The sequence below is a fragment of the Sphingomonas sp. Mn802worker genome (assembly GCF_000382485.1).
In the GTDB taxonomy this organism is placed as follows: Bacteria; Pseudomonadota; Alphaproteobacteria; order Sphingomonadales; family Sphingomonadaceae; genus Sphingomonas.
In genome coordinates, this window is sequence record NZ_AORY01000021.1 from 57120 (window position 1) to 114790 (window position 57671).

Sequence of the window (57671 nt, forward strand, 5' to 3'; positions counted from 1 at the left end):
CGAGCGACCAGCCCAGATGCATCGGCACACGACATAGGCAGATTCTCGGAGTAGCCTTTAGCTACCGACTAACTTCGCCCTCTTAATCAACAAAAAGGCCGCGTGAAGGGCGGGTAGCCCTTCACGCGGCTGAGCGAACACTGCGAACGGGGTCTCGGTCGCCCGCAGGTATGTCGCCGGCGCCTAGAAGTGCACGCGCGCGCCGAAGGTGAAGTAGCGGCCCACCACGTCATAGGTGGTCGGGAAGGTGTTGCCGCTGTTGAATGCGGTGCCGCCCACGCCCGAGCCGACGATCGGCGGCTTCTTGTCGAGCAGGTTGTCGACGGTCAGCGACAGGTCGAGCTGGTCGTTGACCTGGAAACGCAGCGCCAGATCGAAGTAGTTATACGCGTCGATCGAGCGATACGCCGGCTGGATGCCCGCGGTCGGCACGCCGGTGTAGGTGACGCCGTTGATGACCACGGTCGAGCTGCCCGTCAGCGCCGGGTTCGGACCGCCCGGTTGCGCGGTCGTCAGCGGGGTGGTCGCAGTCGCGCGGTACGGCTCCAGATTCACGCCGTTGATGTGGCGCCACAGGATCGAGGCGTCGAACCCGCCGAGCGAGTAGGTCGCGCGTGCGTTCCACTTCCACTCAGGCCGCGGATTGGTGCAGTTGGTGCTGTAATAGCCCGTGCAGTCGCGGTTGATCGAGTTCGGTGTCGCCTGGAAGTGGTAATAATCGAGCCAGGTGGCGTTGAACCCGACGCTCAGCGCGCCGGCGTTGTTGAGGCCGAAGTCCTCCAGCGGAATGCGCTGCGCCACGCCGATGTCGATGCCCGCGGTGTGGATCACGCCCAGGTTCGACCCGCCCAGGATCACGCCCGGCGTCTCGCCCGCGCCGTTCAGCGTGCCGTTCAGCGGGTTGCGCTGAATGAGCTGGCAGAAGCCGTTGTACGCGAAGGTCGGGTTGAGCGCGGACGAGTAGCAGCCGTTCAGAATGTCACCCTGCGCCGGCGTCGTGATCGCGTCGTCGACCTTGATGTTGAAGTAATCGACCGTCAGCGAGAAGCCCGGCAGCACGTCCTCGCGCGCGATCACCGCACCCAGCGTATAGGTGCTGGCACGCTCGACGTTGAGGTTGGGGTTGCCCGAGGTCGTCACGTTGATCTGCGTCGACGAAGGCGGCGAGATGCTGCCGATCGTGCTCGCGGGTGCACCGGTTGCGACGCACAGCGCGGTCAGACCGGCGTTGCCGCTCGGCAACGCCAGCTGGCACGGATCGGTCGTCAGGTTGCTCAGTCCCTGCACCTGACTCTGGAACAGCTCGGAGATGTTGGGCGAGCGGACCGCCTTCTGGTACATGCCGCGGAACTTGAAGCCGCGCACCGGCTCGATGCTGCCGCCCGCCTTCCACGTCGTCGACCCGCCGGTGGTCGAGTAGTCGGAATAGCGGATGCCGCCTTCCGCGGTGACGCGGTAGAGGAACGGCACGTCGGCGATCAGCGGCACGATGATTTCGCCGAACGCTTCCTTCACGTCATACTGGCCGCGATCGGGCGGGGTCCGCGCGCCAGTGCCGAGCACCTCGCCCTGGATCTGCGACGGGAAGTCGGGGAACGAGGCGGCCTCGATCTTGCGATACTCGCCACCGATGTTGAACCCGATCGGCGCGGAGGCGAACGGCGAGGCGAAGCGGCCGAAATCGCCGGTGATGTTGCCGTTGACGACGGTCAGCCGTGTCTTGCGGCGGATACGCGCGTCGAGGTCGAAGAAGCCGATCATCGCGGGCGTGATCGAGCCTTCGGGACCGAACAGGTTGAGCGGTACGCAGCCGTTCGACGTGTCGGTGCAGACCGGCGTGCCGGCCGCGCTGTTGTACGACCGCAGCGCCTGCTGGACGCGGGTGAACGAGCCCCAGTTCTCGCGATCCTGGTTCTGCGTCGTCTCGCCGTACTGCGCCGAGAAGTCGTACTTCAGCCCGCTGACGATCTCACCGCGCAGGCCGGCCTGGACCTGGAACTGTTGCGATTCGATCGGATTGCCGCGCGGGCCGTATTCGGTGAAGCGACGCTGCGCGATCACTGGGATCTCGAGATAGCCGGGCGAGCCGGGTCCGCCACGCACCGCGGCTGCGGTCGCGCAGGCGGCTGCCGTGATGCCGCGTGCGGCGCACAACTGGTTGCGCGCGGCCGCGGGCAGGTAAGCGTTGTTGAGCGACAGCTGGTACGTGTTGGTGAAGGTCGCAGACGGCGCGAGCTGCAAGCGCACCTCGCTGCGCGTGTACATCGCCGAGGCGTACGCCTCGATGCCCGAGGTGATCTCGTAGCGGCCTTGCGCGAACACGTTGTAGCGGTCGATCGGCGTCTGGTAATAGGTGCCGATGTTCGAGTTATAGGTGTTGCCCGCGGTCGCACGGTCGAGCGCGCCCGTGGTCGGGTTGATGACCCCGCCGATCACGCCCTGCGCACCCGCGGTCGAACCGAAGAAGGCGTTGGCGTTGGGCGAGGTGAAGATCGTCGGCACCGATGCGGTCGATCCGCTGAACAGCCCCGTCACCGAGCTGATCGGGATCGTGCCCGATGCGCGGCTGGTGGTCAGCAGCTCAGCCGCCTTGGTGTAGCCCAGACCCAGCACGACGTTGCCGCGATCGTCGGCGAGGTTCGCACCGATCGTCAGGTCGGCCTTGAACTGGCGCGCGTCGCCGCGCTCCGAGATGCCGTATTGCGCGCGCGCATCGAAGCCGGTGAAGTTGCGCTTGGTGATGAAGTTGACCACGCCCGCAACAGCGTCGGCGCCGTAGACGGTCGAGGCGCCGCCCGTCACGACATCGACACGCTCGAGCAGCGCGACCGGGATGACGTTGGTGTCGACGATGTTGTCGAGCCCGAACGGCACGATGCGGCGACCGTCGAGCAGCACCAGCGTGCGGTTGGTGCCGATGCCGCGGAGATCGATCGAGGACGATCCGTCAGAGCCGTTGTTGACCGCGCGACCCAGGTTCGGGCGCACCGCGGGCAGGCTGCGCAGCAGGTCGTCGGCGGTCGCGGGTTGGCGGAACGCGATCTCCGCGCCGCTGACGATGTTGACCGGGCTGGCGGTGGTCAGATCGGGGCGTGCGATGCGCGAACCGGTGACGACGACGTCGGCGTCCGGCTGCTGCGTCGTCTCTTCCTTCACCTCGGGCGCGGCCTCGGCCGGCTGGGTCACCTGCGCTGACGCGCCGGACGCCGCGGTGAACGCGCCCATCAACAACGTGGAGGCGAGCAGATAACGACGGATCGGTGATGCCACTGATTGTTCCCCTCTCGTCACCCCCCGGTGACGGCATGTTGCGACCGTTTCGGCCTGAGAGAGGTGATGTTGCAGCGGCGATGGCGACGCAACGATGATGTGAATGAGAACACGTCTTTATAAACTAATGTGTCATCTATGACACAAAATAAGCAATAATCATTGCCCTATTAGCATCGAAGGCAACAATATTCCAAAATAGTATGGATTGCTGTCCAGGTAAGTCACCGTGACGTAATGGCAAGTAGCTGATTACAATCACGATTATCCAGTATGGTGACGATTAGGGTGGCGTCCGGCAGCACGCAGGTCCGGGAAAAGGGGCGACCCACCTCCCCGGGCATCATGGCTGGGTGGAATGTCGTCGTGCGGACGCGGGTCGGCCAGCGATGCTACAACCGCAGCCCGAACCGCGGACCGAACCAGGTAAGGATCGCGTACAGGATGATCGCCAGTACGCATCCCGCGACAAGCGCAGGCCAGAACCCCATTCCCCGGTTAAGCAGCGCGGGGATCAGCAGGAACATCGGCAAGGACGGCAGCACGTACCAGAAGGTCGCCGTTGAATGCAGCGCCATGTTGGCGCGGTCGGGCTTCTCGTTCCACAGCCAGATCATGCCCAGCACCGACACCAGCGGCAGCGAAGCGATAAGCGCGCCCGAGATGGTGGCTTTGACCGCGAGCCAGAGCATCAACACCTCCTATCGGTGATCGCGCGTTTCTCGCCGTGTCGGCGCATCGACCGGATCAACCCGCCGTGAAGCACGAAGCGACAGGACGGCATACAGGTCGCGATCGCGGGTGGGGGAGGTCAGCAGCACGCCGGCTCCCCCCACGTTCATTACCCCTCGTTCGCCGCCTTGAACTTCGCGGTGCGGGCGGCGCGGTCGGCCATCTGGAGCCAGGCGCTTTCGGAGCGACGGCAGCGTTCGCGGACGTGGTGGAGCGTCGCGGCGTCGGCGTCGCGGGCGCAGGATGCGGCCTGTTCGCGGTAATAGCTTTCCATCTGCACTCCCCTTCTTGGTCGTCGTTATGCGCTCATGTCATCCACCGTGCGTGCCGACCCCGGTCGGGCCGTCGATCACGCGGCGCACCTTGGTGGCGAGCTCGGTGCGCTTGTACGGTTTCTGGATCAGCTCGAACTCTGCGCCGCGTGCGTCGACGCGCTCGATCGAGGATTCGGCGTAGCCGGTGGTCAGCAGCACGTTGATCCGCGGGCGACGCCGCTTGACCTCGCGCGCCAGCATCACGCCGTTCATCCCGCCCGGCATGATCAGGTCGCTGAACAGCAGGTCGATCTTCGCGCCCGCACCGTCGAGGATTGCCAGTGCTTGGTCAGCGTTCTCCGCGCGCAGCACGGTATAGCCGAACTCGGTCAGCACCGCCTCGGCATAGTCGCCGACGTCGACCTGATCCTCGACCACCAGCACGGTCTCGTTGCCGTGCTTGTCCGCCATCGATCGCTGCGGCTGCGCGCCCTCGGGCTCGACCTTGGCCGCCTCGCAGGGGAAGAGCATCCGCACGGTCGTGCCGTGGCCTTCCTCCGAATAGAGCCGGAGCGACCCGCCCGATTGCTTCATGAAGCCGTAGACCATCGACAGCCCGAGCCCAGTGCCCTTGCCCTGGTCCTTGGTGGTGAAGAACGGCTCGGTCACGCGCGTCAGGATTTCGGGGCTCATACCCGTGCCCTGGTCGGCGATCGTCAGCATGACGTAATCGCCGGGTTCGAGCTCGCCAAAGCCCTTGTCGCCCGCCTCGAGCGTGCGGTTGGCGGCTTCGATCGTGATCGTGCCGCCATTGGGCATCGCATCGCGTGCGTTGAGCAGCACGTTGATGATCGCGAGCTCGGCCTGCGTTGGGTCGATCCGCGCGTTGCACGTCTTTTCGGCGTGGCGGATGTCGATGCGGATCGCGCCGCCCGCGGTGCGTTCGATCAGCGGCTGCAACTGGTCGAGCAGGTCGACGATGTTGACCACGCGGCCCTGCAGCTTCTGCTTGCGCGAGAAGGCGAGCAATTGCTGCGTCAGCGTGGCCCCACGCTCGGCCGCCTGCATCACCGCGCGGATCGAGCGTGCGGCCTTGGCGCGGTCGAACTCGCCCGGCTTCTCCAGGTTGTTGAGCACGATGTCGCCGAAACCCTGGATCACGGTCAGCAGGTTGTTGAAATCGTGCGCGACCCCGCCGGTCAGCTGACCGACCGCCTCCATCTTCTGCGCCTGCCGCAGGCCTTCCTCCGCGTCACGTCGACGCGTCACGTCCAATTGCGAGGCGAAGAAGTAGATCAGCTTGCCCGCCGCATCGAACACCGGCGAGATGAACAGCGCGTTCCAGAACGAGGCGCCGTTTTTCTTGTAGTTCAGGATCTCGACCGACGTTTCGCGCCGTTGCTCGATCGCGCGGCGCACCTCGGACAAGGTGTCGCGGTCGGTGTCGGGTCCCTGCAACAGCCGGCAATTGCGTCCGACCAGTTCGTCCCAGCCATATCCCGTCATGTTGATGAACGCCGGGTTGGCGAAGACGATCGGATTGTCGTGCTTGTTCGGATCGGTGACGATCATCGGCATCCGTGTCGTCTTCACCGCCGCGAAGAAGATGGTGTTGTGATCGTCGTCCATGTCGTGACTGGGCGTGTTGGCCAGGTAGGGGGGCGGGCCGCCGGGCGGGGTTTCACTCGTCTCGTCGGCCATCAATGTTCCTGGGGCATACGTGTAGGCAAACCCCGAAGTGCCGGCCCTTGGCCGCACCAACCAACATAAGTTGGGATTGTTCCCGAACGCGCATGATTTCGCGCAAGTGCATGGCCGCGGCTGGCTTTTCTCTCGGGTCCGATGCAGCGGGGGAACGCTTCGCGCAGCCCGGTCTTTAACGTGCATCAGCTTTACGGTCCCGGATTTGCATGACGCGATTATTCTTTCTCCACGCGCTGGGCGCGAGTGCGCGGTCGTGGGACCGGGTAATCGCGTGTTTGCCCGGCCACGACTGCGTCGCGCTCGACCTGCCGGGGTTCGGCGACCATGCCGCAATGGGCCACCTGAGCGTCGCCGACACGCTCGACTGGTTCGCGGGCGAGGTCGCACGGCATGACCACTCGTCGTGGATCGTCGTCGGCCACAGCATGGGCGGCAAGATCGCCACGCTCACCGCCGCGCGCCGCCCAGCCGGGCTCGCCGGCGTCGTGCTCGTCGCTGCCTCGCCGCCCGCGCCCGAACCGATGGACGAGGCGCGTCGCACCGAGATGCTCGGCTGGTTCGCCGACGGGCCAGCTACCACCGCGCAGGCGGAGAAGTTCATCGCCGCCAACACCGCGCGTCCGCTGCCGCACGATCTCACCGCGCAGGTGATCGCGGATGTGCGCCGCAGTTCGCCCGCGGCGTGGTGCGGTTGGCTCGAACAGGGCGCGCGCGAGGATTGGGACGAGCGCGCAGGGGTGATTAACCTGCCCGCGTTGATCGTCGCCGGCGCCGACGACGGTGATCTGGGTGAGGACGCGCAACGCCGACTGAACGCGCCGCACTACACGCACGCGCGGGTCGAGATTGTCGCCGATGCCGCGCACCTTATTCCCTACGAGCAGCCTGAGGCGCTCGCCGCACTGATCGCGGAACACGTCCGCCATATCGAACCCCCCAACACCAAACACCACGGAGAGCGTTGATGGATCTGGGTATCAAGGGCCGCATCGCGCTCGTCAGCGGCGCCGACTCCGGCATGGGCAAGGAAACCGCGCGGCTGCTGCTCGAGGCAGGCTGCCGCGTCGCGATCACCGACAAGGGCGACAACACGCTGCCTGAGGCGGTGGAGGAGCTGTCGGCGCTAGGCGAAGTGATCGCGGTCGCGGCCGACGTGCAGAAGCCCGTTCAAGTGAAACAGCTGTGGCGCGAAGTGCGTGAGAAGCTCGGCGACCCCGATATCTACGTCAACGCAGCCGGTGTGACCGGCGCGCAGGGTGACTTCCTCGAGGTAGACGACGCCGGCTGGCACGAAACGCTCGACATCAACCTGATGGGCGCGGTGCGCATGTGCCGCGAGGCGATCCCCCCGATGCGGAGCAAGGGCTGGGGCCGCGTCGTGCTGTTCGCCTCGGAGGACGCGGTGCAGCCCTATGTTGACGAACTGCCCTATTGCGCGTCCAAGGCCGGCATCCTGAGCCTAGCCAAGGGTTTGTCGAAGGCGTACGGCTGCGACAACGTGCTGGTCAACACCGTCTCGCCCGCCTTCATCGCGTCGCCGATGACCGACAAGATGATGGAAAAGCGTGCCGAGGAAAAAGGCACCAGCTTCGACGAGGCGATCGACAGCTTCCTCAAGGAAGAACGCCCCGGCATGGTACTCGGCCGCCGCGGCCGCCCCGAGGAAGTCGCCTCGGTCGCTGCGTTCCTATGCTCCGAACGCGCTAGCTTTATCACCGGTGCAGGCGTGCGCGTCGACGCGGGATCGGTGTTCACGATACCGGCGTGATGTGGGTGAGCGGGTGTTGTCACGGCACCCGCTATCTCAGGCAAACAGGTCACCCATCGCGCGGGTGCGAAATGCGTTGAGCCAGCGGCACCGACGATGCTCACCAGCATCGCATGTGGCAGCGTTGGCACAATGCCGCGAGGAACTCAGCTATGCTGCGGTGACATCAATGCGGCAGTGTGACTCACAAACCAGTGTATTCGGTAAACCCGAGAGGGTTCAGAGCGAGCCGACCGGCGCCGCGACGACGCCGTTCGGTGAGCCAGTGCCGCTCGTCCAGATGGCGGCATCGGGGCGCAGCTGCGTGGCATAGACCGCCTGCATCCGCTTGGCTGCCCTAGCGACCGTTTGGGCTGCGATGGTGGTGTAATCCATATGGTTCACCTTGACGGTTGTAAGGAAGAAGCACTGACCCAGTCGGCGGGTGAGCGTACGCCATTCGATCTCATGAGAGGGCGTTCAGATGACGGCGGTATTGGTGCTCGTCGGGCTAGTGGTCGTCGTGATCGGCGTTGCGGTGGCCGTTCACGTGGCGAGGCGGCGTGAAACAGCGCATGCAGAGCGGCAGCTAGAGCATCGACTTGAGCGGCAGAAAGCGTGGCACGACACGCTTCGGCGTTCCGGTCAGGTCAGTCCGACAGCTGGCCGGTCGGTCGTCTTCAAGGATCGGCAAACCAAAGGCGAATAGCTCGCGCGATATTTGGTAGGTTTTCACCGTTGATCGTGTAACTTTTGTTCTTCCAGTCGTTCTAGAAGCTGAAGAGGAGAAGCTCATATGCGCCAGCCGCCACGCGATCTCGTGCTCAACGACCTGTCAAGCCGGATGCCGAGTGGCGCCGGGTTCGCGGTGGCAGTCGTGCTTGTCGCCCCGTTATACGCACTGGCAGCGTTGCTGATCTGACGCCTCATCTGTGCGCCGCGGAACCTGGAGGCTGCGTGGCGCACAAATCTATAGTCATCAAACTGACTCTGTCGCTTAGAGCGGCGCGTAATCAACCAGCTGGAACTTGGCGCCGACGTTGGCGAGCGACGAAGAGAAGCGATGCCGTGTCGTAGGCGTCAGCCCGGCAGGCGCCGTGTGCGTCGCTCTGACATTGCCCGCGGTCTTGACGATCATCTGCTGCGATGCTGCCGCGGACGGATCGTAGATCAGCTCGATCAGGTCGCCGAGCGTGTAGGAGAATGAACCCCATCCCAGCGTTTGGCCTGGGTCATTCTCCCCAGGGACGCCCCAGTACAGCAGACCACGGCCGCGCAGCACGCGCACGATATAGTCGTTCGAGTTGTTCAGCGGGGCGCCGCTCGGATCCTGCGGGCCGAATGCGACATCGTCACCGGCAATGATCGTCAGGGCGATCCTGAAACCGCCCGTGAAGATGCTGGTGAGGTTGGCAGTCGTGTCAAACGCGAGCGGGCCGCTCGTCTTCTCATAGGTGTCCGCGCCGGTCAGCGTACCCCTGGTGGGGGTGCCATTATTCAAAAAGAATACCTTGTCCGTGCTCGCGGTCAGCGCTGGCGTGGCCAGCCATCCCAGATCGCGGTCCTTGACGTACAGCTTCTTGTTGCCCTCGTCGTAGGCGATGGTGCCGGCTGGTGGCGCGACGCCGGTCAGCGCGACGAAGTCGGCGTCCTCGACGCGGCCGCGTTTCGAGAACGGAGCCACCCCGCCGATGCCGTTGACGATCTCCTGCACATTGCCGACGCTCTCGAACACACGGCGTCGGAACGCAGTGGCGTTCTTCAGGATCAGGCTGCGAACGTTCGTCACCGACAGGCCGTCCGCCTTGCCGGTGAACGGCGACACGGGCGCACCGTCGGTGATGTAGGCCCCGTCGATCATCACGTCGCCGCAGTTGGCGATGACCATGCCGAAATGCGGTGTGTTCGCCCAGCCGATTGAGGTCTGCTCGATGATGAGCTGATCGATGGCCGCGAAGTAGAACGCGTTGCCGCCGGTGAGCAAAGTGTTGTTGACACGGTTGCCGCTGAAGTGAGCCTGCGGAATGCGGATGCCGGAGTCCGGGCGCGGCGCGATGCGCACTGCCTGAAAATGGCCTTCATCGAACTGGCAATCGCGGACGCGGAGCACCGAGCCTGCGTTGACGCTTGCCGTTGCCTGGTCCGGACTACCCACCTTGATCCAGGAAAAGCAGAAGCCGAGCGGCGTTTTGCTGAGATACGCGCCTTGAAAGCGGGAGTAGTCGATGAAGCGGTCACGCGCGATGTCGATCAATGCGAAGCCGTCGATGTCCACGACATGCGTGACAGCGCCCGACGAGGCTGCGCAGCCGCCGAACTCGTTATCGAAGTGGCGCGTTCGGCAGCGACGGGCATACACGATACCCGCTTCCGCCGGGCCGATGACGCTCAGCCCGAAGAACCCGCTGCGCTCCAGGATGTACTCGCACGATTCGAGCCTCAGCAGCTTGCGGCAGTCGTTCTGTCCGAGCGGCGTGCCTGCAAAGTTAACCTCGCTGATCAGCAGCCGCGGGTTGTTCTGCAAGGTCAGCATGTCCTTGCTGGCGTCGCCCGCGACCAACAGGCCAGTGCTCCAACCAGCGCCCTTGAGGGTCAGCGAGATGCCATCCGTGGTCCCGAAGTCACACAGGACTGGCGTCTCCCAGTAGAACAACGCGTCAATCAGGATAGTGCCGCCTCGAAGAGCGAACACCGTGTCGAGTGCCGTCTGAAGCGCTGGTCCGCAGTCTGTGCCAAGGATCGCGCCGCGCGTGTTGGTCGACGTAGCTGCGCTCGTTGCGAGCGTGACCTGCGTTGCCGACTGGACGCTTGCCACCGTCGTGAACAGGTCACCGCCGTCAGCACCGGCCCCCGCCACCTTGATCCGCTTACCCACGTCGTCGGTCGCAAAAATTGCCGTGGTGGATGTGATGATTGCAGAATCTGCGGTGGCAGTGACGTATTGCGTCAGCTTGCCATCACCTGCTGTTAGGCTCGACAGCTTGATGGTGCTGGCGGTCTCGCCAATGTCCAACAATGTCATGATCTTAACTGCCTTCCTGCAGTTACGCGATAGAGGGTTGACCATCTGGCGACACCCAAGAGGTCCCGCTCCTACGACAGAGGTAAGCTCAAGGCAGCGCTTGCATAGAATTGCGGCGCAGTCAAAGCTGCCGCGGTGGAGATCTGGGTGGCGGTGATAGTAACCTACGCATGTGATCTTACGACCTCCGCGTTGCTGCGCGCATCTGCCGCATAAGCGCAGCGAACTTTAGTCATTCTTTTGATAGCGTAGAGGACCGTAGCCTCGCCTACCTCAGCAAAATACGGCAGCGCCTAAATCGGTGAGGTGTCGATCCAACCATCCAGCGTGGTAACCGGCACGCTAGCCAAACGGTGTAATCGGCGACTTAGACGGCCTGCCCGGTCGGCCGTGCCGAGCAACTCGATTTGCGTCGGTCCCGGCGTGTTGGACACCCGGAGCACTAGCACCGGTGCGGACCTGTGCGGCAGAGATTGCCTGCATTCGCATGGCCGCACTGCCGATCGGCGTAGCGTTGTCCATGTCTGGTGCGATCGCAGGGTCGGTGTTTACAATCCTGACATGAAGACACGATCGCTTACAAAATACCTGGTGCAATTATGTCACGGCAGCAAGTGAAGTCACCGGGTGCCGCAACTTCTCCACAATATCGTGGTTCGGACGGTTAAATCAGCTTCGAAAGGGAGACGTAATGATCAAGTTCCTATCCACCACCGCTGCGGCGGTGCTGGCGATGGGCCTCGCGCCGAACGCATTCGCGCAGGACACCATGATGAGCGACGATGCTCAGCCGTTCAGCGGTCTCTACGTTGCTGCCTCTGGCGGTTATGACGTGCAGGGCAACGACATCGGTTCGCGCATCCAGTTCGATCGCAATGGCGATGGTCGTTTCGGCGACGGTATCACCGATCAGGTTTCGACCGCGACGGGCGCCGACGCCTTCTCGCCGGGCTTTTGCAACGGCCGTGCGCTGACCACCAATCCTGGCAACGGGTGCGAGAACGATCGCAACCGCGCATCCTACTATGGCCGCGTCGGGTTCGATGTTCAGCGCGGGCACTTTGTGTTCGGTGCGCTGGGTGAGTTCGGCAAGACCGAAATCAAGGATTATGTCAGCGGCTTCAGCACCACGCCTGCGTTCTACACGATGGAGCGTGCGGTGAACTGGGAAGCATCGGCTCGTCTGCGCGCCGGTCTGGCGTTCGGCGAAGGCCGTAACGCGGGCATGTTCTACGCGACCGGTGGTGCGGGCTATGCCGACATCAAGCACCGCTTCTACACCAACAACACTGCCAATGCGTTCAGCGACAACGGCAATGACAAGAAGTGGGGCTACATCGTCGGTGGCGGTGTCGAGAAGTTCATCACGCGCAAGATCTCGATCGGCGCGGAATACACCTACCACGATTACAAGGACGGCGATTATCGCGTCCAGGTGACGCAGGGAACCGCTCCGGCGACCAACCCGTTCGTGCTCGCGCCGAACACGGCTGGCACGACGATCCGTCGTGCCGACGACAACTTCCGCTGGCACAGCCTGCGCGGCACCGTCGGTTTCCACTTCTGATCGATATTGACCTGAGGCTACAAGCCTTGGGTCAGGTCGGCAAAAAGGGCGGGGCATCGATGCCCCGCCCTTTTTATATGTGCGCTAGCCAGTGCAGGGGAACCGCGCCACGCGGTCCCCTGAAACTCAGAAGTTCAGCCCAAAGAACTCTTCGAGCTTCTCGCCCACATAGTCGAAATGCGTTTCGCCCAGCGCCGGGAAGACACCGAGCCAGAAGCTGTTGTTCATGACGCGATCGGTCTGCGTCAGGTCGCCGACGACACGGTAATTGACGTGCTTGAAATAGGGCTGGCGCGTAAGGTTGCCTGCGAAGACCAGCCGGGTGCCGATCTTGTTCTGGTCGAGGAAGCGCGTCAGATCGACGCGCTTGGCGTCGACGCCCTCGCGCAGCATCAGCGGATAGCCGAACCATGACGGGTCCGAGTTCGGCGTTGCCTCGGGCAGGATGAAGATTTCTTCCATCCCCTTCAGCCGCTCGGTCAGCAGCGCGAAGTTGCGACGGCGTGCGGCGACGAAGTCGTCGACGCGGTCTAGCTGCGCCAGGCCGCAGGCGGCCTGCATGTCGGTGATCTTCAGGTTATAGCCGAGGTGGCTGTAGACATACTTGTGGTCGTAGCCGAACGGCAGATCACCGTGCTGCTGCCCGAAGCGGCTGCCGCAGGTGTTGTCGCAGCCGGGCGCGCAATAGCAGTCACGGCCCCAGTCGCGGATGCTCTCGATGATCGGCTTGAGCTCTATCGACTGCGTGAAGACCGCGCCGCCTTCACCCATCGTGATGTGGTGCGCCGGGTAGAAGGACAATGTTGCGACGTCGCCCCACAAACCGACCTTCTTGCCGTCATACGTCGCGCCCAGCGCGTCGCAGCAATCCTCGACCAGCCACAGGTCGTGCTCGTCGCAGATGCGGCGGACTTCGGCGAGGTTGAACGGATTGCCGAGCGTGTGCGCGATCATGATTGCGCCGGTCTTCTCGGTGATCGCCGCCTCAATCAGGCTGGCGTCGATATTGTAGGTCGGCACGTCGACATCGACGAAGACGGGGATCAGGCCGTGCTGGATCGACGGGTTGACCGTGGTCGGGAAGCCCGCCGCAACGGTGATGACCTCGTCGCCCGGCTTGAGGCGGCGATCACCCAGCTTGTGACTGGTGAGGCATGACAGCGCGAGCAGATTGGCCGACGAACCCGACGTCGTGGTAAGCACGAACGGTGCGCCGGTGATCTTGGCAAGACCCGCCTCGAACTCGGTGTTGAAGCGTCCCGTCGTCAGCCAGCCGTCGAGCGAGGCCTCGACCATCAGCTCGATTTCGGGCGCGCCGATCACCTTGCCTGCGGGCGGAATCACGCTCTCGCCTGGGATGAACGGCTTGGGAGCAAACTGCGCCTCGGCGTACTGGTTCACCAGCGCGCGGATCTGCTTGCGAAGGTCGTCAGGGCTCATCGATCGTATTCCTATGCGGCAAGGGGGAGCAGAGCGGCAGCGAAGCGCTCGAGCTCGGTCAGACAATGTTCGTGCATGTCGGCGCCCGACAGCCACGCGCGCTGCCACGCGACGATGCTGGTGAGCGTTTGTGCGAGATCCCAGCGCGGCTGCCAGCCGAGCTCGGCCCGCGCCTTGGAGATATCGAGCTTCAGGTAACGCGCCTCGTGCGGCTGGACGCTCTCGTCACGGGTCCAAGTCGCACCATCACCCCAGGCGTCGCACATGCGCTCGACGATCCACTGGACGGGGCGGGCATCGTCGTCGCGCGGGCCGAAGTTCCACGCCTGCGCAGCCTGCTCGGGCGTGTGCCACAATGCCTGCGCGAGCGCGAGATAACCGCCCACCGGCTCCAGCACGTGCTGCCACGGCCGGATCGCGAGCGGATTGCGGATCAGCACGGGCTCGCCGCGCTCGATCGCGCGCAGGATGTCGGGGATCAGGCGGTCATCGGCCCAATCGCCCCCGCCGATGACGTTGCCCGCACGCCCGCTGGCGAGCGCAATGCCCGCCTCGCTCAGGAACGAGCGGCGATAGGCCGACACGACCAGCTCGGCGCAGCCCTTGGAGTTGGAATAAGGGTCGTATCCCCCCATCGCCTCGTCCTCGCGGTAGCCCCAGGCCCATTCGCGATTCTCGTAGCATTTGTCGGTGGTGACGACGACGCAGGCGCGCACGCTGCCTGCCTTGCGCACCGCCTCGAGCAGGTGGACGGTTCCCATAACGTTGGTGGCATAGGTGCCGACCGGATCGTCGTACGATGCGCGCACGAGCGGCTGCGCGGCCATGTGGATCACGATCTCGGGATCGGCATCGACCAGCGCACGTTCCAGCACAGCAGCATCGCGAATGTCGCCGATGATCGACGTCATGCCATCGCCTACGCGCGCGACGTCGAACAGCGCTGGGCTGGTCGGGGGCGACAATGCAAAGCCGGTCAGCTGCGCACCCATCTGCTGCAGCCACAGCGCCATCCAGCTGCCCTTGAAGCCGGTATGCCCGCTCAGGAAAACGCGCTTACCTGACCAGAATGTGGGATCGACGTGGCCGCGGGCAGTGCGTTCGGAAAGGTCCTGCGTCATCGCCACGTGCACCACGGCGCCTTGCCATTCTCCCACATCGTGTTGAGCATCTGCTTCTCGCGCAGCGTGTCCATCGGCTGCCAGAAGCCGTGATGTTCATAGGCCATCAGCTCACCGTCCTGCGCGAGCCCGCGCAGCGGCTCCTGCTCCCACAGCGTCTCGTCGCCCGCGATCCGATCAATGACGCGCGGCGACAGCACGAAGAAACCGCCATTGATCATGCCGCCATCGCCCTGCGGCTTTTCCAAGAACTCGGCCACGCGACCTTCCTCAATCTGCAATGCGCCGAAGCGGCCGGGCGGATAGGTGGCGGTCAGCGTCGCTTCCTTGCCGTGCGACAAGTGAAAATCGCGGCTGGCGGTGATGTCGATGTCGCCGACACCATCGCCGTAGGTAAAGAAGAAGAATTCCTCATCGCGAACGTGCTCGGCCACGCGGCGCAGCCGGCCGCCGGTCTGCGATTCATCGCCGGTATCGACCAGGGTCACCTTCCACGGCTCGGCGCGCTTCTCGTGGACGATGGTCTCGCCATGGCGCATGTCGATCGTGACATCGGACATGTGCAGCTCGTAATTGGCGAAATACTCCTTGATCATATAGCCCTTGTAGCCACAGCAGATCACGAAGTCGTTCACGCCATGCGCGGAATAGATCTTCATGATGTGCCACAGGATCGGGCGTCCGCCGATCTCGATCATCGGCTTGGGGCGCAGGCTGGTTTCTTCGGCAAAGCGTGTGCCGAGCCCGCCGGCGAGGATAACTGCCTTCATGGTTGCTGGCCTTAGTTAGAACTGACGAATGCGTCGGAGAAAAAGCGTTTCGCGGGTAGGCCAAGCGCGAGCAAGGCGGCCCGCGCCGAACCGATCATCGCGGATGAGCCACACGCGTAGACAGCGGTATCGGCAGGGTCGATCCCTCGCGCGATCGCGGCGTCCTGCACGTAGCCGCGACGCCCGCTCCAGCGTTCGTCGCGACCCGACAGCAGGTGGTGAAAACCAATGTCGAGCCCGAGGCCGACCGGATCCCAGCAGAAGCTCTCGGCCTCGCGGTTGCCCCAGAACACATCGATCCGGTGCTGCGCGGCGCGATCAGGATCGCTCGCCAGTTCCTCCAGCAGCGCCTTCACGGGCGCGATGCCGGTGCCGGTCGCCAGAAACAGCAGGTTGGTCGGTCCTTCGTCACGCAGGAAGAACGTGCCGAACGGTCCCTCTACGCGAACAAGGTCGTTCACCTTGGCACGCTCGAACCAGTAAGCGCTGAGAGCGCCGCCCGGATAGCGTTTGATGATCAGCTCTAGCTGATGGTCGGCTCGCGGTGCATTCGCCGAGCTGTAGCTGCGGCGCACGCCATCGGCGAGAACGTCGACATACTGCCCCGGCAGGAAACGAAGCGGCGAGGCAGGCGGCGTGCGTAGCACCACCTTGACGATATCGGGTGCCAGTCGCTCGATCGAGACGACACGTGCCGGGATCGTCTTGACCTCGAAACCGGCGAGCCGGTCAAGCGGCTCGATGTCGAGCACCACGTCCCCGGCAGCCGCGCGGCAGCAGGTCAGGATGAGACCCTGCTGCACCTCGTCGGCCGACAGGCTCTCGTCTTCGGGGCGAAGCAGCACTGTTTCGCCTGTCGCAAGCGGCACCTTGCAGACACCGCACCGTCCGGTGCGGCAGCTATATTCGAGCACGATACCCGCCGCGCGTGCGGCGTCGAGAATGGAAGTGGCCGCATCGGCGGGGAAACTGCGGCCGGTATTGAGCGTGACAACGGACATGAACGCGCGCTGATACTTGGTTCGCGTCGACAGTCCAGTCTTGTCCAATCCAGTCTTGTCAGCGTTTCGGGCATTGTTGCCAAAGTGCTGCACTGGCGCGGCTGAACCGGTGCGTGTTGTTGACGACGCTAGATAAATCGAACCAGCCGTCTTATCGGCACCGATCAATGCGGACACACAGCCGCCAACGCAGCAAGGGAGACGCCAGCGCAGCGAATGTTTCGGGAATGTATCAATCGGCGGTAAATGTTTACACCTGCGTCCTCGACGCGATTGATCGACCAGAACCTTCTCACGATGGCGAAATGAGATTGGGAGAGTGTGTGGTACAAGGAAGTCTGAATCCCTTCACGTCGTTGAAGGGCGAATTCGAGGCTGAGGGTCTTAGCCGTGAGGATCTGGCCGCAGAGGTCGCTTGGGCGGGTCGTCGCGGTATCGATTACCTGTGCAAGATCGGCGGATGCGAGGCGAAGTCGGACCTGCTGTTCCTTGAACGCCTAGGCGTCACCAGCGTCGTCGCGCCGATGATCGAGAGCGCGTTCGCCATGTCGAAGTACATGGACGCGCTGCCCGGTGATCATTTCCATCACGTCGGCGTCACCATCGAGACCAAGGATGCGGTGGAACGGATCGATGCGATCCTCGACGCCGGGCATCGCCTGACCAACGTCACGCTCGGTCGGTCCGACTTGACCGCGTCGTTCGGTGGTAATGGCGTCGATGGTGATGAAACGATGGTGATGGTCCGCACCGTTGCCGATGCCGCCAAGCGCCGCGGGCTGGAGGTGACGATGGGTGGTGGCGTGAATGCGCGCACCCGCGACCTGCTGCGTAGCGACGCCGAACTCGCCGCGCGGATCGCCTGCGTCGAAACGCGCAAGGTCGTAATTCCCGTTCCCGCTTTCCTTGAGGACGGTGTGCTGGAGCGCGCGATCGGTGTCGAGCTTGACCTGCTCGATCTTCATTCGGGTCCGGCGGGTCGCGGTCTCGACAAGGCGCGAACGCGCGCCGAGCAAATTCGCAGCAGGTTGTAAGTTCATGGAATTGAAGCTGGTTCTCGACTTCGACGGCGTGCTCTTCAACAGCGCGTTTGAGGCCTATTCGGTATGCAACCGGGCGGTCGCAGGCGCGGCAAATTATCGTCAGGAAGTGAGCTTCGAGGAGTTCCTCGAGTTTCGCGCCGTGGTCACCGATGCGTGGCAGTACAATCGTCTCTACGACGAGCGCCGCCTGGTTGAGCCCGCCGGGCTTCCCGACGTGACGCCGGACGAAGATGATTGGGCGTTCTCGACGCGCTTCTTCGCCGCGCGTGACGAGATGATGGTCGATCCCGACTGGCCCAAGCTGATGGCGCCGTACGACTTCTTTTTCCTGTTGCGTCCGTTGCTCTTGGCGCATCCCGACCGCTTCGCGATCCTGTCGACGCGCAACGTCGCCTCGATCCGACGCACGCTCGATTTCTACGACGCCGACGTGGTGCCGGTGTTCGGGCAGGAGCATATCCGCTCGATCGGCTCCAAGATCGCGGTTGCGGAGGCGCAAGGGTGGCTCGCCAAGGGTGATTACCTCGTCGTCTACGTCGACGACATGAACTCGCACCTCGAACCGTTCGACGGGCGTGTCCACCTGCCGCTTCATGCCGATTGGGGATATGACCATACCGACAGCAACAGCATGACCCAGCATCAGGTGCTGACCATCCTGTCGTCGATGCTGAAGCTGTCGCAGGGGAAGGCGCAGTGAAATATTCCGACCAGATCGCGGCCTGGTTGCAGACGGCTGGCTACACCCACTATTTCTACGTCGGCGGGGGCAACATCATGCACCTGACCGAAAGCCTCGACCGCTACATGACCGGCGTTCCCGTCGTTCACGAGGTCGCGGCCGGCATCGCGGCGGAATATTTCAACGAGATCGCGCATCCCGCGCGTGCGCTGGCGCTGGTGACCGCGGGACCGGGTCTGACCAACATCGTCACGGCATTGTCGGGCGCGTATCTCGAAAGCCGTGAGCTGCTCGTCATCGGCGGCCAGGTGAAGACCGCCGATCTCGCACGCGAGCAGGTCCGCTCGCGCGGCATTCAGGAGGTCGACGGGGTCGCGCTGGTGCGCTCGACCACCAAACTCGCTTACCGGTTCGAGGCGCCGATCGCGGCGGACGAGTTCCTGGAAAAGCTCGCCGTCAGCTGGACGCCGCGCAAGGGGCCGGTGTTCCTCGAGTTCCCGCTCGACGTTCAGGCCGCAACCGTCGAGGAAACGGCGCTGCCGGCGCTTGTTGCGCCCGCCTTGCCCGTCGTCGACGACGCGTCGCTCGACCGCGTGGCGGACCTTTATGATCGCGCCGAGCGGCCGGTCGTCCTGCTGGGCGGAGGTGTCGCCTATGGCGGAGCGGCCGCATTGCGCGAGGCGCTGGTCGCGCGCGGCGTGCCGACGATGACGACCTATAACGGCGCCGACCGGATGGACGGCGACGACCCCAATTACCTCGGTCGTCCCAACACCTGGGGGCAGCGCTCCGCCAACATCATCATCCAGCGCGCCGACCTGATCATCGCGATCGGTACGCGGCTCGGGCTGCAGCAGACCGGTTTCAACTGGCAGGAATTCGGCCGCGACGCGACGATCGTCCAGGTCGAGATCGATGAGGGCGAACTCAACAAGGGTCACCCGCGCGTCGATCATGGCTTCGCGGTCGATGCCAACGATTTCGCACACCGGCTGTTCGCACGTCCGCTCGCGCGCCACGACGCATGGCTCGCCGAGGCACGGCGCATCCGCGCGGCAGTTCCCCGGGTCGAGGACGTCAACAAGACCGGGGAGGGCTATCTCTCGCCCTATGACTTCATCGTCCGACTGGAAGCGCTGACGCGCGACGACGATCTGGTCATTCCGTGTTCGAGCGGCAGCGCGTTCACGCTGTCGATGCAGCTCTACAAGCAGCGTTTTGGCCAGCGCATGCTGACCGACAAGTCGCTCGCCTCGATGGGTTACGGCCTGTCGGGAGCGATCGGCGCGGCGATCGCGGCGCGCGATGCCGGTGGGGAGGGGCGTTCGCGCCGAACGATCCTGATCGAGGGCGATGGCGGCTTCGCGCAGAACCTGCAGGAACTGGGAACGGTTGCGGTCAACAACCTCGATCTGAAGATCTTCATCTTCCACGATCAGGGCCACGCGTCGATCCGCATGACGCAGCGCAGCTATTTCAACGGCAAGTATCTGGGGTGCGATCGTCCCTCGGGGCTTGGCTTACCCGATTGGGAGCGGCTGTTCGTCGCCTGGGACGTGCCGGTGATGCCGCTGGGGCTCGATTTCGATACCGATCCCGCGGTGCTGGAGCGGCTTGCCGCGCCGGGGCCGGCCGCGTTCATCGTGCCGATCGATCCCGAACAGACCTACATGCCCAAGATCACCAGCCGCATCACCGCCACGGGCTCGATGGAATCGAACCCGATCGACCGTATGTCGCCGGAGATCGATTACCTGGCGCAGGATGCGCCGGTGGCATGACCAACGGTCGCTCACTCGCGGTTATTGGTGGAACAGGGTTCTTCGGCAAGTCGGTGCTGGACGCGTTCCGGCGCGGCTTGCTGGCACCATGGGGCATCGAGCGGGTGGTCGCACTGTCCCGCCGGCCCGAGAAGCTCGCGCACGACCATCCTGATCTGATCGGTGAGGGGGTCGAACTCGTCGCGCTCGACATCGCAGCCGAGAATGCGGTGCTGCCGCGCGCCGATTACGTGATCCATGCGGCGAACACGACCGACGCGCGCGCCTATGCAACCGACCCCGCGCGTGAGCGGGCGGCGATCCTCGCCGCGGCAGACCGTTTCGTCGCACGGGCGGCGACGGACTGTCCCGCTGCACAGATCGTTTATACCAGCAGCGGCGCGGTATACGGGCAACAACCCGCCGACGTCGTGGCTCTGGAAGAGGATGCTCCCTTCACGGGGGCGGCGGGCATGGTCGAGTACAAGCGCGACTATGCCGAGGCGAAACGCAGTGCCGAGGAGACGATAGCGGCTTATGGACGGTCGCACGGCGCACGTGTTGCCGTTGCACGCTGCTTCGCCTTTATCGGCGCCTATTTGCCGCGCGATCAGCATTTCGCGGTGGGTAACTTCCTCGCCGACGGGATCGCGGGACGGCCGGTGGGGGTCAATGCACGTCACCCGGTCATCCGTTCCTACATGCACGCCGACGATCTTGTCCGCTGGCTGCTGACGATCGCCGATGCCGCTACTGCGGATTGCCCGATCTACAATGTCGGCTCGGATCAGGGCGTCGACATGGCCGATCTCGCCGCCCGGATTGCCGCGCGCTATGATGTTCCTATTGATTTACAGCCGCGCACGGATGCGCCGGTCGACCGTTACGTACCCTCGATCAAGCGTGCTGCCGATGATCTCGGGCTGGTGCTTGATCTAGACCTAGACCAAGCACTCGATGCCACGATCGCGCAGCTGTCAGGCAACGCGCTTGTCCGCGCGAACGATTCTGCTACCTCCCACGACCGTTCAGCGGCGACGAGTTTTCGATGATGCTATCCGTTATCCTGCCCGGCGGGCGTGTCCGGTCGCGTGCAGTCCTGCGCCGCACGGCCTGTCTTGCAGCGTTAATCACCGTGTCCAATCCAGTGTCGGCTCAGCAGTACGACACGACCGGGCGTAACCTGCCGTCTGGTTCTCCGCTCGGCTCCGATACGCAGGGACAGCAGCAGACGGGACAATCGCAACAGTCCCAATCGTCTTACCCGCTGCCGGCGGAACGCGTCGGCCCGACCCAGATCGAGGATAATTCCGCCAGCAGCAGTGCGCAGCTGCGCGGCGAGAATACGCTGGATGAAACCGGTACGACAAACGCGCGTGGACTTGCCACCAATCGGCAGCAGACGCTGAATCAGCTGCCAGTACTACCCCCGCCACCCAACGATTTCGAGCGTTTCGTCCAGCAGCGTCTTGGCCGGGTGCTGCCGCGTTTCGGCACCGGATTGATCGTGCCGTCGAGCCGGACCTATTCGGTGCCGACCACCACGACCGTTCCTGCAAGCTACAAGCTGGCGCCCGGCGACGAGATCTTCATCGGCCTGTCCGGTTCGATCGAAGGCAGCGTCAGCCGGCAGATCGACAGCAACGGCCGCGTGTTTCTGCCGCGCGTGGGTCAGATCAACCTGGCGGGTGTCAGCTACGGCGACCTGAAGGACACGATCGTCCGCGCGGTCGGCATACGGTACCGCGGCTTCAACGTCTCGGTGGCCGTCACGCGACTGCGTGGCATCCGCGTGTTCGTCACCGGCTTCGCCAACAATCCGGGTAGCTACACGGTCGACAGCCTGTCGACGCTGGTCAACGCGATCTTCGCGGCCGGTGGCCCGTCGGCGGGCGGGAGCTTCCGGTCGGTCCGGCTGATCCGCAACGGCGAGACGATCAGCGATTTCGACCTGTACGGCTTTTTGCGCAATGGCGATCGCTCACGCGATGAGGTGTTGCAGAACGGCGACGTCCTCTACATCGCGCCGCTCGGTGAGCAGGTCGCGCTGACCGGCAGCGTCAACCAGGAAGGCATCTACGAGGCCAAGCCGGGTGAATCGCTCGACGAGCTGCTACGCTTCGCGGGCGGTGCAACCGCGCTCGCCGATCCCGATCGCCTGATCCTCTACAAGCTGTCGAACGCCAATACCGTAGGTGGCGTGCAGGTTGGGCGCGACAGCTATGCCGCGCAGCCCGTCACCGGGGGGGATATCGTGCAGATCCTCGCCAAGGGCACGCTCGCGACACCGCTTGAGCGTCAGACCGTCGTGGTCCGGATCGAAGGCGAAGTGAACAAGCCGGGCAATTACGTCGTGCAGCCGGGCTCCAGTTTTGAACAGGTGCTGGCACTCGCCGGAGGCACGACGCCGCGAGCCTATCTCTACGGCACCAATTTCCAACGCGTCTCCGTCCGCCGCCAACAACGCGAAAGCTATGAAGAGGCGTTGCGCCAGCTGGAGGTGACGCTTGCCGGTGCGCCGCTGACCACCGACACGACGCTGTCGGCGGAACAGGCCGCAGCGCAGAACGCGGCGGGCCGCGCATTGCTGGAACGCCTGCGTCAGCAGCAGCCTGACGGCCGCATCGTGTTGCCGGTCGAGCCCGACGGCAGCGGGCTTCCGACCACGCTTGCGCTTGAGAACAACGACACGATTATCGTGCCGCCACGCTCCAGCACCGTGGGCGTGTTCGGCGCGGTGTATCGCCCCGCCTCGTTCCTGGTTGAAGGCCAGCGCCGGCAGCGTGTGCGTGACTATCTCGATCAGGCGGGCGGCACGCTTCGCCTGGCCGACACCCGCGACATCTTCGTCGTTCACGCCAACGGGGCCGTCGTGTCGAAGCGGTCGGGCGCCCTGTCGCAATACGTGTTGCCGGGTGACATCGTCTTCGTGCCCACCAAGACGCAGAACGTGTCGTTGCTCTCGCGCATCGCGCAGATCAGCTCGATCCTGTTCCAGGGCGCACTCAGCGCTGCGACCGTGGTGGCGGTGACGCGATGACGCCGCCTCGCAGCATCGTCGACAATCTGTCGGCGAACCGTATTCTGGGGCGCCCGTGGCTTCGGCGCGTGATCCTGGGCGTGCTGACGATCATCCTCGCCATCCTGACCCTGTTCCCGCGCGAATATCGCGCGGCGGTGTCGCTGACCCCGTCCGATCCGTCCGCGCTTGGTCTGAGCGGTGCGTTGGGACAATTGGGTGCGCTCACCAACGTGTTCGGCAGCCAGGCAGCGGTTGAGATCAGCCTCAAGGTCGCGCGCAGCGTCGAGGTGCGGCAGCTGGTCATCGAGCGGCTGAAGCTGGTCAAGAGCGGTGAGTTCGCGAATGAGGTGGCGGCACAGCGCTGGATCGACAAAGAAGTCGACATCCGTTCGCTGCGTGGTGGCATCCTGCAGATGAGCACCAAGATGGAGGACCCGATCCTCGCGCAACGCCTGGTAGGTACGCTGGCCGAGGCCACGCGTGATCGTCTGGCGCGGATCAGCCAGACGCAGACCGCGTACAAGCGGCGCATCCTGGAGCAGCTCGTCACGCAGGCAAGCGATCGTTACTCGCGGGCGCAGGCGGCTTACGATACCTTCCGTCGCAACACCCGCTACTCGGATCCCGGTACATCAATCGAGGCGATCGGTCAGCGCATTCCGGACATCCAGGCTGCGATCAAGGCACGTGAAGTGGACTTGCGTGCCGCGCAGCAGTTCGGCACGGCGCAGAGCTTTGCGGTGCAACAAATTCAGGCGGAGATTGCGGCATTGCGCGCGCAATTGCGCGAGGCCGAGAGCCTCGACGTTAGCGATCCCAACTCGGTCAATCGCGTGGTCGTGCAGTCGACCCAGGTCGAGAAGCTTGCGCGTGAGCTCAACATCGCGCGCAGCCTGTACGTCAGCTACCAGCGTTTTCTCGAGGGTACTTCGGTTGAGGACCTGACTTCGGGCGCCAACGTCCGCATCCTTGAGCCCGCCTTTATCGATCCGGACCGGCAGTTCCGCACGCTGCCGCTGGCACTGCTCGCGATCGTCATCCTCGCTTGGGCAACGATCGAGCTCTACCAGATGCGTCCGCCCGTCGGTGCCGATCCGCGTAACCTGAGAACTGTCTAATGCTCGTTACCGCACCCGATGTTTCGGTCGTCATCCCGACACGCAACGAAGAAGAGAACGCACTACCCATCGCTGAGGCGGTGATCCGCGAAATGGAGGCGACCGGGCTTTCGTTCGACGTCATCTTCATCGACAATGCGTCGCAGGACCGCACCGTTGAACTGTTGAGCGGCCTGTGCGCGCGTGATCCGCGCGTCCGCCTGATCGTGAACACGCGCGATTTCGGCCAAATGCGCTCGCCCACCCACGCGATCTTCCAGGCATCGGGCCGCGCAATCATCAACATGTGCGCCGATTTCCAGGATCCGCCCGAGTTGATCGGCGAGTTCGTGCGGCGTTGGCAAGCGGGCGCGGATATCGTGCTGGGCGTGCGCGCCTCCGAGGAAAATTCGGTCGGGCTGTCGGCCGCGCGTGGCAGCGCCTACTGGTTCTTCGAGAAGTTCGGCGATTATCCGGTCATCCCGAACGCGACCGGCTTCGGCCTCTACACCCGCCGTGTCGTCCGCGAGATCGAGCGGTTGAAGGAACCCGAACCGTTCTTCCGCGGCATGTTGGTTGAAACCGGCTTTCACATCGAAACGATCGCCTATCCCAGACCGCCGCGCGCGGGCGGCAAGTCCAACAACAACTTCTTCGCGCTGCTCGATTTTACGCTGTCGGGAATCGCCGGCTCGTCAAAGCGGCTGGTGCGCGTCCCCTTCTATCTGGGCGTATTGGGCGCGATGATGGCGGTGCTGATGCTCGTTGGCGGGTTGATCGCCTTTGTGCTCGGCAAACCGATCGCAGGCTGGTTGATCGCATCGGTGGTGCAGGCCGAGATCGCGCTGCTGTTCGTGTTCCTTGGCCTTGTGGGGGATCAGGTGCGACTGATCTCCGAACGCAGCCGGCAAACGCCGCTGGTCATTGAGCGCGAACGCATCAATTTTCCTGACGATGCCTGATCCCGTCGCGTTAATCCGCCGGTTGATGGCGAGCCGTTTCGGTCAGCTGATCCGTTTCTATCAGGCCGCGGCGATCAACACCCTGTTCGGCTACGGCATCTTCGCGTTGATGGTCTGGCTGGGCGTAAACCTGTACGTGGCGCAGGTGATCGCGCAGATACTGGGCGTTACGTTTAATTATTTTACCTACAGTCGCCACGTGTTCCGCGACCGTGACGCATCCAAGGCGTCGTTCGCCACGGCTTACGTCGGCAATTACCTCGTCAATCTGGTGCTGCTCGCAGCCTTTTCGCAGGTGATTGCATCACCCTATGTGGCGGGTCTTGCTGCGACGATAGGAGCGTCCGTCGTCAACTATCTGGCGCTTCGCTCGCTCGTGTTTCGGCGCCGCAAGGCGGTGCCGTGATGTGGCGCAAGCTACGCCGACCGGTCGGTAGCTGGCTGCATTGGGAATATTTCTTCGCGGTCGCCGTGCTGCTCGGCGGAGTTTACTGCGTCGGGCATCTGCTGATCGAGCAATACCTGCCGCAACCGTTCTTCTACGAACCGTTCGACGTCTGGATGGACTGGTTCAACACCGCTTTCTGGTCGCACAATCCGGGGGCGTTTGACAGCTGGCGAACCCTCTATCCGCCGCTCACGTTCGTGGTGCTGCGGTTCCTGACCTACGGGCCGTGCTACGTCGCCAACGAAGGCTGGTACTCGCGCGATTGCGACTGGTACGGCATGGTCACGATGCACGCCTGGTACGTGCTCAACGTCTACCTGATCGGTCGCACGTTCCTGAAGATCGATCGTGAGACGGCGCTGCCGCGCTCGTTCGCGCTCGCGGCCGGGATGCCGATGCTCGACGGACTGGAGCGCGGCAACCTGATCATGGTCGCCTTTACCGCATTCTTGCTGGCGCACGGCCCGCTGTTGCGCAGCGCGCGGCTACGCTGGATCATGGCGGGCGCGACGATCAACTTCAAAGTATATCTGATCGGGTCGATTTTTGCCTATCCGATCAAGCGACGCTGGCGCTGGTTCGAGGGCACGATCCTTGCGACGATCGGCATCTATCTCATCACTTGGGGTATAATGGGTGCCGGTACGCCAATCGAGATCGTCGACAATCTGACCAATTGGAACGCGCAGCTCAATTCGGCGAGTGGACTGCTCGACCTATGGTATGCCACGTCGTACCAGCCGTTGATCGGCTTGCTGAATGGTTCGATCTTTCAGATCAACCTCGAGATTGGGTCATTGCCGACCGAGTTCTTCGGCGATTTCCTGCCAGCATGGATTCGCGCGACGCAATTGCTGATCGTCGTGGCGACCGGGATCGCCTGGCTGCGGCCGGAAGCGGTGCCGACCTACCGGCTGGTTAACCTGGCCACCTGTATCGCGCTGATTACGACGGAGGGCGGTGGCTATACCCAGGCACTCGCCATCTTCCTGACCTTCTTCGAACCCTGGCGCTCGGGCGTGGCGGTGCGGGTCGCGCTGGTGTGCTGCTACATTCTATCGATCCCAGGTGACATATTCCTAGGGCCGGTGCTGCCGCGCGTGAACAACGGCTTTCTCAATAGCGGGCCGCTATTTTATTCCTATTACGTGACGCTGGGGCCGTTCTTCCGCCCTGCTATCTTCATGCTGATCCCGACAGCGCTGTCGTTTGCCACGATCGCTGCCGTATGGCGCGACATCCGTGTGCGCGGCATCGAGGGGCGTCGGCGTTACGCGCGCGATCTGCCGATCATGGTCGCGGGTGGCCGCACGCCGGACGATGCGACCGCCGTGCACGCTCCGTCCGACCGCTGAAAACAGCGAAGTGGCATTCCCGGCACCTAGCCAGTGACGCCGACCACGACGTTGCCAGCGCGGGCGAAGGCGGCCGCACCCGCTCCGCGAACCGCATCCGCGCCCGCGAACCATAATTTACGCGCTGCATCGACCGCGACGAAGCAGCCCGGATCGACCGCGGAGGTGTCGACGCTCATGTAATTGCAGCCTGTATCGAGGGCGACGCCGCCTCCCAGCATGCCCGGCGCGCCAATCACCAGCGGCCTGATCGTGGTGCGATAGACCTTTGCGCACGTCACCGCGAACGCATCGGTGCGGCGGTTCATGTTGCTGATCTGCGGTTCGATCTGAAGCGCCCCACTGTTCTCGATCACGACCGGGCGCGTGCCCTCATGCAGCTTTAGCCCCTGGACACGCGTGCCACGTGTTTGTCGCAGTAGCAGCGACCCGTCGCGAAACACGCCATGCACCTGGCCTCCGGTGATCGTCACCAGACCGCCGCCATCGATCACGACGATCCCTGCCGCACCACCCGCGCCGCTGGCATAAATATAGGGATCGATGATCTCGATCGACGCAGTCTGCGTGCCCTTGAGGTCGAGCTCGATCCCGTTTGCGCCGCAGCCATCGAGCACGCAGTGACGCAGGTGAAGATCGACCGTCTGCGTCGGCCCGTTCGCACCGCGCGTGTTGAAGCGCATGCCGGTATCGACGCGCGCGGATTCAAACCGGTCGATGAAGCTGTCGACGAACGCACCCTCGGCAACGAGCCCGGAGGGACGGATGTGCGAGGCATGCTGGCCGACCGAGAGGCACCGATCGAGGTAGATCGAGGCGTTCCCTCCCGCGAGACCGATCTCGGGTGTACCGTCGAGGTAGAAGCCGGCTGCCAGATCGGGGCCGGTCCGACTGCCCGGCCTGGTCCGCTGCGCGAGGCAATCGTCGACCTTGGTGTAGACGGTGCCACCGAAATAGAAGCCGACGCTGCTTTCCAGCGAGGTGATACGCGCGAAGGTGCAGTGAACGAGGTAGCTCGCGCGCAGTCCGGCGGGATAGCGGCGCAGATCGCCGCTGGCATGCGGAGCTGAATCACCATCGCGGATCAGCGTCAGATCGGCGACATGGATGCCCGTAGGATAATTGTCGTGACCGACCGCAGGCTTGTTCATCGATCCCACGAGCAGCACGTCCGCGTCGTGGACTCTGGGCGCACTTGCCTGAAGGATGATCCGCGTTCCCTGTCCCTCGTCGCTGGCGTAGCGCGCGGTTCCGCGCAGCGTGCGGCGCCCGCGGTCGATCACCAGCGTCCGGCGGATGAAATAATCCGCCTGCGCGAGTTGGGTGATTGGGCACAGGACAATGCATGCCTCGATCGCCGGCGCGCAATCGGCACGCCCGTCGTTGACCTGCGCACCGAACCATTCGGGCCGGCCAGTTATACCGTCCCAGACGCGCGCGAAATGTCGCGAACCAGATGCGGCTGGCACGAACAGGCCTCGCATCGGATCAGCCTGTGACGGTCGTCTCGACACGCAGCGGAACAGCCCCTCGCGACCCGGCTCGGAGAGGTACGCCACCTGCCCGGGCTCGAGTGCGCTCGCCGCGAGCGCCGCGAGTGTCGGCACCACCACGATCGGTCCTGATGCGGCGTCGGGTACCCCAGCGGCCATGCCTGGGCTCGCTTGCACGCCCGCCGCCAACAATCCCGCACCACGCAGCAGATTGCGCCGGTCGACCATTTCAGCCGGTCGACTTCATGAAGGCGCCCGCGAAATAGAGCACGACCGCGATCACCACGGCCGCGGAAAGCGTGACAAGCAGCATCAAGCGATTGTCGCGGCGGTTGCGATCACGTGCGTTGGTCATCTCCGGCATCGCGCTTCCTTCGTCAGTCACGTGTGTTTGTACTAATCCGCGCCCGCGCAAGTTGTTGCTACCAGACCTGCCGTTCGCTGCCCGCCAAAATCCGTGGCGTCAAATCAGTGGGCTTCTGATACCGCCCCCGCGATGCGTCACCCAGCCCAGCATGATCCAGGCCGAAACACCGACAAACGCAGCTGGTCCATCCTGCTCTTGATCCTTGTCGCGGCGCTCGTGTTGCGGCTAGCCACGATCAATTTCGGGCTGCCCGCGCTCAACGATCCTGACGAGCTAATGTTTGAATTGGGCGCGATGCGCATGCTGCGTGGCGTAACGCTCAATCCGGGTTGGTTCGGCCATCCGGCGACCACGACGATCTACGTTCTCGCGCTCGTCGACATAGGCGCGTTCGGTGCGGCCTGGCTGACCGGAGCGGCTACGTCGGTGAAGGCATTCGGCGCGCTCGTCTACGCCAATCCCGGCTGGATCATCCTGCCGGGGCGCGTCGCGATGGCGCTTTTCGCGCTCGGTACGATTGTGCTCGTCTGGCGGCTTGCGCGTCGGTTCGCCGGGAATGTGGCGGGGCTTGTTGCCGCGGCGGTGCTGGCGGTGAGCCCGGTTCACGTCACCTATTCGCAGATCATCCGATCGGACATGATGGCGTGTTTCTTCATGCTCCTGTGTATCAACGCGGCAGCCACGATCGCGCAGGACGGTAAGCCCGCCACCTATCGATGGGCCGCCTTATGGTGGGGTCTCGCGATCGCGACCAAATGGCCGTTCGCGCTGTCGGGTCTGGCGATTGCTGGCGCGACGTTCGTCGTGATTCGTAGCGGACGAGTGACGGCGACGCGCGGGCTGATGCTGGCAGCCGGGGCCACCGGCATGGCGCTGATCGTGTTGGTGGTCGCCTCGCCGTTTCTGGTGCTCGATCACGCAACCGTGCTGCGCAACCTGCGCGGGGAGAGCCAGCTTCACCATCTCGGTGCAACGAGTGGAGGCCCCTGGTGGAACCTGCGCTGGTACGCCACCGGGCCGATCCTGACCGGCTTGGGATGGGGAGGGGTGCTGCTCAGTCTATGTGGTGCCGCGCGGTTGCCGCGCCATCGCGTAGCTGCCTCGGTCATCGTGCCGGTGGCGATCAGCTTCGTGCTGATCTTGTCGACGCAGCACCTCGTTTGGGAACGCTGGGCACTGCCGCTGCTGCCGCTCGCTGCTATCCTGGCCGGAATAGCGGTAGCGGATTTGGTGCGAGCATCGCAGCGTTGGAGATCGCCAGCGATCCTGCCCGTGCTTACCGTAGCGTTTCTCGCGCTAGTGATTGTGCCATCGGTGATGCGCGTCCGTGCGGACAACCGTGCGCGGCGCACTGACACGCGCCAGCTCGCCGCGGCCTGGGCGCATACGCACGTTGCACCGGGAAGCACGGTTCTGGTCGAGCATTTCGCCTTCGACATGCTGGCGGAGCCGTGGCGCTTCCTGTTTCCCTTAGGCGATGCAGGGTGCGTCGACGCGCGGGCTTTTCTTCAAGGCAAGGTTCCGTATGCTGTGATCGAGCGCGCACGCGGGGCACGCTCGAACGTCGATTATGGTACTGTCGCACCATCGCGGCGCGCGACGTGTCACACCGATGTGGCGATCCTGACGCAAGCGGACCGTTATCGGCGCGAGCGCGCTCGTTTTCCGGCCGAGCATGACGCTTATCGCACGTTGATGGAGCAGGGCCGGGTAGCGGCGGTATTCAAACCACAGCCAGGGGAGATCGGTGGGCCGGTTGTTATCGTCATCTTTTCGAGGAACACAAAATCCTGAAGTAGCCGCGTGCAATCGTATGGCGTTGCGCCACGCCATAATCAGGCGAACAGGTCGCCCATCGCGCGGGTGCGGAATGCGTTGAGCCAGCGGCGTCGACGATGTTCACCGGCATCGTGGCGCATGTGGCAGCGCTGGCACAATGCCGCGAGGTTGCGCGCGCGATTGTCGCCCGGATCGTGGTTCAGGTGCGCGCTGGCGAGGACCACCCGGGTGACCCCCAGCATTGCCGGCGCGCCGATGCCGGCGAATCCCGGTTGTGCCAGCGCCAGCTCGGCTGGACTGCCGAGCGCACGCACCGCCCGACCGCGCCCATCACGCCAGCGCGAGGCCTCCTCGTCCCACCACATGCCGTTGCCGAGATGCAGCACGTCGCGCCCATGCGGACGCCGGCAATGCTCGCACCGCCCTTTCGCACGCGTGAAGCGGATGAACGCGGACAGCTCGCGCCAGTCGATTGGGTACAGCCAGCGGTGTTCGCGCGCGATCGGCATGACGATTCTATGAGTCGGTGCCACACGGAACGAAAGCGGAAAACGGACTGATTCATATCATCAATCAGTGAGCTAAGATGTCGATCACTCCGCTAGATGGTTCGACGGGGATGAAGCTGTTTGTGCATCGACACGTGTAACCATGATGAGCTGCTGGTCGGCTAAGTAGGTAAATTCCGCGTGACGCAAGGGTTGCGGTAAAGGCAGCTATGAGCGCAATGCATCCAGGCAAGCTAGGTAGACAGGCACGTTCCGTAGAGGCGGCAGCGACGGGTGTGCGCCGTCAGCTTCGCCTCCGAAATATCCTGCTCGCGATTGTTACATTCGAGGTGCTCGCGCTTTTCAGCGTACAACTTTGCACTGCTTCATAAGCGAGCGATTCACCGGCCAACGGATGCGCAAAGCTGCTGCGTTGCCGGTAGCCATCGTACTCTTTTGCATGACGAGCAACAGCGGCTTGTGTCCCTAACGTCCTTCTGCAACCATCAGAAAGCGGTTCGGTAAATCCCGGCCGTGGGGCGTAGGAACCTCAAGGATCACGTGGTCCGGTCGAGCTATTCGGCCGGGCGGCTGTCACGCATGTCCAAGGCCTGGCCCAAAGGTGGCAGCGCCTTGTCCACGTGCAGGGTTCCTAACGCCCGGCTCTCTAGCCGGGCCTGCCTCCATTTCGAATGAGGAGGCATCATGACAGGCGATCTGGAATATAGGATCCGGGAATTGCTGCGCGATCTGTGTGAATGCCGGCAGCACGTACCGCGCTCAACCGAACTCGAGAATTCGTTAGTCTTGGCCATGACAGGGTTCGCTCTGAACCGGCCGTCCAGCATGGCCCGGTGTCAGGACGCACATGTCGATTTTCTGATCGAGGAAACCGAGCAGTTCATGTCATTGGTGAGTACGATAACGCTGGAAACCCATGACGGCTTTTCGGGCCCGCAGCGATCGTCGTTCAGGAAGATCGTCGTCGATTTAAGACGGGATCTAGAGCGGTTCACCAGCGATGCCCTCCTCATAATTGGGGACAAGCAGGAGATACGTCGACGTATTCAGGCCGGCTAAGACGACCACGATCAGACATCGTAGGCCAGATCGGCATTTTGCCTCCCTTGTGCGTCCGATCTGCGTCCCTTTTGCATCCCGAGTGCCGCCTCGGTGCATCCTTTCTGCCTCCTTTTTGCGTCCGATCTGCATCCGTGCGTCAGTTTACCTGCTGAGCTGCGCTCATCAGGATAGTTCGGACCCCCCTTAAAACTCGGTCAGCCCGTTTTCGGTCTGTCAGAGCTTCATTCCCAGCCCTTAAAATCGTGATTTTGGGTCGTACACCATACGCACCTTCCGGTGCTGCTAAGACACTGAAGTGCTTAAACTTTCTACATTTCACGATTTCAAGAATGGACCCTGTTGGGACCCTATCTTTTCAGAACTACCTGTAATCGTGAAGTATTCTATCCTAATATAGGGGCCGTGCTGTAGTAGGAAGTGCAATGGCTCTGTCAGACTCGATCAAGGTCCGTTTAAGAGAAGGCCAAGCGCTGGTTTACGCTGCCGAGGCGGAGGGCAGGAGCGTCGGCGTGGCGACCGTTATTCGCGAGCGTTTGGAGCGTGCTGACAAGGCGGCTGAGGAGCTCGCCAGCATCCGTGCTTCGTTGATCGAGCTGGGAGACGACGTTGACAGATTAAGTCGCCTCGTGGCCGATCGACCGGTTGAGACGCCTGGCAGGGGGCAGGGTGACGATCAGCCCAGCGCCGTGCAGCTTGAAATGCTGCTGTTGTTGCGCGGCTTGGTGTCTCCGCAAACCCTGCGGATGGTGACTGCGGAAGTTGAGCGACAAGGCTTGGTCCCTTGGGGACGTAGCGTGCGCTGATCGCCTCACCGCTGGTTGGTCGAGCCGTAACGATAAGAGTCCTGCGATCGATAGGCGGGATCGATCACAATCTCAGCCGTTCCCACCACCGATCCGCTAGACCGCTTCAGGCCATTCCGAAACAAACTGATACAAGCCGGTCTGGCGCGCGTTGATGCACCTTAAGAGGTGACATTGATGCCCATGCCGAGCCGTTCTGACCGACACATCATTCTCGAACACAATCGTACCCGCAAAATGGCTCGCTCCGCCCACGCTTACGTGCGCGGCAATACGGTGAAGTTCTACGAATGGCTGGATGCGTCACCGGTCGCGGCGCGGGTGCCCGAGGGTCCTGCGATCTGGATCTGCGGCGACGCGCATCTCGGCAATCTCGGGCCGCTCGCGGCGGGTGACGGGCGCGTCGAGATCCAGATCCGCGACCTTGACCAGGCGGTGATCGGCAACCCCGCGCACGACCTGATCCGTCTTGGGCTCTCGCTCGCGACCGCAGCGCGCGGGTCCGATCTGCCGGGCGTCACGACCGCGCGGATGATCGAGGAGATGGTGGAGGGCTATGCCGCTGCTATCGCCGATCCGGTCAGCGGTGACGCCGGCGTCGAGCCCGAGGTGGTGCGCAGCGTCAAGCGCACCGCGGTCAAGCGGCGCTGGAAGCATTTGGCGAAGGAGCGGCTGGAGGCGGTCGACCCCAAGCTGCCGCTCGGCAAAAAATTCTGGGCGCTCGCGACCGACGAGCGCGACGCGCTCGAGCACGTGTTCGCAGAGCCCGCCGTGTGCGACCTGATCCTGTCGCTCGACCCGAAGAACAAGCGTCGCCGTGTCCGCTTCGTCGATGCGGCATATTGGATGAAGGGGTGCAGCTCGCTCGGGTTGCTGCGCTATGCGGTGATCGTCGCGCTCGACCATACCAGGCGCCGCTCCAATTATGCGCTGGTCGACCTGAAGGAAGCGGTCGAGCCGATCGCGCCGAGCAGTGATCGCACGGCAATGCCGGCCGACAATGCCGAGCGGGTGACGGCTGCTGCGCGCGCGATGTCGCCGCATCTGGGTGCGCGGATGCTGCCGGTGCGGATGCAGGGCCGCTCGCTGTTCATCCGCGAACTGGCGCCGCAAGATCTGAAGCTGGAGGTCGACCAGTTCAGCCACCGCGAGGCGATCAAGGCGGCGCGCTATCTCGCCTTCGTGATCGGCAAGGCGCACGGCCGTCAGCTGGACGAGACCGCGCGTGCGGAGTGGTTGGGCGTGCTGGAGGCCGATCGGCGCGGGCAGATCGATGCACCGTCGTGGTTGTGGGAAAGCGTGGTGTCGCTCGCCGGCGCGCATGAGGCCGGCTACCTCGAACATTGCCGCCGCTACGCGCTTGCCGCTTGAGGAGCCGGGTGAGTGGCGTCGCTCCCTAGATGATCCGAACGTGTAAGAAATGTTACATACGGATGACGTAAGCTTCATTGACCTAATTGGTCACTCCGTTAGACATACCCGCAAATAGATAAAATCCGGGGGTCATATGGTTGGTGTGTCGATGCGAGCGGGTGCGATTTCTTCGCGGTCGCCCAAGCGGGTTCGCAAGCTGCTGCTTTCCACCGCGGTCACCAGCCTTGCCGCCGGATTGCTTGCCCCCGGTGTTGCGCACGCGGCCGACGAGTGCGGGCGCACGCAGCAGGGCAATGTCACCTGCACCCCGACCGGTAACCCGTTCCCGAACGGTATCGAATATACCACGCCGGCGGCCGACCCGACGCGCGATCCGGGGCTCGATCCGACTGCGCCGGTCTATGACCTGACCGTCAATCTCGATTCCGGTGTGGCGATCCGGCGCGCCAATGGCGCGGGCGTCGCGCTGACCGGGTTCAACGACGGCAGTGTCACGCTCAACTCGGCGGCTGGCACCAGCATCGGCGTGACCGGGACGGGGTCGACCGGCGTGCTTGCCAGCACCAATCTGGGCGATATCACGATCAACACGCAGAGCCTGACCGCGACCGGCCGGGCAAGCGGTGGCATCAACGCCAATTCCTACGCCGGCGACATCACGATCAACGCGGGCAGCATCGCGGTGACGGGGAACGGCACGCTGGGGATCAGCGCCAATTCCTACGCTGGCGACGTGACGATCAACGCCGGGACGGTCGACGCGACCGGTTTCTACACCGGTGGCATCAACGCTTATGTCGGGCAGGGGGCGCTGAACGTCGCGGTCGACCGCGTGACGACGAGTGGGGGCAGCTTCTACAATTATGGCTCCAACGCGCTCGACCTGACCGCAGTGGGTGGCACGATCGCCGTTGATGCGGGCGAGGTATCGACCGCGGCCGATTACTCGACCGGTCTGCGCGCGGTGTCGTTCGGCACCACGGGCGCGGTCAACGCGACGGTTGATACGATCGCGACCAGCGGCTTTGCCTCGTTCGGCGCGCAGGTGCAGGGCGGGACCGCGGCGCTCAACGTCGGCACCATCGCGACCACCGGCGATTACGGCTACGGCGCGATCATGTTCGGCACCGGTGCGGGCGGCGCGACGCTCAACGCAGGCACGATCACCACCACCGGGCAGGATGCGACGGCTGCGCTGGTTCGTGCCTACGGCGACGGATCGGCGAGCGTCACCGCCGGCACAATCGCGACGAGCGGCGACAATGCGAGGGGCATCTCTATCGGCGCGTTCGGCACCGGCAACGTGACCGTCGACGCGGGCACGATCACGACGACGGGCGCGGGCTCGGACGGTGTGTTCGCGACCAGCAACACCGGCAATGTCGGCATCACGGTCGGCGACGTGTCGACCGGGGGCGACAATGCCTTCGGCGTCATCGGTGTGTCGAACGGAAGCGGGAATGTGGCGATCGCGTCGACCGGCACGGTGACGACGACGGGCGATTATGCGACCGGTGTCTACGCGCTCGCGAACGCAGGCAACGCGAGCGTCACCGTCAACAACGTGTCGACCGACGGCTTCCTGTCGAACGCGGTCGTTGCGGTCGGCAGCTCGGCCGACGTGACCGTCAACGGCACGGTCAGCACCAACGACTTTGGCTCCACCGCGGTGCGCGCGCTGGCGTATGATGGCGCTGCCACGATCGTGAACAACGGCGCGATCAACACCGCGACCGGGGGCGGCAACGGGATCGTCGCCTATGGCAGCAACGGCGTGACGATCAGCGGGTCGGGCACGATCGCGACCAATGGCCCTTCGGCGAGCGGCATCCTGGCCTATGCCAATGAAGGCGCGATCAACGTGTCGGCCAATTCGGTCACGACGGTGGGCAATTACTCGCGCGGGGTTGCCGCGCAGGGCTCGGGCGACGTCACGCTCAACCTCGGCAACGTCACTACGAACGGCCAGGTCGCGAGCGCGATCGAGGTGGCGACGTTCCAGAACGGCACCGGCCCGCTTCCCGCCGACCTGAACGTGACGGTCGGCTCAGTCTTGGTGAACGGCGACTATTCGGTCGGCATCAACGCCTTCTCGAGCAACGACGGCGTGCTGAACATCAACGCCGGCAGTGTCGTCAACAACGGCACGAACGGTATCGGCATCCTGTCCGCCAGCTACACCGCCGATACTACGATCAACGTCGGTTCGGTCAGCACCACCGGCACCGGCGACGCGTACACCAGCCCGACCGCGATCAGCGTGTCGAGCAACACCGGCAACATCGCGGTCAACGCGACCGGCCTCGTCTCGACGCAGGGTCTGGGCGGCGTCGGTGTGCTCGCGGTGACGGGCGGCGATGTGGCGATCAACGTCAACAACGTGTCGACGCAGGGCGACAACGCGCCCGCGGTCGCGGCGCTGGGCAGCAACGTCAGCGTCACCGCTACGGGTAATGTCTCGACGGCCGGGTTCGCCTCGCCCGGCATCTACGCCTTCGGGCTGAACGGCAGTGCCGCGGTCGCCAACAACGGAACGGTCACTACGGCGGGCGCGAACAGCGGCGGGATCGTCGCGGTCGGCTACGGCGACGTGAGCGTGTCGGGCAGCGGTTCGGTCAAGTCGACCGGGGTCGGTGTCGATGCCTATAGCTACACCGGCAACGTGTCGGTCGGGCAGGCGGCGATCGTGACGACGGGCAATGGATCGGACGGCATCCGGGCCGAGACGCTGAACGGGCTTGGCACCGCGGGCAATATCACGATCAACACTGGTACGATCACGACCAGCGGGAACGCGGCAGACGGGATCGACGCGCGAGCGCTGGGCGGCGGGACGATCAACATCGCGCACGGCGCGATCAGCACGAACGGCGCGGGCTCGTTCGGCGTTTCGGCGCTGGGCCTCGACGACATTTCGGTCAGCGGCGGGTCGATCACGACGACCGGCGAGAACGCTGCGGGCGTCTACGCGGTCAGCTTCTTCGGCAATGCGTCGGTCAGCAACACCGGCACGATCACGACCGCGGGCGAATATTCGCCCGGCGCGCTGGCGGCGTCCTATGGCGGCAACGCGACCGTCAACGTGAATGCGGTATCGACCAAGGGATATTCGTCCGACGGCGCGTTCGCGATCACCTTCTACGGCGATGCCGCTGCCACCGTGAACACGGTCAGCACCGCAGGCGACAATTCGATCGGCGTGCGCGTGCAGGCGTATAACAATGCGAGCGCGACCGTGAACCGGTCGGTCGCCACCAGCGGCGCGTACAGCGATGCGGTGGCCGTGACCTCGCTCTACGGCACCGCGAGTGTCGTCAACAACGGCGCGATTACGACCAGCGGGATCGAGGCCAGCGGCATCGACGCGAGCAGCAGCTACGGCGGGATCGCGATCAGCGGCAGCGGTACCGTTTCCACCAGCGGCGCCTATTCCAACGCGATCGACGCACGCACGCTCTTCGCACCAGTTTCGATCAGCACGGGGGCGATCACGACCACGGGCGCGGGCTCGGCCGGGATCAACGCTTATGGTGGCGAAGGTGTCACGATCAACGCGACCAATGTGACGACGGGCGGACGCGACGCCGAGGGTATCGCAGCCGGCGGTGGCGGGACGGTAACCGTCAACGTCAACCAGCTGCGCACCAGTGGCACCAACGCCAACGGCATCAACGCGGCGAGCTTCGGCGGTGACGTGATCGTCAACGCAGGGTCTGTGCGTGCGTCGGGCGCGAACAGCACCGCGATCCGCGCGCTGGGCTTCGGTGGCGGCGTCGACGTACGCACGACCGGCGCGGTCGTGTCGGACAGCGGCGTTGGTATTCGCCTGCTCGCAGGCGGTGTCGGTGGTGGCGGCAACATCGGGCTGGGTAACCCCGCGCTCGACGGCATCGCACGCCTGACTGTGGCGCAAGGCAGCTCGGTTTCGGGCGGCACCGACGCGGTCGTGATCGACTCGGTTCGCGGCGCGGTCGTCAACAATGCGGGCACGATCACCGGCGGTACGGGCTACGCGCTGCGCGTGACCGGCGCCGCGGCGACAATCACCAACACCGGCGACCTGAACGGCCGCCTGTTGCTGACTGGCAACAACGACACGCTGACCAACAGCGGTCGCCTGACGCTTGCCGGCATCAGCGATTTCGGTGCGGGCAATGACACGCTGACCAACAGCGGCACGATCCGCCTGGCGAGTGCGACGACGCCGCAATCGGCATCGGTCACGAACCTGGAGACGCTCAACAACAGCGGCACGATCGAGCTGCGCAACGGCGTCGCGGGCGACCGGCTGACCTTTGCCAACACTGCCTACACCGGCAGCGGCAATGCGACGCTGGGGCTGGACGTGGCGTTCGGCACCAACACCGCGGCCGCCGACCAGCTGATCGTCGGATCGGCGAGCGGCAGCACCGCGATCACGCTCAACACGATCGGCACGCCGACGCTGTTCGCGCCGGTGACTTTGGTCGATGTCGCGACGGGATCGAACCCGCAGGCATTCTCGCTGACGGGCGGCGTCAACGACAGCGGGCTGATCGCCTATGGCCTCACTTACGCGACCGACACGAGCGCGTACCAGCTGGTCAGCGCACCCGGCACTGCGGTCTACCGTCAGGCGCAACTGGGTGAGGCGCTGACGACGCTCTGGAACCGCTCGGCCGACGCGGTCAGCGCGCGCTTTGCGGCCAACCGCGACACCGCGAATGCGGTTGAGGCAGCGGGTGGCTCGGGCCGCCTGTGGCTGCAGGTGCTGGGCGAGGTGAACACGCGCAAGGACCGCCGCGATTTCAACCTGGGCGCGCTGTCGCAGGCGAACGTCAATGTGGGCTACAAGCAGGACGCGTTCGGGATGCAGGTCGGGCTCGACCTGGTCGATCGCTCGGGCTCGGGTGGCGCGATCGCGGGCGTGACCGCGGGTTACCTGAACTCGACCACGCGCTTCTCGGCCGGGCTGGGCGACCGGTTCGACGTCGATGCGTTCAACGTCGGCGTCTACGCAGGCGTTCGTGGCGGTCCGGTCTTCATCAATGGTCTGGCAAAGTACGACTTCTACAACGTCAATCGCCGCAGCTACATCGCCGGGCTGAGCAACGACGACAATGCGCACGCATGGGGCGGCAAGCTCGAGGCGGGGCTGCGCTTCGGCTCGACCGGCTTCTTCGCCGAGCCACTGGTCAGCGTGGCGTACAGCCGCACCTCGCTCGACGATTTCGCGGTGGGGCCGAACAGCTTCGACTATGATCGCTTCGAAGGGTTGCGCGGCAAGGCCGGGCTGCGCGTCGGTGGTCAGACCGAGATGAACGGATCGACGCTCGCCTTCTACGCCGCGGGCGCGGCGGTGAAGGAGTTCGAGGGGCGCGACGGGCTGCGCTTCACCAGCGGTGGGCAGACCGTCACGGTGACGGGCGACCGATTGGACACCTTCGGTCAGGGCACACTGGGCGTGAACGTGACAATGCCAAGCGGCATCAGCGGCTTCATCGAGGGCCACGGCGAGTTCGGAAAGGAATATCGCGGCGGTGGTGGTCGCGTGGGGCTGCGCGTCCGCTTCTGATCGATCTATCACACGCCCGCTGTCCGTCTGGCCGGCGGGTGTGACACTGCGAAGGTTGTTTCATGACGGATCAGGGAGCCGCACCGACGGCGGGCAGCGCGGCTGAGGGTGCCGCGCCGGTGGCCGGTGCGGTCGCGGCTGCGGTGCAGACGGGGACGCAACTGACCGTCTCGCGTGGGATGGCGGACTGGCTGCGGCGTCATCACACCAGCTTCGCCTTTACCTCCTACCAGACCGGGCAATTGTTCCTGGTCGGGCTGCTCGCGAACGGCACCGTATCGTTCAACCAGCAGAATTTCGTCCGCGCGATGGGGCTCTGCTACCAGCCCGGGCGGCTCTACCTCGGCGCGCTGTCGCAGGTGTGGCGGCTGGAGAACATGCTGCGCCCGGGTGAGCGCGCCAACGGGCAGTTCGATCTCGCGCTCGTGCCGCGCAACGCGCAGACGGTCGGTGACGTCGACATTCACGAGGTCGGCACCGACGCCGACGGCCGCGTCATCTTCGTCAACACGAAGTACAGCTGCCTTGCGACGCTTGACCTCGTCCACAGCTTCCGCCCGATCTGGAAACCGCCGTTCATCTCTCGGCTGGCGCCCGAGGATCGCTGCCACCTGAACGGCGTCGCGTTCGACGGCGGCAAGCCGCGCTACGTGACCGCAGTCAGCCGCAGCGACATCGTCACCGGCTGGCGCGAGCGTCGGCACGAGGGGGGCGTGCTGATCGAGGTCGAGAGCGGGCGAATCGTCACCGACCAATTGTCGATGCCGCACAGCCCGAGGCTGCACGATGGTGCCGCCTATGTGCTCGATTCAGGGCGCGGCGAGATCGTCCGTGTCGATCTGGAAAGTGGCGAGAAGACGACGATCGCCTTCTGCCCCGGCTTCCTGCGCGGCATGTCGATCCACAACGGCCACGCGCTCGTTACCGTGTCCAAGCCGCGTAACGGCACCTTCGCAGGGCTCGCGCTCGACGACGCGCTGCGCGGTCGCGATGCGGAGCCGTGGTGCGGCGTGCTGGTGGTCGACTTGGCGAGCGGCGACATCGTCGAGTGGCTGAAGCTCGAAGGCTTCATCACCGAATTGTTCGATGTAGCGGTAATGCCCGGCGTGACCTGCCCGATGGCGATCGGACCCGATACCGCGGAGATCCGCTCAACCATCACCTTCAACCCGCTGCCGCAGCAGTGACGGTCGGGGGCGGACGACAGACCCGCCCCGGCTACAGGTACTTGAGCCAGGCGATGTCGCGCCGGCGTGCCTTCAGGCGCGCGAACCACGCAGTCGGCAGGTAGAGCGGTACGATCAGCGCGGCATACCAGGCGAGCACCCAACCGTAATCGCTCACACCGAAGGTAGCGCCGTGCGTCGCGCCTAGAAGCGCGAACGCCGAATGGTAGAGCAGCCGCAGCATGGTGAGGTGGAACAGGTAGAAGAACATCGGCGCCCCGCCGAACACCGCCAGCGCGGCGGTCAGCTTCGCCTCGTTCAACCGCTCGAACATCGCGAGCAGCAGCGCACCGCAGCCGAGCGTCAGCAGCAGGAACAGCAGCGACGGCGGGTATTTGGTGAGCGCGAAGAAGCTCATCGCGGTGCGCATTCCACTACCCGGCACGACGAACCACGGCGTATCGCCGTAGCCGTTCAGCAATCGCAGCAGCACGAACGCCCCCAGCATCGCGCACCCGCCGACTACCAGCCGCGGCACCCGCACGCGGGCGGGCACTTGGCCTAGGAACCACGGGCCGATCCCCCAGCCGATCAGGATCACGCCGATCCAGGCGAGCACCGGATAGGTCGTCTTGGCGATCAGCCCGAACGGCAGCGCGATCACGTCGCGCTGGTGGAGCAGCGCCCAGGGTACGAAGAACGCGTCGCCGCTGCGCAGATGCACCACGTCGAGCAGATTGTGACCGCAGACGATCACCAGCCCCGCCGCCAGCAGCACCCGCTGCGGCACGCCAATCACCGCGGCGAGCACGATCATGCACACGCCGATGCACCAGATGACCTGCAGCCACAGCGTCGGCGAGGCGATGCCCCAGTAGAGCTCCGACAGGTAGCACACCTCCAGCGCCATCAGCACCACCCCGCGCTTGACCAGAAAGGCGCGTGTCTCCGCTCGCGTGTGCTTGGTCGCGAACAGGAACGCCGATATGCCCGTCAGGATGACGAACACCGGCGCACATAGGCTCGCCGCCAGTCGCGCGAGGTAGAGCGCGGGCAGCGCCACGCGCGCGTCGATCGGATCGGGCATGGGGACGTGCAGGAACCAGGTCTCACGCAGATGGTCGAGCAGCATCAGCACCATCACCAGCCCCCGCAGCGCGTCGATGCTGCGCAACCGCGCACGCGCGACTGGCAAGGCGTGGGGTGTCGGCGTGGGAGCGGCTGCGGTCATCGGCGTCGCCGGCAGCGTGGCGGTGGTCACTATCACGTCCTTCTCGGCTTCGTTCGCGCTCGCGTTGCGGGAGCGTTGCGGGGCGTGCGACGCGCACCGCCGGTTCGTCGGTCATTGGCGCGCCTGTCCGGCGAGCGCCCGCTTCCTGTTGACCCGCGCGCTGCGACAACGCAAGAGCATATGATACAACATATCAAAGCTAATTGGGGCGAAGTTGGTCATCACAAGCATTCGTACACCGCGGCACACGTCAGTGCGCCGTGGCTCCGTCCAGCGCAGCCCGGCCCGGCCAGCGATCACGTCGCACCCGCTCCTGATCGTCGCCGCACTGGCCTCGGGCACGATCGCCGCACCTGCCGCGGCGCAGGTCGAGGAGAAGGCGAGCCGCGAGGAGATCGTCGTGCTCGGCACGCGCCGCTCGCGCGAGGTGACGCTCTCGTCCGATCGCGCGACTGAGCGGATGTCGCAGTCGAGCCGCTCGATCGAGCAGGACCTTCTGCGCGCGGCCGGCACCTATCGTCTCGCCGACGCGCTCGAGCTCGTCAGCGGCAGCAGCCAGCAGAACAATCGCGGCGGCTTTGCAGAGAATTTCGCGATCCGCGGCTTCCTCAGCACCGCCGATGGCGGCGGGGAATATTATGTCGACGGCTTCATCGCCAATCGCGGCAGCGCGCCGGCGCGCGATCCCGCCACGATCGAGCGGATCGAGGTGCTGAAGGGACCGGCGGGCGCGGTGTTCGGCGACATCGATCCCGCCGGCCGCGTCAACATGGTGACCAAGACGCCGCGCTTTACCCCGCAGGCCTCGGCGCGGCTAAGCTACGGTTCGTTCGACACCCGCCGGCTCGAACTCGACGCGACCGGCCCCGTCACCGACACGCTCGCCGCGCGCATCGTCGTCGCGGTGGAGGACAGCGACGGTTACCGCGACTTCGTCACGCTCAAGCGACGCACGGTCGCGCCGTCACTCACCTATCGCGCGTCCGACGCGGTGCAGCTGACCTATGTCGCGCAGTTGATCCGTTACGCCTCGCCGTTCGATCGCGGCGTGATTGCGGTGAACGGCGACGCACTCGCGCTGCCCGCCTCGCGCTTCTTGGGCGAGCCGAACAACGGCGACACGATCGCACGCGACGCGCGGCACCAGCTGACCGGCGAGGTGCGATTGGCGGAGGGCTGGTCGCTGGTCGGCGGGGCGGCGTATCGCACCGGATCGCTGCGCGGTTTCTCGGCCGACCAATCGCGGCTGGTCGGCGGTCGCACGCTATGGCGCCAGCGTCGCGAGCGCGGTTACGAAGTCGAGGATCTGGCCGCCCGGCTCGAGCTGCGCGGCGAGGTGGCGGCGCTCGGCACGCATCGCCCGAGCGTCGGGGTAAAGGGCTATACGCTCGATTACCTAGAGCTGCTGCGCCGGCGTAATCCGGGCGATCCGGCGCGGGGAGGGTTGCCCTACGCGATCGACATCTACGATCCGGCTTATGGCGTCGCACAGGCAGCACCGCTGCTGCCCAGCATCGACCAGCGCGAGAAGCGCCGCGTTGTGACGCTCTACGCGCAGGATTTGTGGGATTTGGGGAACGGCGTCTCGCTGGTGGGCGGCGCGCGCTACGACCATGTCGACCAGAAGCTGCGGCGCAACCTGACCGGCGCGACCTCGCAGCGCATCAGTCAGCCGGTCACGTTCCGTCTGGGCGCACGCTACCAGATCGACCGCGCGCTCGCGGTGCACGCCAATTGGGGCGAGTCGACGCTGCTTAACTCGGGCAGCGGCGCGGACGGTGCCGCGTTCGCGCCCGAGCGCGGGCAGGGCTATGAAGTCGGCGTCAGCGGGCGCTGGGCCGGACTAGACGTCGGCGCGACCTGGTTCGACATCCGCAAGTCGAACGTCCTCACCACCGATCCGCGCGACGTCAATTTCCTCGCACCGGTCGGCACGCTGCGCAGCCGGGGCATCGAGTTCGACGGCACGCTCCGGCTCGGGCGCCACTGGCAGGCGGTGGCGAATTATGCCTGGACCCGCGCGCACTATGACGACGAGACGTTCCCGACACCGCGCGCGCTCAACGTGCCCGACCACTCGGGCTCGGTCTTCGTCGCCTACACGCAGGAGACGACACGTGGCACATGGCGGATGAGCGCCGGCGCGACCTATGTCGGCACACGGTCAGGCGCGACCGACACCAGCGGTCTGGTCCTGCCCGCCTATACCAAGGTCAAAGCCGCGGCGGAGGCACCGCTGACGCCCTGGTCGACGATTCGGCTCGAAGCGGACAATCTGCTCAACGAACGCTACGCGCTCAGTTCGTACAACAGCTACTGGATCTACCCCGGGGCCCCGCGCACGGTGCGGCTGTCGCTAAACGCGGTGCTGTGAGGGGAGGCGGACGCGCGGCCCGCCCCGAGCCACATCACGACAGCGGCGGTTGACCGTTTGAGGCGCTCAGCCCGCCGTCGACCGGCAGGTTTACGCCGGTGACGAAATGCGCGTCCTCGCTGGCGAGAAACGCGATCGCGCCCGAGATGTCGGCGGGTTCGGCACCGCGGCCCATCGGGATGCGCTCCTCGAACTTGGCGATCAGCTCTGGCTGCTCCTTCATGCCGGCGGTGAGCGCGGTATAGGTGAGCGACGGGTTGACCGCGTTGACGCGGACGCCGTGCTTGGCCTCGTCCATCGCGAGTGCACGGGTGAAGTTGGTCACCGCGCCCTTCGCCGCGCAGTAGAAGCTGTGGTTCCAGTCGCCGCCCAGTCCCGACACCGACGAAATGTTGACGATGCATCCCTTTGACTGCCGCAGATGCGTGATCGCGGCGCGGCTCATGTGGACGACGCCGTAGAGGTCAGTCTCAATCACCTTGGTGAACTCGTCGAAGTCGCCCTCGTCAACCAACCCCAAGTGATCGACGCCGGCGTCGTTGACCAGCACGTCGATCCGCCCGAAGCGGTCGACCCCCGCCTTCACCAGCGCCTCGCACGCTTCTCGGTCAGACACGTCGGTCTCGCGTGTCTCAACGATGCCGCCCAGTTCGCCCGCCAGCTTGTCGAGCGCGGCCTTGTCGATGTCCGCCAGCACCAACGTCGCGCCTTCCTCGGCGAAGCGGCGCGCGGCGCCCTCACCGATGCCCGACGCGGCACCGGTGATGACGACGACCATGTCGGAGAAGCGCGCCATTTACGCGTTCTCCGCCTGGGTGTCGTGCTTGCCCTCGCAGAATTCCTCGACCAGCTTGGCGCAGAAGGCGGGGAGATCGTCGGGGTTACGGCTGGTGACGAGGCCCTGGTCGACGACCACTTCCTGATCAACCCAGCTGCCGCCCGCATTCTCGATGTCGGTCTGGAGCGTCGGGAACGAGGTCAGCGTGCGGCCGCGAACCTGATCGGCCTCGATCAGCGTCCATGGTGCGTGGCAGATCGCGGCGACGGGCTTCTTCGCGGCGAAGAAGTCGCGGACAAAGGCGACGACCTTGTCCGACCCGCGCAATTTGTCCGCGCCGACGCAGCCACCCGGGATGACGAGCCCGTCGAACTGATCCGCCGACACCTCGCCGATGGCCTTGTCGATCGTGAACTTTTGGCCGGGATCGAGATCGTTGTTGAATGTCTCCGCCTCGCCCGTCTCCAGGCTGATGACGGTGACCGTGCCACCGGCCTCTTCGACCGCCGCCTTGGGCTTGGTGAATTCGGGCTCTTCGGTGCCGCGCGGCGCGATCAGGATCGCGATCTTCTTGCCTTCGAGCTTCATGCTGGTTCGTCCGATCTGGGGGGAGGGGCGCCGCATAAAGGCGCCGGGGATCATCGAACGAGCGCGCATGTGGTTCCGACGCGGCCATCTGAAGATGTAGGAAATCGCACCATTTCAGCATCTTGCTCGAGTAACATTCGCCAGACTAAACGTGTAAGTCGACATGTATGCCAGTAGACACGTCGGCTTGAGCGAAGGCCATACGGCCCCGACGTGCATAAGCATCGCCACTATTAAGCGTGGCTGACGCTCGTTGCCTTTCCTAAGCGGCTCCGAAGTTTGACCAAGCTGGCAGCTAACATTGTGCCTAGCTGAGCTCACCGGCGAGTGCGGGAGGACCCAGCATCAAGGAATGTGACCAGATCATTAACTTGTGATGAATTTGCAACATAAATGCAGGTAAACTGTCGTAATCGTAATATCGCACTTGTAAACGCGGCTGCAATGCTGCCTTTTATTTCCATACAGCAAAAATGCTGAAATATGGGGGTCTTAATGCGCTTCACACGGCTTCTGGGTGCGTCCGCACTCGCATCGTCGCTCGTTCTGCTACCGCTCACCGCATTGGCGCAGACCAACGGCACTACTGCTGACGGCCAAGCAGTCGACCAAACCAACGCCCGCCCCGACGCGACTCAGGTTCCGGCTGATTCAATCAATCCTGCCTCACCATCGGCTGCGGAAGCAGAACCTGCCGCCTCGGGCGAGATCACCGTTACCGGTTCGCGGATCCGTCGTGACGAGTTCACCACCGCCGAGCCGATCACGGTAATCGGCAAGGACGAGGTCACGCAGTCGGGCTTCAACAGCGTCACCGACGCGCTGCAGAGCAATGCGATCACGCAAGGCACGTCGCAGATTAACAACGCTTACGGTGGCTTCGTCACCGACGGTGGTACCGGCGCCAACACGGTTGGTCTGCGCGGCCTGGGTGCCAATCGTACGCTGATCCTGCTGAACGGTCGCCGCCTGGCACCGGGGGGCTCGCGCGGATCGCTGCTTTCGCCCGATCTGAACGTGCTGCCGACCGCGATCCTCGACCGGATCGAGGTGCTGAAGGCGGGTGCATCATCGGTCTACGGTTCGGATGCGGTTGCGGGCGTCATCAACATCATCACCGATCAGAAGATCCGCGGCCTGCGGCTCGACGCGCAGGTCAACGTGCCGGAGGTCGGCGCCGGCGTCGATCACCGCGTGTCGGGCGTGTTCGGGTTCAACAACGACCGCTTCAGCCTTGTCGGCTCGGTCGAATATCGCAAGCGCGACCAACTCTCGCTCAACGATAGCAAGTTCTTTACCTGCCCGGTTGGTGGGTTCCTCGACGGTGAGGGCAGCGCTTTTGGTTCGGGTGACCCGTTCCCGGTCGGCGATCCGCGCAACTGCTTCACCACCAACAATGGCGGCACGACCATCAATACGTTGGGCCTACCGACGCGCGATGCGATCGGGCGTACCAGCGGCATCGTTGGTCGGTTTAATCGGTTCGTACCCGCGTCAGGGGTGACCACAGGTCCCTTCCCCGGTTACCTCGGCGTTGGTGCTTTCGACCGCGACACGTTTGACCCACAGTCGCAGGAAGAAGCGCTGATTACCGGCGTCGAAACCTACACCGGCTATCTGAGCAGCACGTACAAGACCGACCTGCTCGGCAACGCCGAGATCTACGGTGAGCTGCTGGCGACGCGTCGCAAGTCGTCGTCACCGCTGTATCGCCAGCTGAGCCTCGACTATCTGCAGGGCAGCCCGCTGCTCCCGGCCGACATCCGCAACGGCCTGTTCGCCGCACCGACGCCGACGTCAAGCGGCCGCAATATCGCAGCACGCGCGTTCATCAGCTACGGCCTGACCTCATCCGACCAACAGGTAGACTACGTGCGCGCCTCAGGCGGCGTACGCGGCGACTTCTTCTTCGATAAGTGGCGCTACGACGCCTACGTCGGCAAGTCGTGGAACGACGCGATCTACGAGTCCGAGTCGTTCCTGACCGATCGGCTGGCCAACTCGCTCAATGTCGTTGCGAATGCCAACGGCACCTTCAGCTGCGCCAGCGCCGCGTCCAACGCGAACTGCGTTGCCGCACCCGCGCTCAGCGCGGCGGTGATCGGTGGTCAGCTACCGCAGAACTTCCGTGACTACATCGTCGCGAACACGATCGGTAACACCAAGTTCCGTGAAACGACGTTCGCGTTCAACATCGATGGCCCGCTGTTCAAGCTGCCAGGTGGCGATGTTCAGCTGGCGCTGGGTGCCGAATACCGCAAGCAGAGCATCAACGATCAACCCGATCCCAATTCGGTTTCGGGCAATCTGTTCGGCTTGACCGCCGCGACGCCGACGGTCGGTAAGGACAACGTCAAGGAAGTCTTCGGTGAAGTCTTCCTTCCGCTGCTGGCGGACATACCGTTCTTCCACCGCCTCAACCTGACCGCATCTGGCCGCTACACCGATTATGCCTCTTACGGGTCCGACTTCACCTACAAGGCAGCGGCCGAGTGGGAGCCGATCCGGGGCTTCGGGTTCCGCGGCAGCTACGGCACGTCATACCGCGCGCCGGCACTCGCCGAACAATTTCTCGGCGCCACCAGTGGGTTCCTCAGCTCACAAACCGATCCGTGCAGCGCGCTGCCGGTCGCAGGCGAGCAATCGCCCAACCAGCAGATCATCGCACGCAACTGCGCCTCGATCGGTCTGCCCGCCGACTTCGAGCAACGTAATGGTGTCACCAGTTTCCGTGTCGGTGGCGCAGCGGCGGGCCTGAGCGCGGAAACGTCGAAGAACTGGACGGTCGGTGCGGTGCTTCAGCCGCGGCTGCCTGAATCGTTCGGTTCGTTCTCGCTCTCGGTCGATTATTTCGACGTCAAGGTCAGCAACGGGGTCTCGGATCTGAGCGGCGCGACGATCCTCAATCGCTGTTACGGCAACGCTAATTTCGACCCCAACGGCGGTTTCTGCCGCTTCGTGACGCGCGACGCCAACCAGGCGCTGACCGTCACCAGCAGCTTCGTCAATCTGGCGGAGAACATCGTCAAGGGTTTCGAGATCAATGGGCGCTACGCGCGTGACGTCTTCGGTGGCCGCTTCATTCTGAACGCTGCGGTAACCAAGTTCACCGAGCAGTCGAGCCGGCTGTTCCCCGAAGAGTTCCTGACCGACTCGAACGGCATTGTGACCGCACCTGCTTGGTCGGGTAGTTTCGACGCGATCTACACCATTGGTTCGGCGACGTTCCGTTATGGTCTTGATTGGGTCAGCGGCGATCATCACCGCACCTATAATTACTTCGCGTTCGACAATTTGACCGGGATTACCGACCCTGCCCTCGTTCAGAGCTACAAGGACAGCTATTACCTCGAGGCGGACGATTACTTCCTTCACTCGCTGTCGGTGCAGTTTAATATCGCGCAGCAGTATCAGCTGACGGTCGGTGCGCGTAACCTGCTCAACACCGCTCCGCCGAAGATTTCGGCAGTCGGCTTCTCAACTCAGGGTAACGCGCCGCTGTACTCGGGCTATGATTATGTCGGCCGGACGCTGTTCGCGAACGTGAACTTCAAGTTCTGATTCCTGACCTCTGAAAACCCGAAAGGGGAGCCGTACGGGACGTGCGGCTCCCCTTTTTTGTCGATGCCTTCAATCGGCCATGGCAATGGTGCCCGCGTGCTGGGCCGCGGCAAAGGAGATTGATATGTCGCAATCCACCTACTGGTTTGCCGTCGGCATGCTCTGCGTTATCGGATCGGCGATCACCGCGTTTGGTGAATGGCGGACCTATCGCCGCTCGCGCCAAAACTCGCATCTCTGGGGAGCGTGTTCGATGCTGCTCCTGGGACTGTTGGTCGCCTCCTTCGGCCTGGTTGCGCACTGACGCGACCGTGCCGACGGCATCGCTGCCGGGCCAGAGGCATGCCCGCTGGCGTACCTGAAGCCCGTATCGGCTTAGTGTAGAAAGATCAGGAAGGTGGCCGGCACACCCGACAACTTCCGCCGCATATCGCTGTCTATGCGTCTATCGCGCGCAGCGCCGATGGCGCAAAAAAACGGCCGGCCACGTGCATGGCCGACCGCTTCTGTGTCGATGATCAGAACTTGGTCGTGACGTTGACGAAGAACTGACGGCCGACGAAGTCGTAGCCGCTGTAAAGCGGCGCGTTGCCGACGCGGTTGTACGCGCCCGACGAGATGAACGGTGGATTCTTGTTGAACAGATTGCGTGCACCCACACCGATTTCAAACTTCGGGGCACGGTAGTTGAACGACAATGAATGCAGCCAGTAGTCAGGCGTCTTCAGGATGTAGGTGTTGTCGTAGCCGAAATCGGCCAGATAGTCGGTCGAGTCGGTGTGCTGCGTCCATTCCAGGCCATAGCGAACGTTGAAGTTGCCGACACCGTAGTTGACGTCGAACACGCCCGTGAAACGCGGATTAAACAGCAGGCCGACCTGGTCAATGATCGGGTCAGTCGGCAACGTCTGGGTGTAACGCTTCAGGAACTGCGTCACCTGTGCACCCAGACGCAGATCACCAGGTCCAACGTGCGCCGAGAAGCGCGCAACATAATCAATCCCGCGCAGGATGCTGGTTGAGATGTTGACGTAACCCGTCGTGACCGTCAGCTGGTACGGTGCCGTGGTGCTGCGCTGCAGGAAGTTGCAGACCGCGTTCTGGCGGAACTGCGGCGAATCGTAGCACTGGCTCTGGATCGTTGCCGAACTCAGCTGGCTGATCCCATTATCCACCTTGATATCGAAATAATCGGCCGCGAACGAGAAGTCACCGAAGCTGAACTTCGGCTTCAGCACGGCACCAGCGCCCCAGTTGGTCGAGGTTTCGGCCGACAGCCCGGACTCGGCACCGCCACGCTGCTGGATTGTGACGCTATTGGTGGCTTGGAAACCGAGCGGAATACCATCTGCCTGGCAGTTGGCGAGACGCACCGGCGAAGTTGTTGCACTCAGATTGTTACAGATATCGGTGCTTGCGGCACCAAAGCCTGTAGTTGCGCCAAGGAACTGCTCGAACAGCTGCGGTGCACGGAACGACGTGCCGTAGCTGCCGCGGAAAGTCAGCCACCGCGTCGGTGACAGCGAGCCACCCACCTTGTATGTTTCCTGCGAACCATAAGAAGCATAGTCGGTGTAGCGTCCTGATGCGTTCAGCGTCAGGTCGTGGATCACCATGTCACGCAACACCGGCACTTCTAGCTCGCCAAACACTTCGTTCACGCTGTCGCTGCCGCGTGTCACGGTAGAGGACGAGAAGTTGTAAACGTTATTGTTCTGCGAGTCCTCGGACGGCGTGTCGTTGATGCTGTACTCGCGACGCTCGAAACCGACCACTGCCTGGACTGGCCCGGCGGGTAGGGTGAACAGCGGACCGTCAAACGACGCGTTGTAGACGGTTTCGCGGAACTTGGTTGTGCCGGTCACCGGAGCGCTGATGTAGTCGATCCAGTTCTGCGGAAACACGCCGGCGAGCACGTTGTTCGACAAGGCCGGTGCCGCCACGCAATTGCCGACGGGATTGCGGCACGCGAAGCCGCTGCCCGATGCAACAACGTCGAGGCTCTGCTGCAGCCTGTTGGTAAGCACGAGATCGCTGGTGTAGCTCGAATCCGACCACGCCTTGCTGGCGTAGAAGTCGTAGCGCCAGTCACCCGGCAGCTTGCCGCGAATGCCACCACCGAACTTCACGAAGTCGACCGTCTGGTAGTTGTTGTACGTACCAAAATTGGTGAAGGCACGCGCTGCAACGGGTACGCCGGGCTGCGCCGTGGTAGTACCGGTGGCCGAATAGGCTAGGAACGTACCGCCACGCAGATTGGCCGGCAGCAGCAGGCTGCCCTGGTTGTAGTCGATCGAAAGCTGACGGTTGCCAATCTGATCCGACTTGCGGCGCGAAGCGACGAGTTCGGCGTACACCTCGGCGTCGCCGAGCGCACCCAATTCGTAAGTTCCGTTTAGGAAGCCGTTGTAATTCTCGGTCGGCGAGATCAGCGCCTGCGACAGCAGGCTGGGAGCGAAGGTATCGCGGATGTCGGTGCTAAGCGTACCGCCGCCAACGCACTCGTAACCCGGCAGCGTCCCCGTCGTCACCGCCGTGTTCGGACGGAAACGATTACAGACGCCAGAGTAATTTGCGGGTACGCCGGGGGCGAGGGCAACCGTGGTGCCCGCACGATTGGGCAGGCCAAGCGTATTGATCGTAACGCCGCTAGCGCCCGTGCCGGCCGCGATGCCGTAGCACTTTGACTGCCCTGTGCGCGGATCGATGAAGTCGCCGCTGCCCGGTTCGCCGCCGGCGGCACTGCGCCGGTAATCGGTCTGGCATTGCGTGAAATCGCGATCGCTAAAGCTTAGCTGATCGCGCCGGTAGTATTCCGCCGATCCATTGATGGAGAAGCGATCTCCCGTGTGGCCGAACACCGCCGCTAAGCGCTTCTCTACGCCCGCGCCAACCTCGGGCACGTTGACCTGTCCGCTGAGCTCAATACCATTGATGTTGTTGCGTGTGATGACGTTAACAACGCCCGCGATCGCGTCCGAGCCGTACACCGACGAAGCGCCAGCGTTCAGCACCTCAACGCGGTCAACCATCGCGGTCGGCAGCGAGTTGAGATCGACCGAGCCAACAGTACCGCGCGACCCCGATGGCGCCAAGCGACGACCGTTGAGCAGAACCAGCGAGCGTGACGTACCCAGACCACGGAGCGACAGCGTGTTGGCGCCCGGACCGCCGTTGGTGACGTAACCACCATAGGCGTTGTTGATCTGAGCGGTACCGTTCGTGACACCCGTGCTCTGAAGCAGCGAAGTCGAGGTGTTGAACCCGGCCTCGGTACGCTCGGTGTTGCTGATCACCGTGATTGGGTCGGCCAGATCAAAGCGATTACGACGGATACGCGAACCGGTAACGACGATGTCGCCGTCCTTGGACTTGCTCGTGCCGTCGGCGTTTAGATCGGCATCATCCGTCTGCTTAGTATCTGTCCCCGCCTTGGCGTCAGTTTCGCTTGGTGTGACTGGCACCTGTGCCTGAGCGGCCAATGGCACCAGCAATACGCCGTACAAAGCTGTGGCGCAGAGTAGCTCCCGTGTTTTCATTCATTCCCCCGAGGTGACGCGATATTTTATTGCGCAGAGAGGGAATGCAAAATGCGACAATAACTTACAACAAGGTCTGCATTCTGATAACGGTTTTACAAGCAACGTTGCAAACATATCACACAGCGGTTTGCAAGTATAACAGCGTTGTTGTCCTATATCCCGTTTTTAAACAGATCCACATCGCTACATGTCGTCTCGACATTCTGGATTAATTATCAAAAGCAAAGACTATCTAGCCTTGGTTTATGCGCAGACTTGCTTCTGATGTTTTAGGAACGATGGGGTGCATGACCTTCGCGGTTGATATGGCTCATTGGCAAATGATGACTATTATACTCGCCGATCTCGCGTAGTATGAGCGTCGCATGCTAGGGTCAGGACTCGTTGATCATAGTCAGAAGATAACGGTGGCAGCGAGAGCGACGGCGGAGAAGAAGGCCGTGGGGCAGCGATCGTAGCGGGTGGCAACACGCCTCCAGTCCTTGAGGCGGCCGAACATGATCTCAATGCGGCTGCGACGCCGGTAACGACGCTTGTCGTATTTGACCGGCTCGTTGCGTGATCGCCGGCCCGGAATGCAGGGCTGGATGCCCTTGGCCTGGAGGGCGTCGCGGAACCAGTCGGCGTCGTAGCCGCGGTCGCCGAGCAGCCATTGTGCTTTTGGCGGTCGTCCAGCAGGGCTGCCGCGCCGGTGTAGTCGCTGACCTGGCCGGCGGTCATGAAGAAGCTCAAGGGGCGGCCGTTCGCATCGGCAACGGCATGGAGCTTGGTGTTCATGCCGCCTTTCGTGCGTCCGATCAGGCGGCCGAGATCCCCTTTTTAACCCGCAGGCTTGATGCCGTGCGGTGTGCCTTCAGGTAGGTCGCGTCGATCATCACGGTCTTGGGCTCGGCATCGCCCGCAGCTAACCCCTCCATTATGCGCGTGAACACGCCTCGCTCGCCCCAGCGCTTCCACCGGTTATACAGCGTCTTGTGAGGACCATAGGCGCTGGGCGCATCTCGCCAGCGCAACCCATTGCGGTTGACGAAGACGATGCCGCTCAGCACCCGCCGGTCATCCACACGAGGCTTGCCATGGCTCTTTGGAAAGAACGGCCGCAGCCGCTCGATCTGCTCGTCCGTCAGCCAAAACAGGTCACTCATCCCGGTCTCCTCCCGGAGCCTGAATCAGATCGCGACGCTCACATCAATGGGTCCTGACCCTAAGTGAGCAGGGTCGATGAGGCCTTGCAGCGACACGGGTACCGTTGGGATGATTGCTCGGACTATTGAACGATCTACAGCGGCTTCGCGGGCGTGGTCACCGACAGCAACGACGCCGATCAGCATGGCCGTTGCATGTTGTGCACCAGCAATGACCGCGACGGGCTCGTGCAGTTGGTCGCGCAGGCATTGTGGGACAGCCGGCGGGAAGAAGGTGATCTGCTATGGAAGCAGGCGGATTAGTAGCAGTCAAAGTTTGTGAGCTGGCCAGCGCGGCGTTTGCGTCGCTGGAGCGACGGCCCTTCTAGTCCAGGCTCCACATCCACCAGATTGCCGACAGCCGCATGACCATGCTGATCACGGCTGCGATCATAGCGGCGCGAAATGCACAAACGCCTTCGTCGGTCCGGCCCAAGCTCATGCGTTGGTGCGTAGATGCCGAGGGTCGCGCCGGCCGCGCGATACTTGGCGCGACCGGTCAGCTGGATAGGCCCATGCCGCTTGTAGCGCTTACCATCGCTGGACTGCGTGTTGCCGAGATCGGCGCAGCCCTCGTACGCCACCCTACTGGCGATCTCCTCCATGTAGCGAAGCTGCCGCTCTCATGGCCGCACTGACCGATGAAGTGGATCAGCCGCAATGGAGCGTCGAGGATACCGTGCGTGCGGAAGTGAAGCGCGACAGGTAGGCCGAGCTCCTGCGCGATGTCGGCCTTGGCACCGAAGCGCGCGAACAGCGCGGTGAACGTCACAGGCCCCGGCAGGTTGTTGGGCACGACGCCGAGGCAGTGCTGCATCGGAATGGCGTCGAACTTAAGGAATGTCCTCTTGTGCCGCTGCCGCAAAGTGTGCAGCTTGGCGGGCGTGATGAACCCCTCAGGCGCTCCGTTGAAAGGCGGGGCGCTTTTTTTTCTAAGCGCGCAGGCAGGTCGGAAGAGCTTTCCTTCCAATTGGCAGCGCGCGGTTGCGGCGTAGACAAAGCTCAGCCAGAATGGGTGCCGGACCGATCTCCTTCGGTTCCCTACGGGGGGCGTCTCACTCTCTTCAGCAGGAGTGAGACGCTCAACGGTCAGCAGATCTTGTCGATCTCGCGCAGCGTGGGGGTTATCTCCGGGGGGGTACGGGTGCGGCCCAATGTCCTCGCGCTTGGTAATCGCGTGTTCCCAGATTTGCGGCAGGAGCTCGGCATTGCGCACGTGCGGGTGGAGCACGCGGAGCGCTAGGCGCACCGATTTGCGGCTGCTCTCGAGCGGCTTTCGGCAGGACTGCTCGAGCACCTGCAATGCGAGGTTCACAGCCAGCATCTTCGCGCGCCGTTTGCGCATCTTGGGTGTCATCTGGCCCAAGGGCAGGGGAAATACCGCAACGCCGCGGCTGCCGCAGGTTGGCTTGCCGCAGATCTAGTTATGCCGGACCGCGATCCAATCCATCGATGGCGGACCATGCCCGCTTTAACGCGGAACAGAAGGGGAGCGAAAGACTCGTTTTTGTACGATGGTCGCGAGCATCATGGGCGAATGAGCGATTCGCGTTTCATCGCTACCGGCACTGCGAGCGGGCGCGCTTCCACCAATCATCACGGCGAGACGTTTGGCGCGTGGTTGCGCGTTCAGGTCGATCGGGAGAGGTTGGTCGGCCAGCTGGTCGCCGGCGCAAAGCTCGGCCGCCGCTTCCCGCGCGACGGCAGCCCAGAGGACGTGCGCCGCCATCTCGCCGCGATGCAGGCAGAGGACGACCTGTTCGAAGCGGTCGACGAGGCGGATATCGACTGGCGGGCATACTAATGGCCGACCCGCGCGCCCGCATGCTGTGGCGGCAGCCGACGTGATCCACGATCACCGCGGCATGATACGCTGTGAGTTGTGTCGCACGGACGATCGCGACAGCTTGGTCGAGCAGCTGGTCCGCGACATGTTCGAAAGCCGCTGCGACGGCACACACGATTAATCGTCGACGTCGTGGCTCAGCTCCTCGAGTGCGGACACGCCGTGCATCTTCAGCGCCGCGTCGTTCGCCCACAGCAACGTCTGGTCGGGATCGATTAGGATCACGCCCTCGTCGAACCCCGCGATGATCTGGCGCAGGTGGCGCAGATCGGCGGTCTCGCGCAATGAAGTCAGTGACGCGGCCATGCGCTCAGGCGCGATCGCCGTGGATCAGCCAGCCGAGCAGATACCCGCCGATGCCCGCGCCCAGCGCGGCGAGCACCGCCCATGCGGGGTTGTCTGAAACCGCAGCGTTCGCCTTGCGGGTGCCGAGTGCGGCCGCGTGACCGGCTGCATCACGGGCACGATCGGCCGCATCGCTTAGGCGCTCCTTCGCCTCGTCGACGAAGCCGGGCGTGACATCGATCGCGTCCTCGGCGACCGAGCGCGCGCGGCCGTAAAGGTTCTCTGCGCCACCCGCGACCTGATCGACGACGCCGTCGACCTGCCACTCGCGACTGTCGACCGCGTCGCCGACCGCCTACTCGACCTTGCCGCCCAGATAGCGCGCACCGCCGTGCAGTTCGTTCTTGTTCATGCCTGTTCCTCCACCGGGCGAGCGCACGCGCCACCTCCCGCATGCGGACACGAGCCACGTCGCGGCGAGCGGGCGGGGATAGGGGCGTGCGTCACCATCAAGTCCGTTACGGCTGCGCAACACAAGCGGTTCGGACCCATCAACCTATGTTGTCAATTTTGGTTGCTGGTAATTTGCTACGGTAGGATTGGTGTTGTTCTACTATGGAGGATCAGAGGACAGCAAAGCGTGACGCGTCAAATAGCTGTCCCGATGCGTCAACCTACCAGGAGCGCCGTACCGGTGAGACCAGCGACAACCAGTAGACCAGTCGCGATGGCACCATGCCTGAGCCCGGCTAATCTCGCCGCAGTTGCACCGCATGAGTGTGTCATATCGGCTTACCCCGGCAGGCACTCGTTGTAGGCATCATCTTTCAAGAATGATAATACATCTTATGTAAAACAACGTCTGTGTAGGACGGAACGCCGCGTCACGCGGTATCGCTGTTGGGGGCGAACGCCGCTTCATGCTTCAGCGCCCAGGAGCAAAGCGCCTCGAACGGCTCGCGCAGTGAGTGGCCGAGCGGCGTGATTGTGTAGCGGACGCCGATCGGGGTGGTCGGGATCACCGTGCGCGTGACCAGCCCGTGCCGCTCCAGCCGCTTCAACGCATCGGCCAGCGACTTGTGGGTGATGCCGTCCAGCCGCCGCTTGATCTCGTTGAAGCGTGCAGGCTCGGGGCAGAGCACCGTCAGGATCATGATCGTCCATTTGTCTGCGATCTT

At 63.9% G+C, this 57671-nt stretch carries 45 protein-coding genes and 1 pseudogene (1 of these 46 only partly in view); 24 read left to right on the top strand and 22 right to left on the bottom strand.

The genetic code is table 11. The features are described from left to right. Positions 1–183: 183 nt before the first annotated feature. The 4 genes from SMN802W_RS0115800 to SMN802W_RS0115815 form a co-directional block, all read right to left on the bottom strand. Positions 184–3270 (bottom strand): TonB-dependent receptor domain-containing protein, encoded by a 3087-nt coding sequence (locus SMN802W_RS0115800; protein ID WP_037524350.1) that lies wholly within the window; start codon positions 3268–3270, stop codon positions 184–186. Positions 3271–3662: 392 nt separating this feature from the next. Next, positions 3663–3962 (bottom strand): DUF3147 family protein, encoded by a 300-nt coding sequence (locus SMN802W_RS0115805; RefSeq protein WP_019517890.1) that lies wholly within the window; start codon positions 3960–3962, stop codon positions 3663–3665. 149 nt (positions 3963–4111) lie between these two features. Next, positions 4112–4276, bottom strand: a complete 165-nt coding sequence (locus SMN802W_RS18605) for a hypothetical protein (protein ID WP_174195254.1) — start codon at positions 4274–4276, stop codon at positions 4112–4114. Positions 4277–4313: 37 nt separating this feature from the next. Beyond that, positions 4314–5957, bottom strand: coding sequence for a histidine kinase famiy protein (locus SMN802W_RS0115815; RefSeq protein WP_019517892.1), 1644 nt, complete (start codon positions 5955–5957; stop codon positions 4314–4316). A 209-nt stretch (positions 5958–6166) separates the two neighbouring features. On the opposite strand from SMN802W_RS0115815, the gene SMN802W_RS17395 reads away from it, so the two are divergent. Continuing rightward, the gene (locus SMN802W_RS17395) at positions 6167–6925 is read left to right on the top strand and encodes an alpha/beta fold hydrolase (protein ID WP_019517893.1); all 759 of its coding nucleotides are present in this window, start codon (positions 6167–6169) and stop codon (positions 6923–6925) included. Beyond that, the gene (locus SMN802W_RS0115825) at positions 6925–7728 is read left to right on the top strand and encodes an SDR family NAD(P)-dependent oxidoreductase (RefSeq protein ID WP_019517894.1); all 804 of its coding nucleotides are present in this window, start codon (positions 6925–6927) and stop codon (positions 7726–7728) included. Before SMN802W_RS17395 ends, SMN802W_RS0115825 begins: the two co-directional genes overlap by 1 nt. Before the next feature lie 219 nt (positions 7729–7947). Here the strand turns inward: SMN802W_RS0115825 and SMN802W_RS18440 are convergent, their stop codons facing one another. Next, positions 7948–8103, bottom strand: coding sequence for a hypothetical protein (locus SMN802W_RS18440; RefSeq protein WP_156818944.1), 156 nt, complete (start codon positions 8101–8103; stop codon positions 7948–7950). A gap of 400 nt (positions 8104–8503) precedes the next feature. Here SMN802W_RS18440 and SMN802W_RS18865 point away from each other — a divergent pair, with 400 nt between their 5' ends. Continuing rightward, positions 8504–8629, top strand: coding sequence for a hypothetical protein (locus SMN802W_RS18865; RefSeq protein WP_019517897.1), 126 nt, complete (start codon positions 8504–8506; stop codon positions 8627–8629). A gap of 75 nt (positions 8630–8704) precedes the next feature. Here SMN802W_RS18865 and SMN802W_RS0115845 read toward each other — a convergent pair whose 3' ends face one another. Further along, positions 8705–10729 carry a hypothetical protein gene (locus tag SMN802W_RS0115845; protein WP_019517898.1) on the bottom strand — a complete coding sequence of 675 codons (2025 nt, stop codon included), beginning with the start codon at positions 10727–10729 and terminating at the stop codon, positions 8705–8707. 691 nt (positions 10730–11420) lie between these two features. Here SMN802W_RS0115845 and SMN802W_RS0115850 point away from each other — a divergent pair. Continuing rightward, positions 11421–12296 carry an outer membrane protein gene (locus SMN802W_RS0115850; protein WP_019517899.1) on the top strand — a complete coding sequence of 292 codons (876 nt, stop codon included), beginning with the start codon at positions 11421–11423 and terminating at the stop codon, positions 12294–12296. A 126-nt stretch (positions 12297–12422) separates the two neighbouring features. Here the strand turns inward: SMN802W_RS0115850 and rfbH are convergent, their stop codons facing one another. Genes rfbH through SMN802W_RS0115870 form a run of 4 tightly spaced genes read right to left on the bottom strand, consistent with a single transcriptional unit; the run spans position 12423 to position 16628 of the window. Further along, positions 12423–13736, bottom strand: a complete 1314-nt coding sequence (rfbH, locus tag SMN802W_RS0115855) for a lipopolysaccharide biosynthesis protein RfbH (protein WP_019517900.1) — start codon at positions 13734–13736, stop codon at positions 12423–12425. A gap of 11 nt (positions 13737–13747) precedes the next feature. Beyond that, positions 13748–14869: a CDP-glucose 4,6-dehydratase gene (rfbG, locus tag SMN802W_RS0115860; protein WP_238560233.1), complete on the bottom strand. Its 1122-nt coding sequence runs from the start codon at positions 14867–14869 to the stop codon at positions 13748–13750. Beyond that, positions 14854–15627 carry a glucose-1-phosphate cytidylyltransferase gene (gene rfbF, locus SMN802W_RS0115865; protein ID WP_019517902.1) on the bottom strand — a complete coding sequence of 258 codons (774 nt, stop codon included), beginning with the start codon at positions 15625–15627 and terminating at the stop codon, positions 14854–14856. The genes rfbG and rfbF overlap by 16 nt, the downstream gene beginning before the upstream one ends. Before the next feature lie 11 nt (positions 15628–15638). After that, positions 15639–16628, bottom strand: coding sequence for an FAD-binding oxidoreductase (locus SMN802W_RS0115870; protein ID WP_026326211.1), 990 nt, complete (start codon positions 16626–16628; stop codon positions 15639–15641). A gap of 323 nt (positions 16629–16951) precedes the next feature. On the opposite strand from SMN802W_RS0115870, the gene SMN802W_RS0115875 reads away from it, so the two are divergent. Genes SMN802W_RS0115875 through SMN802W_RS17410 form a run of 9 tightly spaced genes read left to right on the top strand, consistent with a single transcriptional unit; the run spans position 16952 to position 26997 of the window. Further along, entirely contained in the window at positions 16952–17662 is a 711-nt protein-coding gene (locus tag SMN802W_RS0115875) for an aldolase/citrate lyase family protein (RefSeq protein ID WP_162140029.1), read from the top strand. 4 nt (positions 17663–17666) lie between these two features. Next, positions 17667–18371: a hypothetical protein gene (locus SMN802W_RS0115880; RefSeq protein WP_019517905.1), complete on the top strand. Its 705-nt coding sequence runs from the start codon at positions 17667–17669 to the stop codon at positions 18369–18371. Next, positions 18368–20134 (top strand): thiamine pyrophosphate-binding protein, encoded by a 1767-nt coding sequence (locus SMN802W_RS0115885; protein WP_019517906.1) that lies wholly within the window; start codon positions 18368–18370, stop codon positions 20132–20134. Before SMN802W_RS0115880 ends, SMN802W_RS0115885 begins: the two co-directional genes overlap by 4 nt. After that, on the top strand, positions 20131–21165 hold the full coding sequence (locus SMN802W_RS17400; protein ID WP_019517907.1) for an NAD-dependent epimerase/dehydratase family protein: 1035 nt from the start codon (positions 20131–20133) through the stop codon (positions 21163–21165). Before SMN802W_RS0115885 ends, SMN802W_RS17400 begins: the two co-directional genes overlap by 4 nt. Next, on the top strand, positions 21162–23153 hold the full coding sequence (locus SMN802W_RS0115895; protein ID WP_026326212.1) for an SLBB domain-containing protein: 1992 nt from the start codon (positions 21162–21164) through the stop codon (positions 23151–23153). Before SMN802W_RS17400 ends, SMN802W_RS0115895 begins: the two co-directional genes overlap by 4 nt. Next, complete coding sequence (locus SMN802W_RS0115900) at positions 23150–24253, top strand: hypothetical protein (RefSeq protein WP_019517909.1); 1104 nt, start codon at positions 23150–23152, stop codon at positions 24251–24253. Before SMN802W_RS0115895 ends, SMN802W_RS0115900 begins: the two co-directional genes overlap by 4 nt. Continuing rightward, entirely contained in the window at positions 24253–25194 is a 942-nt protein-coding gene (locus SMN802W_RS0115905; protein ID WP_019517910.1) for a glycosyltransferase family 2 protein, read from the top strand. Before SMN802W_RS0115900 ends, SMN802W_RS0115905 begins: the two co-directional genes overlap by 1 nt. Before the next feature lie 25 nt (positions 25195–25219). Further along, positions 25220–25600, top strand: a complete 381-nt coding sequence (locus SMN802W_RS17725; RefSeq protein ID WP_162140030.1) for a GtrA family protein — start codon at positions 25220–25222, stop codon at positions 25598–25600. Continuing rightward, the gene (locus SMN802W_RS17410; RefSeq protein WP_156818945.1) at positions 25597–26997 is read left to right on the top strand and encodes a hypothetical protein; all 1401 of its coding nucleotides are present in this window, start codon (positions 25597–25599) and stop codon (positions 26995–26997) included. Before SMN802W_RS17725 ends, SMN802W_RS17410 begins: the two co-directional genes overlap by 4 nt. Before the next feature lie 26 nt (positions 26998–27023). On the opposite strand, the gene SMN802W_RS17415 is transcribed toward SMN802W_RS17410, so the two are convergent. Together SMN802W_RS17415 and SMN802W_RS18445 are read right to left on the bottom strand one after the other, a co-directional pair. Further along, positions 27024–28649 carry a hypothetical protein gene (locus SMN802W_RS17415; RefSeq protein ID WP_156818946.1) on the bottom strand — a complete coding sequence of 542 codons (1626 nt, stop codon included), beginning with the start codon at positions 28647–28649 and terminating at the stop codon, positions 27024–27026. Positions 28650–28719: 70 nt separating this feature from the next. Further along, entirely contained in the window at positions 28720–28875 is a 156-nt protein-coding gene (locus tag SMN802W_RS18445) for a hypothetical protein (RefSeq protein WP_156818947.1), read from the bottom strand. Between the two features lie 198 nt (positions 28876–29073). Between SMN802W_RS18445 and SMN802W_RS0115930 the strand changes: the two genes are divergently transcribed. Beyond that, entirely contained in the window at positions 29074–30651 is a 1578-nt protein-coding gene (locus tag SMN802W_RS0115930; RefSeq protein ID WP_162140031.1) for an ArnT family glycosyltransferase, read from the top strand. Positions 30652–30692: 41 nt separating this feature from the next. Here the strand turns inward: SMN802W_RS0115930 and SMN802W_RS0115935 are convergent, their stop codons facing one another. Then, the gene (locus SMN802W_RS0115935; protein ID WP_019517916.1) at positions 30693–31145 is read right to left on the bottom strand and encodes a hypothetical protein; all 453 of its coding nucleotides are present in this window, start codon (positions 31143–31145) and stop codon (positions 30693–30695) included. Positions 31146–31829: 684 nt separating this feature from the next. Here SMN802W_RS0115935 and SMN802W_RS0115940 point away from each other — a divergent pair. From SMN802W_RS0115940 to SMN802W_RS0115960, 5 genes are all read left to right on the top strand, one after another. Next, positions 31830–32204 (top strand): hypothetical protein, encoded by a 375-nt coding sequence (locus SMN802W_RS0115940; protein ID WP_019517917.1) that lies wholly within the window; start codon positions 31830–31832, stop codon positions 32202–32204. Between the two features lie 425 nt (positions 32205–32629). Next, positions 32630–33010 carry a hypothetical protein gene (locus SMN802W_RS0115945; RefSeq protein WP_019517918.1) on the top strand — a complete coding sequence of 127 codons (381 nt, stop codon included), beginning with the start codon at positions 32630–32632 and terminating at the stop codon, positions 33008–33010. 237 nt (positions 33011–33247) lie between these two features. Further along, a complete protein-coding gene (locus SMN802W_RS0115950; protein WP_019517919.1) occupies positions 33248–34381 on the top strand; it encodes a DUF2252 family protein in 1134 nt (377 codons plus the stop codon). 151 nt (positions 34382–34532) lie between these two features. Beyond that, positions 34533–39938, top strand: coding sequence for a hypothetical protein (locus SMN802W_RS0115955; protein WP_156818948.1), 5406 nt, complete (start codon positions 34533–34535; stop codon positions 39936–39938). Between the two features lie 62 nt (positions 39939–40000). Further along, positions 40001–41125, top strand: coding sequence for a TIGR03032 family protein (locus SMN802W_RS0115960; RefSeq protein WP_019517921.1), 1125 nt, complete (start codon positions 40001–40003; stop codon positions 41123–41125). A 31-nt stretch (positions 41126–41156) separates the two neighbouring features. Here SMN802W_RS0115960 and SMN802W_RS0115965 read toward each other — a convergent pair whose 3' ends face one another. After that, positions 41157–42335, bottom strand: a complete 1179-nt coding sequence (locus SMN802W_RS0115965; protein WP_026326215.1) for a heparan-alpha-glucosaminide N-acetyltransferase domain-containing protein — start codon at positions 42333–42335, stop codon at positions 41157–41159. A gap of 253 nt (positions 42336–42588) precedes the next feature. On the opposite strand from SMN802W_RS0115965, the gene SMN802W_RS0115970 reads away from it, so the two are divergent. Continuing rightward, on the top strand, positions 42589–44709 hold the full coding sequence (locus SMN802W_RS0115970; RefSeq protein ID WP_019517924.1) for a TonB-dependent siderophore receptor: 2121 nt from the start codon (positions 42589–42591) through the stop codon (positions 44707–44709). A 34-nt stretch (positions 44710–44743) separates the two neighbouring features. Here SMN802W_RS0115970 and SMN802W_RS0115975 read toward each other — a convergent pair whose 3' ends face one another. Continuing rightward, entirely contained in the window at positions 44744–45505 is a 762-nt protein-coding gene (locus SMN802W_RS0115975; protein ID WP_019517925.1) for an SDR family NAD(P)-dependent oxidoreductase, read from the bottom strand. Continuing rightward, positions 45506–46075, bottom strand: a complete 570-nt coding sequence (locus tag SMN802W_RS0115980; RefSeq protein WP_019517926.1) for a type 1 glutamine amidotransferase domain-containing protein — start codon at positions 46073–46075, stop codon at positions 45506–45508. A 495-nt stretch (positions 46076–46570) separates the two neighbouring features. Between SMN802W_RS0115980 and SMN802W_RS0115990 the strand changes: the two genes are divergently transcribed. Continuing rightward, positions 46571–49636, top strand: a complete 3066-nt coding sequence (locus tag SMN802W_RS0115990; protein ID WP_019517928.1) for a TonB-dependent receptor plug domain-containing protein — start codon at positions 46571–46573, stop codon at positions 49634–49636. A 124-nt stretch (positions 49637–49760) separates the two neighbouring features. Further along, positions 49761–49940 (top strand): hypothetical protein, encoded by a 180-nt coding sequence (locus SMN802W_RS0115995; protein WP_156818949.1) that lies wholly within the window; start codon positions 49761–49763, stop codon positions 49938–49940. A 214-nt stretch (positions 49941–50154) separates the two neighbouring features. Here SMN802W_RS0115995 and SMN802W_RS0116000 read toward each other — a convergent pair whose 3' ends face one another. Together SMN802W_RS0116000 and SMN802W_RS18045 are read right to left on the bottom strand one after the other, a co-directional pair. Further along, on the bottom strand, positions 50155–53175 hold the full coding sequence (locus tag SMN802W_RS0116000; protein WP_026326216.1) for a TonB-dependent receptor plug domain-containing protein: 3021 nt from the start codon (positions 53173–53175) through the stop codon (positions 50155–50157). A 397-nt stretch (positions 53176–53572) separates the two neighbouring features. Next, positions 53573–54323 (bottom strand): annotated as a pseudogene (locus SMN802W_RS18045) (IS5 family transposase). Positions 54324–54476: 153 nt separating this feature from the next. Here SMN802W_RS18045 and SMN802W_RS18450 point away from each other — a divergent pair. Continuing rightward, on the top strand, positions 54477–54626 hold the full coding sequence (locus tag SMN802W_RS18450) for a hypothetical protein (protein WP_019517933.1): 150 nt from the start codon (positions 54477–54479) through the stop codon (positions 54624–54626). A gap of 235 nt (positions 54627–54861) precedes the next feature. On the opposite strand, the gene SMN802W_RS18610 is transcribed toward SMN802W_RS18450, so the two are convergent. Further along, positions 54862–55707, bottom strand: a complete 846-nt coding sequence (locus SMN802W_RS18610; protein WP_193378598.1) for a hypothetical protein — start codon at positions 55705–55707, stop codon at positions 54862–54864. A gap of 192 nt (positions 55708–55899) precedes the next feature. Between SMN802W_RS18610 and SMN802W_RS0116025 the strand changes: the two genes are divergently transcribed. Further along, entirely contained in the window at positions 55900–56166 is a 267-nt protein-coding gene (locus SMN802W_RS0116025) for a hypothetical protein (protein ID WP_019517935.1), read from the top strand. Positions 56167–56325: 159 nt separating this feature from the next. On the opposite strand, the gene SMN802W_RS0116035 is transcribed toward SMN802W_RS0116025, so the two are convergent. The 3 genes from SMN802W_RS0116035 to SMN802W_RS0116045 form a co-directional block, all read right to left on the bottom strand. Then, the gene (locus SMN802W_RS0116035) at positions 56326–56514 is read right to left on the bottom strand and encodes a PAS domain-containing protein (RefSeq protein ID WP_019517937.1); all 189 of its coding nucleotides are present in this window, start codon (positions 56512–56514) and stop codon (positions 56326–56328) included. A gap of 334 nt (positions 56515–56848) precedes the next feature. Beyond that, positions 56849–57025 (bottom strand): hypothetical protein, encoded by a 177-nt coding sequence (locus SMN802W_RS18780; protein ID WP_238560235.1) that lies wholly within the window; start codon positions 57023–57025, stop codon positions 56849–56851. A gap of 352 nt (positions 57026–57377) precedes the next feature. Further along, positions 57378–57671 carry the 3' portion of a winged helix-turn-helix transcriptional regulator gene (locus SMN802W_RS0116045; RefSeq protein ID WP_019517939.1) on the bottom strand. The gene runs 78 nt beyond the window's last position, so the window shows 294 of its 372 coding nt (coding positions 79–372); its start codon lies beyond the right edge, outside the window; it ends in the stop codon at positions 57378–57380.

Bases quoted from the DNA above. Each gene is read 5' to 3' on its own strand.
- SMN802W_RS0115975 (WP_019517925.1), bottom strand. From the start codon at position 45,505: ATGGCGCGCTTCTCCGACATGGTCGTCGTCATCACCGGTGCCGCGTCG.
- SMN802W_RS0116025 (WP_019517935.1), top strand. From the start codon at position 55,900: ATGAGCGATTCGCGTTTCATCGCTACCGGCACTGCGAGCGGGCGCGCT.
- SMN802W_RS0115850 (WP_019517899.1), top strand. From the start codon at position 11,421: ATGATCAAGTTCCTATCCACCACCGCTGCGGCGGTGCTGGCGATGGGC.
- SMN802W_RS18610 (WP_193378598.1), bottom strand. From the start codon at position 55,707: ATGCGCAAACGGCGCGCGAAGATGCTGGCTGTGAACCTCGCATTGCAG.
- SMN802W_RS0115980 (WP_019517926.1), bottom strand. From the start codon at position 46,075: ATGAAGCTCGAAGGCAAGAAGATCGCGATCCTGATCGCGCCGCGCGGC.
- SMN802W_RS0115815 (WP_019517892.1), bottom strand. From the start codon at position 5,957: ATGGCCGACGAGACGAGTGAAACCCCGCCCGGCGGCCCGCCCCCCTAC.
- SMN802W_RS0115990 (WP_019517928.1), top strand. From the start codon at position 46,571: ATGCGCTTCACACGGCTTCTGGGTGCGTCCGCACTCGCATCGTCGCTC.
- SMN802W_RS0115880 (WP_019517905.1), top strand. From the start codon at position 17,667: ATGGAATTGAAGCTGGTTCTCGACTTCGACGGCGTGCTCTTCAACAGC.
- SMN802W_RS18605 (WP_174195254.1), bottom strand. From the start codon at position 4,276: ATGGAAAGCTATTACCGCGAACAGGCCGCATCCTGCGCCCGCGACGCC.
- SMN802W_RS0115940 (WP_019517917.1), top strand. From the start codon at position 31,830: ATGACAGGCGATCTGGAATATAGGATCCGGGAATTGCTGCGCGATCTG.
- SMN802W_RS17415 (WP_156818946.1), bottom strand. From the start codon at position 28,649: ATGGCCGCTGGGGTACCCGACGCCGCATCAGGACCGATCGTGGTGGTG.
- SMN802W_RS0115950 (WP_019517919.1), top strand. From the start codon at position 33,248: ATGGCTCGCTCCGCCCACGCTTACGTGCGCGGCAATACGGTGAAGTTC.
- SMN802W_RS17395 (WP_019517893.1), top strand. From the start codon at position 6,167: ATGACGCGATTATTCTTTCTCCACGCGCTGGGCGCGAGTGCGCGGTCG.
- SMN802W_RS0115995 (WP_156818949.1), top strand. From the start codon at position 49,761: ATGTCGCAATCCACCTACTGGTTTGCCGTCGGCATGCTCTGCGTTATC.
- SMN802W_RS0115905 (WP_019517910.1), top strand. From the start codon at position 24,253: ATGCTCGTTACCGCACCCGATGTTTCGGTCGTCATCCCGACACGCAAC.
- SMN802W_RS17400 (WP_019517907.1), top strand. From the start codon at position 20,131: ATGACCAACGGTCGCTCACTCGCGGTTATTGGTGGAACAGGGTTCTTC.
- SMN802W_RS0115945 (WP_019517918.1), top strand. From the start codon at position 32,630: ATGGCTCTGTCAGACTCGATCAAGGTCCGTTTAAGAGAAGGCCAAGCG.
- SMN802W_RS0116000 (WP_026326216.1), bottom strand. From the start codon at position 53,175: ATGAAAACACGGGAGCTACTCTGCGCCACAGCTTTGTACGGCGTATTG.
- SMN802W_RS0115870 (WP_026326211.1), bottom strand. From the start codon at position 16,628: ATGTCCGTTGTCACGCTCAATACCGGCCGCAGTTTCCCCGCCGATGCG.
- SMN802W_RS0115805 (WP_019517890.1), bottom strand. From the start codon at position 3,962: ATGCTCTGGCTCGCGGTCAAAGCCACCATCTCGGGCGCGCTTATCGCT.
- SMN802W_RS0115955 (WP_156818948.1), top strand. From the start codon at position 34,533: ATGCGAGCGGGTGCGATTTCTTCGCGGTCGCCCAAGCGGGTTCGCAAG.
- rfbF (WP_019517902.1), bottom strand. From the start codon at position 15,627: ATGAAGGCAGTTATCCTCGCCGGCGGGCTCGGCACACGCTTTGCCGAA.
- SMN802W_RS0115960 (WP_019517921.1), top strand. From the start codon at position 40,001: ATGACGGATCAGGGAGCCGCACCGACGGCGGGCAGCGCGGCTGAGGGT.
- SMN802W_RS0115935 (WP_019517916.1), bottom strand. From the start codon at position 31,145: ATGCCGATCGCGCGCGAACACCGCTGGCTGTACCCAATCGACTGGCGC.
- SMN802W_RS18865 (WP_019517897.1), top strand. From the start codon at position 8,504: ATGCGCCAGCCGCCACGCGATCTCGTGCTCAACGACCTGTCAAGCCGG.
- SMN802W_RS18440 (WP_156818944.1), bottom strand. From the start codon at position 8,103: ATGGATTACACCACCATCGCAGCCCAAACGGTCGCTAGGGCAGCCAAG.
- rfbH (WP_019517900.1), bottom strand. From the start codon at position 13,736: ATGAGCCCTGACGACCTTCGCAAGCAGATCCGCGCGCTGGTGAACCAG.
- SMN802W_RS0115825 (WP_019517894.1), top strand. From the start codon at position 6,925: ATGGATCTGGGTATCAAGGGCCGCATCGCGCTCGTCAGCGGCGCCGAC.
- SMN802W_RS0115965 (WP_026326215.1), bottom strand. From the start codon at position 42,335: ATGACCGCAGCCGCTCCCACGCCGACACCCCACGCCTTGCCAGTCGCG.
- SMN802W_RS0115900 (WP_019517909.1), top strand. From the start codon at position 23,150: ATGACGCCGCCTCGCAGCATCGTCGACAATCTGTCGGCGAACCGTATT.
- SMN802W_RS17725 (WP_162140030.1), top strand. From the start codon at position 25,220: ATGGCGAGCCGTTTCGGTCAGCTGATCCGTTTCTATCAGGCCGCGGCG.
- SMN802W_RS0115895 (WP_026326212.1), top strand. From the start codon at position 21,162: ATGATGCTATCCGTTATCCTGCCCGGCGGGCGTGTCCGGTCGCGTGCA.
- SMN802W_RS0116035 (WP_019517937.1), bottom strand. From the start codon at position 56,514: ATGGCCGCGTCACTGACTTCATTGCGCGAGACCGCCGATCTGCGCCAC.
- SMN802W_RS0115845 (WP_019517898.1), bottom strand. From the start codon at position 10,729: ATGACATTGTTGGACATTGGCGAGACCGCCAGCACCATCAAGCTGTCG.